55 protein-coding genes, 2 tRNA genes and 1 pseudogene (1 of these 58 only partly in view) are annotated in these 56,316 nt (G+C 73.1%); 18 read left to right on the top strand and 40 right to left on the bottom strand.

Features of this window, described 5'->3' with window-relative positions; genetic code table 11:
* From trmD to ffh, 8 genes are all read right to left on the bottom strand, one after another.
* Window positions 1–169, bottom strand: the 5' portion of a protein-coding gene (trmD, locus tag VFJ94_RS12215; RefSeq protein WP_325004486.1) for a tRNA (guanosine(37)-N1)-methyltransferase TrmD. 1,001 nt of this gene lie to the left of the window's left edge; only the first 169 of its 1,170 coding nucleotides appear in the window; its start codon is at window positions 167–169; its stop codon lies beyond the left edge, outside the window.
* Window positions 170–185: 16 nt separating this feature from the next.
* Window positions 186–719, bottom strand: a complete 534-nt coding sequence (gene rimM / locus VFJ94_RS12210; RefSeq protein WP_325004485.1) for a ribosome maturation factor RimM — start codon at window positions 717–719, stop codon at window positions 186–188.
* A gap of 130 nt (window positions 720–849) precedes the next feature.
* On the bottom strand, window positions 850–1,092 hold the full coding sequence (locus VFJ94_RS12205) for an RNA-binding protein (RefSeq protein ID WP_325004484.1): 243 nt from the start codon (window positions 1,090–1,092) through the stop codon (window positions 850–852).
* 2 nt (window positions 1,093–1,094) lie between these two features.
* Entirely contained in the window at window positions 1,095–1,643 is a 549-nt protein-coding gene (gene rpsP / locus VFJ94_RS12200) for a 30S ribosomal protein S16 (protein ID WP_325004537.1), read from the bottom strand.
* A 205-nt stretch (window positions 1,644–1,848) separates the two neighbouring features.
* Entirely contained in the window at window positions 1,849–2,772 is a 924-nt protein-coding gene (locus VFJ94_RS12195) for a GNAT family N-acetyltransferase (RefSeq protein ID WP_325004483.1), read from the bottom strand.
* On the bottom strand, window positions 2,762–3,850 hold the full coding sequence (locus VFJ94_RS12190) for an amidohydrolase family protein (protein WP_325004482.1): 1,089 nt from the start codon (window positions 3,848–3,850) through the stop codon (window positions 2,762–2,764). The genes VFJ94_RS12195 and VFJ94_RS12190 overlap by 11 nt, the downstream gene beginning before the upstream one ends.
* 299 nt (window positions 3,851–4,149) lie before the next feature.
* On the bottom strand, window positions 4,150–5,118 hold the full coding sequence (locus tag VFJ94_RS12185; RefSeq protein WP_325004481.1) for a hypothetical protein: 969 nt from the start codon (window positions 5,116–5,118) through the stop codon (window positions 4,150–4,152).
* 306 nt (window positions 5,119–5,424) lie between these two features.
* Window positions 5,425–7,041, bottom strand: coding sequence for a signal recognition particle protein (ffh, locus tag VFJ94_RS12180; protein ID WP_325004480.1), 1,617 nt, complete (start codon window positions 7,039–7,041; stop codon window positions 5,425–5,427).
* Between the two features lie 218 nt (window positions 7,042–7,259).
* Here ffh and VFJ94_RS12175 point away from each other — a divergent pair, with 218 nt between their 5' ends.
* Window positions 7,260–7,730, top strand: coding sequence for a hemerythrin domain-containing protein (locus VFJ94_RS12175; protein ID WP_325004479.1), 471 nt, complete (start codon window positions 7,260–7,262; stop codon window positions 7,728–7,730).
* A gap of 19 nt (window positions 7,731–7,749) precedes the next feature.
* On the opposite strand, the gene VFJ94_RS12170 is transcribed toward VFJ94_RS12175, so the two are convergent.
* The 8 genes from VFJ94_RS12170 to VFJ94_RS12135 all read right to left on the bottom strand — a co-directional run bounded on the left by VFJ94_RS12170 (window position 7,750) and on the right by VFJ94_RS12135 (window position 18,134).
* Window positions 7,750–10,116, bottom strand: coding sequence for a [protein-PII] uridylyltransferase (locus VFJ94_RS12170; RefSeq protein WP_325004478.1), 2,367 nt, complete (start codon window positions 10,114–10,116; stop codon window positions 7,750–7,752).
* 20 nt (window positions 10,117–10,136) lie between these two features.
* Window positions 10,137–10,475 (bottom strand): P-II family nitrogen regulator, encoded by a 339-nt coding sequence (locus VFJ94_RS12165; protein WP_325004477.1) that lies wholly within the window; start codon window positions 10,473–10,475, stop codon window positions 10,137–10,139.
* Window positions 10,472–11,815, bottom strand: coding sequence for an ammonium transporter (locus VFJ94_RS12160; protein ID WP_325004476.1), 1,344 nt, complete (start codon window positions 11,813–11,815; stop codon window positions 10,472–10,474). The genes VFJ94_RS12165 and VFJ94_RS12160 overlap by 4 nt, the downstream gene beginning before the upstream one ends.
* 143 nt (window positions 11,816–11,958) lie before the next feature.
* On the bottom strand, window positions 11,959–13,158 hold the full coding sequence (gene ftsY / locus VFJ94_RS12155) for a signal recognition particle-docking protein FtsY (protein WP_325004475.1): 1,200 nt from the start codon (window positions 13,156–13,158) through the stop codon (window positions 11,959–11,961).
* A 286-nt stretch (window positions 13,159–13,444) separates the two neighbouring features.
* Window positions 13,445–13,636: a hypothetical protein gene (locus VFJ94_RS12150; RefSeq protein WP_325004474.1), complete on the bottom strand. Its 192-nt coding sequence runs from the start codon at window positions 13,634–13,636 to the stop codon at window positions 13,445–13,447.
* A 175-nt stretch (window positions 13,637–13,811) separates the two neighbouring features.
* Window positions 13,812–17,393, bottom strand: a complete 3,582-nt coding sequence (smc, locus tag VFJ94_RS12145; RefSeq protein ID WP_325004473.1) for a chromosome segregation protein SMC — start codon at window positions 17,391–17,393, stop codon at window positions 13,812–13,814.
* 110 nt (window positions 17,394–17,503) lie between these two features.
* A complete protein-coding gene (locus VFJ94_RS12140) occupies window positions 17,504–17,833 on the bottom strand; it encodes a chorismate mutase (protein WP_325004472.1) in 330 nt (109 codons plus the stop codon).
* A gap of 19 nt (window positions 17,834–17,852) precedes the next feature.
* Window positions 17,853–18,134 carry an acylphosphatase gene (locus tag VFJ94_RS12135; RefSeq protein ID WP_325004471.1) on the bottom strand — a complete coding sequence of 94 codons (282 nt, stop codon included), beginning with the start codon at window positions 18,132–18,134 and terminating at the stop codon, window positions 17,853–17,855.
* 134 nt (window positions 18,135–18,268) lie between these two features.
* Here VFJ94_RS12135 and VFJ94_RS12130 point away from each other — a divergent pair, with 134 nt between their 5' ends.
* On the top strand, window positions 18,269–20,236 hold the full coding sequence (locus VFJ94_RS12130; RefSeq protein ID WP_325004470.1) for an acyltransferase family protein: 1,968 nt from the start codon (window positions 18,269–18,271) through the stop codon (window positions 20,234–20,236).
* Window positions 20,237–20,514: 278 nt separating this feature from the next.
* Here VFJ94_RS12130 and VFJ94_RS12125 read toward each other — a convergent pair whose 3' ends face one another.
* Window positions 20,515–22,434, bottom strand: a complete 1,920-nt coding sequence (locus VFJ94_RS12125) for a M3 family metallopeptidase (protein WP_325004469.1) — start codon at window positions 22,432–22,434, stop codon at window positions 20,515–20,517.
* 86 nt (window positions 22,435–22,520) lie between these two features.
* Between VFJ94_RS12125 and VFJ94_RS12120 the strand changes: the two genes are divergently transcribed.
* Both VFJ94_RS12120 and VFJ94_RS12115 read left to right on the top strand, forming a co-directional pair.
* Window positions 22,521–22,673: a hypothetical protein gene (locus VFJ94_RS12120; protein ID WP_325004468.1), complete on the top strand. Its 153-nt coding sequence runs from the start codon at window positions 22,521–22,523 to the stop codon at window positions 22,671–22,673.
* Between the two features lie 435 nt (window positions 22,674–23,108).
* The gene (locus VFJ94_RS12115) at window positions 23,109–24,380 is read left to right on the top strand and encodes an NAD(P)/FAD-dependent oxidoreductase (protein WP_325004467.1); all 1,272 of its coding nucleotides are present in this window, start codon (window positions 23,109–23,111) and stop codon (window positions 24,378–24,380) included.
* Here VFJ94_RS12115 and mutM read toward each other — a convergent pair.
* The 8 genes from mutM to VFJ94_RS12075 all read right to left on the bottom strand — a co-directional run bounded on the left by mutM (window position 24,346) and on the right by VFJ94_RS12075 (window position 31,901).
* Window positions 24,346–25,227 carry a bifunctional DNA-formamidopyrimidine glycosylase/DNA-(apurinic or apyrimidinic site) lyase gene (mutM, locus tag VFJ94_RS12110; RefSeq protein WP_325004466.1) on the bottom strand — a complete coding sequence of 294 codons (882 nt, stop codon included), beginning with the start codon at window positions 25,225–25,227 and terminating at the stop codon, window positions 24,346–24,348. The genes VFJ94_RS12115 and mutM overlap by 35 nt on opposite strands.
* Before the next feature lie 18 nt (window positions 25,228–25,245).
* Entirely contained in the window at window positions 25,246–25,977 is a 732-nt protein-coding gene (gene rnc / locus VFJ94_RS12105; protein WP_325004465.1) for a ribonuclease III, read from the bottom strand.
* Between the two features lie 8 nt (window positions 25,978–25,985).
* Window positions 25,986–26,180, bottom strand: coding sequence for a 50S ribosomal protein L32 (gene rpmF / locus VFJ94_RS12100; protein WP_325004464.1), 195 nt, complete (start codon window positions 26,178–26,180; stop codon window positions 25,986–25,988).
* 1 nt (window position 26,181) lies between these two features.
* A complete protein-coding gene (locus VFJ94_RS12095) occupies window positions 26,182–26,757 on the bottom strand; it encodes a YceD family protein (RefSeq protein WP_325004463.1) in 576 nt (191 codons plus the stop codon).
* 67 nt (window positions 26,758–26,824) lie between these two features.
* Window positions 26,825–27,331 carry a pantetheine-phosphate adenylyltransferase gene (gene coaD / locus VFJ94_RS12090; protein WP_325004462.1) on the bottom strand — a complete coding sequence of 169 codons (507 nt, stop codon included), beginning with the start codon at window positions 27,329–27,331 and terminating at the stop codon, window positions 26,825–26,827.
* Window positions 27,332–27,341: 10 nt separating this feature from the next.
* Window positions 27,342–27,923, bottom strand: coding sequence for a 16S rRNA (guanine(966)-N(2))-methyltransferase RsmD (gene rsmD, locus VFJ94_RS12085; RefSeq protein ID WP_325004461.1), 582 nt, complete (start codon window positions 27,921–27,923; stop codon window positions 27,342–27,344).
* 1 nt (window position 27,924) lies between these two features.
* Entirely contained in the window at window positions 27,925–30,153 is a 2,229-nt protein-coding gene (locus VFJ94_RS12080) for an ATP-dependent DNA helicase RecG (RefSeq protein ID WP_325004460.1), read from the bottom strand.
* Between the two features lie 11 nt (window positions 30,154–30,164).
* Entirely contained in the window at window positions 30,165–31,901 is a 1,737-nt protein-coding gene (locus VFJ94_RS12075) for a DAK2 domain-containing protein (protein WP_325004459.1), read from the bottom strand.
* Window positions 31,902–32,188: 287 nt separating this feature from the next.
* Between VFJ94_RS12075 and rpmB the strand changes: the two genes are divergently transcribed.
* Complete coding sequence (rpmB, locus tag VFJ94_RS12070; protein ID WP_325004458.1) at window positions 32,189–32,377, top strand: 50S ribosomal protein L28; 189 nt, start codon at window positions 32,189–32,191, stop codon at window positions 32,375–32,377.
* 109 nt (window positions 32,378–32,486) lie between these two features.
* Here rpmB and thiL read toward each other — a convergent pair whose 3' ends face one another.
* Window positions 32,487–33,485: a thiamine-phosphate kinase gene (gene thiL, locus VFJ94_RS12065; RefSeq protein ID WP_325004457.1), complete on the bottom strand. Its 999-nt coding sequence runs from the start codon at window positions 33,483–33,485 to the stop codon at window positions 32,487–32,489.
* A 130-nt stretch (window positions 33,486–33,615) separates the two neighbouring features.
* Here thiL and VFJ94_RS12060 point away from each other — a divergent pair, with 130 nt between their 5' ends.
* A complete protein-coding gene (locus VFJ94_RS12060; RefSeq protein ID WP_325004456.1) occupies window positions 33,616–33,849 on the top strand; it encodes an Lrp/AsnC ligand binding domain-containing protein in 234 nt (77 codons plus the stop codon).
* A 47-nt stretch (window positions 33,850–33,896) separates the two neighbouring features.
* Complete coding sequence (locus tag VFJ94_RS12055; protein ID WP_325004455.1) at window positions 33,897–34,292, top strand: DUF3515 family protein; 396 nt, start codon at window positions 33,897–33,899, stop codon at window positions 34,290–34,292.
* Here VFJ94_RS12055 and VFJ94_RS12050 read toward each other — a convergent pair.
* Complete coding sequence (locus VFJ94_RS12050; protein ID WP_325004454.1) at window positions 34,289–35,416, bottom strand: D-alanine--D-alanine ligase family protein; 1,128 nt, start codon at window positions 35,414–35,416, stop codon at window positions 34,289–34,291. The two genes, VFJ94_RS12055 and VFJ94_RS12050, sit on opposite strands and share 4 nt — an antisense overlap.
* A gap of 50 nt (window positions 35,417–35,466) precedes the next feature.
* On the opposite strand from VFJ94_RS12050, the gene VFJ94_RS12045 reads away from it, so the two are divergent.
* The gene (locus VFJ94_RS12045) at window positions 35,467–36,579 is read left to right on the top strand and encodes a trans-sulfuration enzyme family protein (protein WP_325004453.1); all 1,113 of its coding nucleotides are present in this window, start codon (window positions 35,467–35,469) and stop codon (window positions 36,577–36,579) included.
* Here VFJ94_RS12045 and VFJ94_RS12040 read toward each other — a convergent pair.
* A complete protein-coding gene (locus VFJ94_RS12040) occupies window positions 36,560–37,558 on the bottom strand; it encodes an NAD(P)H-dependent glycerol-3-phosphate dehydrogenase (protein WP_325004452.1) in 999 nt (332 codons plus the stop codon). The two genes, VFJ94_RS12045 and VFJ94_RS12040, sit on opposite strands and share 20 nt — an antisense overlap.
* Window positions 37,555–38,505: a lysophospholipid acyltransferase family protein gene (locus tag VFJ94_RS12035; protein WP_325004451.1), complete on the bottom strand. Its 951-nt coding sequence runs from the start codon at window positions 38,503–38,505 to the stop codon at window positions 37,555–37,557. The genes VFJ94_RS12040 and VFJ94_RS12035 overlap by 4 nt, the downstream gene beginning before the upstream one ends.
* Here VFJ94_RS12035 and cofC point away from each other — a divergent pair.
* Entirely contained in the window at window positions 38,504–39,400 is an 897-nt protein-coding gene (cofC, locus tag VFJ94_RS12030) for a 2-phospho-L-lactate guanylyltransferase (RefSeq protein ID WP_325004450.1), read from the top strand. The genes VFJ94_RS12035 and cofC overlap by 2 nt on opposite strands.
* Before the next feature lie 17 nt (window positions 39,401–39,417).
* On the opposite strand, the gene VFJ94_RS12025 is transcribed toward cofC, so the two are convergent.
* The 3 genes from VFJ94_RS12025 to leuC all read right to left on the bottom strand — a co-directional run bounded on the left by VFJ94_RS12025 (window position 39,418) and on the right by leuC (window position 42,445).
* Entirely contained in the window at window positions 39,418–40,188 is a 771-nt protein-coding gene (locus VFJ94_RS12025; protein WP_325004449.1) for an HU family DNA-binding protein, read from the bottom strand.
* Between the two features lie 244 nt (window positions 40,189–40,432).
* Window positions 40,433–41,026, bottom strand: coding sequence for a 3-isopropylmalate dehydratase small subunit (gene leuD, locus VFJ94_RS12020; RefSeq protein ID WP_325004448.1), 594 nt, complete (start codon window positions 41,024–41,026; stop codon window positions 40,433–40,435).
* A 3-nt stretch (window positions 41,027–41,029) separates the two neighbouring features.
* Window positions 41,030–42,445 (bottom strand): 3-isopropylmalate dehydratase large subunit, encoded by a 1,416-nt coding sequence (gene leuC / locus VFJ94_RS12015; RefSeq protein ID WP_325004447.1) that lies wholly within the window; start codon window positions 42,443–42,445, stop codon window positions 41,030–41,032.
* Between the two features lie 137 nt (window positions 42,446–42,582).
* Here leuC and VFJ94_RS12010 point away from each other — a divergent pair, with 137 nt between their 5' ends.
* The 3 genes from VFJ94_RS12010 to fgd all read left to right on the top strand — a co-directional run bounded on the left by VFJ94_RS12010 (window position 42,583) and on the right by fgd (window position 45,492).
* Window positions 42,583–43,329 (top strand): IclR family transcriptional regulator, encoded by a 747-nt coding sequence (locus VFJ94_RS12010; protein WP_325004446.1) that lies wholly within the window; start codon window positions 42,583–42,585, stop codon window positions 43,327–43,329.
* A 433-nt stretch (window positions 43,330–43,762) separates the two neighbouring features.
* Window positions 43,763–44,440, top strand: coding sequence for a L,D-transpeptidase family protein (locus VFJ94_RS12005; protein WP_325004445.1), 678 nt, complete (start codon window positions 43,763–43,765; stop codon window positions 44,438–44,440).
* Between the two features lie 44 nt (window positions 44,441–44,484).
* Window positions 44,485–45,492 (top strand): glucose-6-phosphate dehydrogenase (coenzyme-F420), encoded by a 1,008-nt coding sequence (fgd, locus tag VFJ94_RS12000; protein WP_325004444.1) that lies wholly within the window; start codon window positions 44,485–44,487, stop codon window positions 45,490–45,492.
* A gap of 67 nt (window positions 45,493–45,559) precedes the next feature.
* Here fgd and VFJ94_RS11995 read toward each other — a convergent pair.
* A tRNA-Glu gene (locus VFJ94_RS11995) sits at window positions 45,560–45,635 on the bottom strand.
* An 88-nt stretch (window positions 45,636–45,723) separates the two neighbouring features.
* Window positions 45,724–45,798 (bottom strand) — tRNA-Gln (locus VFJ94_RS11990).
* 130 nt (window positions 45,799–45,928) lie between these two features.
* On the opposite strand from VFJ94_RS11990, the pseudogene VFJ94_RS16550 reads away from it, so the two are divergent.
* A pseudogene (locus VFJ94_RS16550) lies at window positions 45,929–47,020 on the top strand (glycosyltransferase); the annotation flags it as partial.
* Window positions 47,021–47,089: 69 nt separating this feature from the next.
* Here the strand turns inward: VFJ94_RS16550 and VFJ94_RS11985 are convergent.
* The 4 genes from VFJ94_RS11985 to VFJ94_RS11970 all read right to left on the bottom strand — a co-directional run bounded on the left by VFJ94_RS11985 (window position 47,090) and on the right by VFJ94_RS11970 (window position 50,676).
* Window positions 47,090–47,746: a GNAT family protein gene (locus VFJ94_RS11985; protein WP_325004443.1), complete on the bottom strand. Its 657-nt coding sequence runs from the start codon at window positions 47,744–47,746 to the stop codon at window positions 47,090–47,092.
* Entirely contained in the window at window positions 47,733–49,172 is a 1,440-nt protein-coding gene (gene gltX / locus VFJ94_RS11980) for a glutamate--tRNA ligase (RefSeq protein WP_414654606.1), read from the bottom strand. Before gltX ends, VFJ94_RS11985 begins: the two co-directional genes overlap by 14 nt.
* Before the next feature lie 206 nt (window positions 49,173–49,378).
* Entirely contained in the window at window positions 49,379–50,158 is a 780-nt protein-coding gene (locus VFJ94_RS11975) for a fumarylacetoacetate hydrolase family protein (RefSeq protein WP_325004442.1), read from the bottom strand.
* Window positions 50,159–50,196: 38 nt separating this feature from the next.
* Window positions 50,197–50,676 carry a VOC family protein gene (locus VFJ94_RS11970; protein ID WP_325004441.1) on the bottom strand — a complete coding sequence of 160 codons (480 nt, stop codon included), beginning with the start codon at window positions 50,674–50,676 and terminating at the stop codon, window positions 50,197–50,199.
* Window positions 50,677–50,745: 69 nt separating this feature from the next.
* On the opposite strand from VFJ94_RS11970, the gene VFJ94_RS11965 reads away from it, so the two are divergent.
* Together VFJ94_RS11965 and VFJ94_RS11960 are read left to right on the top strand one after the other, a co-directional pair.
* Window positions 50,746–51,129: an ester cyclase gene (locus VFJ94_RS11965; RefSeq protein WP_325004440.1), complete on the top strand. Its 384-nt coding sequence runs from the start codon at window positions 50,746–50,748 to the stop codon at window positions 51,127–51,129.
* A gap of 19 nt (window positions 51,130–51,148) precedes the next feature.
* Complete coding sequence (locus VFJ94_RS11960; RefSeq protein ID WP_325004439.1) at window positions 51,149–52,030, top strand: 3-methyladenine DNA glycosylase; 882 nt, start codon at window positions 51,149–51,151, stop codon at window positions 52,028–52,030.
* Here the strand turns inward: VFJ94_RS11960 and VFJ94_RS11955 are convergent.
* Both VFJ94_RS11955 and VFJ94_RS11950 read right to left on the bottom strand, forming a co-directional pair.
* Window positions 51,997–52,395, bottom strand: a complete 399-nt coding sequence (locus tag VFJ94_RS11955; protein WP_325004438.1) for a VOC family protein — start codon at window positions 52,393–52,395, stop codon at window positions 51,997–51,999. The two genes, VFJ94_RS11960 and VFJ94_RS11955, sit on opposite strands and share 34 nt — an antisense overlap.
* A gap of 217 nt (window positions 52,396–52,612) precedes the next feature.
* Complete coding sequence (locus VFJ94_RS11950) at window positions 52,613–53,170, bottom strand: TetR family transcriptional regulator (RefSeq protein WP_325004437.1); 558 nt, start codon at window positions 53,168–53,170, stop codon at window positions 52,613–52,615.
* Window positions 53,171–53,292: 122 nt separating this feature from the next.
* Here VFJ94_RS11950 and bioB point away from each other — a divergent pair, with 122 nt between their 5' ends.
* From bioB to VFJ94_RS11935, 3 genes are all read left to right on the top strand, one after another.
* A complete protein-coding gene (gene bioB, locus VFJ94_RS11945; RefSeq protein ID WP_325004436.1) occupies window positions 53,293–54,366 on the top strand; it encodes a biotin synthase BioB in 1,074 nt (357 codons plus the stop codon).
* A complete protein-coding gene (gene bioA / locus VFJ94_RS11940) occupies window positions 54,359–55,687 on the top strand; it encodes an adenosylmethionine--8-amino-7-oxononanoate transaminase (protein WP_325004435.1) in 1,329 nt (442 codons plus the stop codon). The genes bioB and bioA overlap by 8 nt, the downstream gene beginning before the upstream one ends.
* On the top strand, window positions 55,684–56,316 hold a 633-nt coding region (locus VFJ94_RS11935), incomplete at its 3' end, for an aminotransferase class I/II-fold pyridoxal phosphate-dependent enzyme (protein ID WP_325004434.1). The genes bioA and VFJ94_RS11935, both read left to right, overlap by 4 nt.

Genomic DNA, 56,316 nt, shown 5'->3' with positions numbered 1-56,316 from the left:
GGCCGCCGCCGTAGGGCGTGTCGTCGACGGTCCGGTGCCGGTCGTGCGTGAAGCCGCGCAGGTCGTGCACGCGCACGTCGAGGAGCCCGGCCTCACGCGCCTTGCCGAGGAGGGAGAGGTCGAGCGGCGCGAGGTAGTCGGGGAAGATCGAGACGACGTCGATCCTCATCGGCGCCCGCTCCGCCTCACCGGGTCCCCTCGCGGTAGAGGTCGAACAGTCCCGCGGGTGCGTCGACGACGACGTGGTCCGACTCGACCGCCGGCACGATCTGCTCCACGAAGGGCACGTATGCCGTGACGCCGTCGCTGAGCTCGAGCACGAGCCGGTCCTGGGCCACGCCCACCTCGAGCCCCGTCACGGTGCCGAGGACGTGGCCGGCCGGGTCGCGCACCTCGAGGCCGACGAGCTCCTCCTCGTAGAAGCCGTCGTCGTCCTCGTCGGGCTCCACGGCCGCCTCGTCGAGGACGAGCCGGGTGCCGCGCAGTCCCTCGGCGCCGGTCCGGTCCGGGACCTCGGCGAAGGCGAGCAGCCAGATGCCGTTGTGCACGCGCGTCGACCGGATCGTCAGCCGGTGCGGCACCCCTGACCCGGGGGCCGCCTGCGTGTCGAGGACGGCACCCTCGGCGAAGCGGGTCTCGGGGCTGTCGGTGTGCAGCTGCACGGTGACCTCGCCGTGCAGTCCGTGGGGCTTGCCGATGCGGGCGAGGACGACGCTCATGCCGGGCATCCTCTCAGGCGGGACGGCAGCGGGGCGGCACGGCATACGGAAGACGACCGGACGACCACGCGAGGCGGGGCGTCTCCGGTCGACCGGAGACGCCCCGCCTCGGGCGGAAGAGACGCTGCGCTCAGCGCACCTGGTCGGTGTCGACGATGTCGACGCGCACGTTGCCGTTGCCGGCGAGGGCGTTGACGACGGTGCGCAGGGCGCTCGCCGTGCGCCCGGAGCGGCCGATGACGCGCCCGAGGTCGTCGGGGTGGACCCGCACCTCGAGCAGCTCACCGCGCCGCAGCTCCTTGCGGCGCACGACGACGTCCTCGTCGTGCTCGACGATGCCCTTGACGAGGTGCTCGAGCGCCTCCTCGAGCATGCTCAGTCCTCGGTCGTCTCGGAGGTGAGGCTGCGCTCGGCCTCCTCCTCGCGGATGACGTCGCGCTCGACGGCGTCCTCGATGGCGGCGACGTCGGGCGTGTCGGCCTTGGGCGACTCGGCCTTAGGCGACTCGGCCTTGGGCGACTCGACCTTCTTCTCGGCCCGCTTGCGGCCCGTGGTGGCTCCGTCCTTGGCGTCGTCGGCCTTGCCGGCGGCGGCGAGCGCGGCCTCGTAGAGGTCCTTCTTCGAGGTCTTGGGCTCCTTGACGCGAAGCGTGCCCTCGGCGCCCTCGAGGCCCTTGGCGGCCTGCCAGTCGCCAGTCACCTTCAGCAGCGCCTCGACGGTCTCGGTGGGCTGGGCGCCCTGCCGCAGCCAGTACTGCGCCCGCTCACCATCGATCTCGATGAGCGAGGGCTCCTCGGTGGGGTGGTACTTGCCGATCTCCTCGATGGCCCGGCCATCACGCTTGACGCGCGAGTCCATGACGACGACGCGGTAGAACGGTGCACGGATCTTGCCCATGCGCTTCAGACGGATCTTGACGGCCACGGTCGTGGTGTCTCCTGTTTTCTGTGAGGTGAGCACGGCGAGACCGGGTGGGGAACACGCGGGGTACCGATGCTCGGTGTAGGCGTTCCGGACCGGGGGAAGAGGGCCCCGCCCGGACGGGTACAGCGGGTCATTCTGCCAGACGTGCGGAGCGGAGCCGAATCGGCAGCGGCCGGGCCTCCCCCGCCGCCCGGTGCCGCAGCCCTCACGCGTATGCCGCCCGCACCCGCAGCGCCAGGGCGGCGACCTCGCGCTTGTCGGCCTCGGACGCCGACGAGACGACGGGCACCACGGCGGGGTCGAAGCGCGCCCGGGCGAGGCCGATGCGCAGCTCCGGCGGCGACAGGCGGCACTCGACGACGCCGCCGACCGGGGAGATCCGCAGCAGCTCCCAGAGCGCGTCGTGGTCGGGGACGACGTGCTCGCCGTAGAGCGGCAGCCCCAGCTCCGCGGCGAGCTGCGGGGCGAGCCGCCCAGCGTCCCAGCCGGGGCGCAGGTTGACGACGGCGGCCAGCCGCGTGCGCGAGTGCCGGTGGTAGGGAGCGGCCGGCCAGTCGCTGGAGAGGATGGCGTAGCGGTCGTGGTCACGCCAGTCCCGGCGGCCGTCGGGACCGGCCATGTGCAGGAAGCCACGGCTGAACCCCTCGTGGGTGAAGCCGAGCGAGCGCACGACCCCGGCCGAGCGCGTGTTGGCCGGCTGGATGTTGGCCTCGACCCGGTGCAGGCCGAGGCCGCGCGGCTCGTCGGTGAACGCGATGTCGAGCACGAGGCCAAGCCCCTCGGCGAAGAGGCCCTTCCCGGCATACGGGTCGTAGGCGTCGTAGCCGAGCGTCGCGCTGCGAAACGCACCCCCGACGATGTTGGCGACGTTGACCCGCCCGACGAGGCCGTGGTCGCCGGCCGCGTCCCGGGCGAGGATGAGAAAGGAGCGGTAGGTCGCCGACTGGGCGGCGACCACCGCGGGCAGGTTGTGCGGGTCGGGCAGGGCGAAGTCCGACAGCCGACCGGCCGAGCGCGTCACCGCCTCGACGTATGCCGCCGCGTCGGCGCTCGTGGGCGGCCGGACCCGCACCCGCTGCCCCGTTGCCGTGAACCGGTCGGCCCACGGCAGCGGCACCTCAACGGACAACGCGGCCCCTCAGCACGACGCCCTTGGGGTCGGCGACGACGCTGATGTCGTGGCGCGGGTCGGCGCCGTAGACGACGAGGTCGGCGTCGGCGCCCTCGACGAGGCCGGGCCGGCCCAGCCAGTCGCGGGCGGCCCACGTGCCGGCGGCCAGGACCTCGAGGGTCGACAGGCCGGCTCGCGTCAGCTCGGCCATCTCCTGCGCGACGAGCCCGTGCGGCAGGCTTCCCCCGGCATCCGTGCCGACGTAGATCGGCACGCCCGCCTCGTGGGCGGCCCCGAGCGTGGCGTAGCGGCGCTCGTGCAGGTCGAGCATGTGCCGGTGGTAGCGGGGGAACTTCGCCTTGGCGGGCTGCGCCAGCCTGGGGAACGTGGCGATGTTGACCAGGGTCGGCACGATGGCGATGCCTTGGGCCGCGAAGGTGTCGATCGAGTCCTCCTGCAGCCCGGTCGCGTGCTCGATGCAGTCGATGCCGGCGGCGGCAAGGTCCCGCAGCGACTCCTCACCGAAGCAGTGGGCTGTGACCCGGACCCCCTCCTCGTGGGCGGCCGCGACGGCGTCGGCGACGACCGCACGGGACCAGGACGGGGCGAGGTCGCCGACCTCCCGGTCGATCCAGTCGCCGACGAGCTTGACCCAGCCGTCGCCACGGTGCGCCTCGAGCCGGACGTGCTGCACGAGCTCTGACTCCTCGACCTCGTGGGCGTAGTTGCGCAGGTAGCGGCGGGTCCGGGCGATGTGGCGCCCGGCGCGGATGATCTTGGGCAGGTCCTCGCGGGCGTCGATCCACCGGGTGTCCCCCGGCTGGCCCGCGTCGCGCACGAGGAGCGTGCCGTGCTCGCGGTCGGTGATCGCCTGCTGCTCGGTCTCCTCGCGACTGACCTCGCCGTGGGGGCCGAGGCCGATGTGACAGTGCGCGTCGACGAGACCCGGCAGCACCCACCCGTCGAGCTGCTGCACGTCCGCGTCCGACGCGGGCGGTGAGAACGAGACCTTGCCGCCGATGACCCAGAGCTCGTCGCGCACGTCCTCCGGTCCGACGAGCACCTGACCACGGACACGAAGCACCGGTGCACTCATGCTGCCGACCCTACCGAGCCGATCCCGCCCGCGATGGCAGGGCCGTCCCCGCCCGCGCCGCCGCCCCGTCCCCGCCCGCGATGGCCGCCCCGTCCCGCCCACGCGACCGCCCCGTCCCCGCCCGCGATGGCAGCCCCGTCCCCGCCCGCGATGGCCGCCCCCTTCCCCACCCACGCGACCGCCCCGCCCCGGCCCGCGATCAACTGGCCGATCAACTGGCCGATCAACTGGCACCCGCTGCTGCCAGGGCAACACCACCCGCCAGTTGATCCGCCAGTTGATTGGCTGAGCGGCCGAACTCAGCCGCTGGCCCTGCGGAGGAAGTCGCGCGGCACCGCAGTGACCTCGGGTCGGGGACGCGCCGCGGCCCGCGCATGGCCGGACTCGATGCGGGCCATGACCTTGGCCGGCTCCCGTCCGATGGCCGACGGCGTGACGCTGACGACCTCGATCCCGACGGCTCGTAGATCCTCGTCGGCGTCGACGGTGCCTTCCCAGTCCAGCTGCCCGCCATGGAAGCGGCGGGAGTGCACCATGACGGCCATGCCCACATCATCGAACCACAGGTCCGGTGTCGTGAGCGGTCGTCCCACCTGGTCGGTCAGCTGGGGGTTCGCCCAGACCGGCGGCAGGCTCCGGGAGCGTGTCACCAGCGTCGCCAGCTCGGCCTCGGGCACGGACCACGCTCCAGCGGCGGCCTCTCGAACCGCGGCCTTGAGGCGCAGGGTGCCGTTGCGCCGGCGGACGCCGAGCCAGTGCTGCACGTCGTCCACGCGCACGAGTCGCTCCTGTACTGCGGCGATGACGAGCGCCCGCGCGGCTGCCTCGTCCGGCGCCTGCGCTGCCGCGTCGACGACGGCGCGCGGTCGGCACGAGATGCGAAGCGGGCCGCGGTGCACGAGGCGCTCGTTCGTCAGGGTGGTCGCTCGGATGGAGACCCATCCGATCCGCCGGCTGCGGTTCGGGAAAGGCACCAGGACATGGACAGGGAGCCGCTCACGCCCGTCCATCAAGCCGTGCCAGGCGGCGGCGGTGGTCCCGCTCAGCCACGAGCTCGGGCCGGCGGCGAGCAGTGCGGCCACAAGGCGCTGATCCCACGTGGGAAGCGACGACTCGAGCAGGATCACCCCCGGCAGCACGGAGCGCCACCGACGGCCGGTCTGCCAGCGAATCATCGCGGGCGGCACCCCGCCCTCGATCAGTTGCCGGCGCGTCACGAGGCCGCTCTGCTCATGGACGAGGTCGCGAAGGAGGTCGGGTAGTTCCATGTCCACAGGGTGGGCCAGTTCGAGGCCGCCTTCTCCGGGGCGGGTGCGCACCTGTGGACAGGCCGATGGAGGGCGAAGCCTGTGGACAGAGAGGCGTGTCGGGCGTTCGCAGCCCACGGCTGATCAACTGGCGGATCTCCTGGCGGATCAACTGGCAGGCGACGTCGTCAGGGCAGCACCCGGCGCCAGTTGATCTGCGCGTTGATCGGCGACTGATCTACTGGCGGATCAACTGGCGGATCAACTGGCAGGCGACGTCGCGAGGGCAGCACCCGGCGGCATACGGGCTCGTCGTGGTGACCTGCCTCAGCGGCCGCCGAGGAACTTGTCGAAGCCCTTGGGCAGGTTCGCCGGGTCCAGCTCCAGCGGCGCGCCGCCGTCGGCACCTCCGCTCGGCAGCCCGAAGGCCCCTGCCGCCGCGCTCGCGCGACCGTCAGCCGCCCGCTGTGCCAGGGCGCGCTCCTCCGCGGCGCGCTTGGCGGGGTTGCCGCTCTTGCTCTTCTTGCGCTGCGGCTGGGCCTTGCCGCGCTTGGCGCTACCCGGGATGGACGGCATACCGGGGATCCCGGCGCCACCACCGCGAGCGAGCGACTTCATCATCTTCTGCGCCTGCCCGAAGCGTTCGAGCAGCTGGTTGACGTCGGTCACCGTCACACCCGAACCCCGGGCGATGCGGGCGCGGCGCGAGCCGTTGATCTGCTTGGGATGGGTGCGCTCGAAGGGCGTCATCGAGCGGACCATCGCCTCGACGCGGTCGAACTCGCGGTCGTCGAACGCGTCGAGCTGCTCGCGCATCTGCTGCATGCCCGGCATCATCTTGAGCATCGCCTTGAGCGAGCCCATCTTCTTGATGGCGCTCATCTGCTGGAGGAAGTCCTCGAAGGTGAAGTCCTCCTCGGCGAGGAACTTGCGCGCCATCTCGTCGGCGTGGCGCTTGTCGAACGCCTTCTCGGCCTGCTCGATGAGGGTGAGCACGTCACCCATGTCGAGGATGCGGCTCGCCATCCGGTCCGGGTGGAAGACCTCGAAGTCGGTGACCTTCTCGCCTGTCGACGCGAACATGATGGGCCGCTGGGTGATCTCCGCCACCGACAGCGCCGCACCGCCACGGGCGTCGCCGTCGAGCTTGGTGAGCACGACACCGGTGAACGCGACGCCCTCCTGGAAGGCGTGGGCCGTGTCGACGGCCGCCTGGCCGATCATGGCGTCGATGACGAAGAGGACCTCGTCCGGCTCGATGGCGGCGCGGATGTCGGCCGCCTGCTGCATGAGGTTGGCGTCCACCGCGAGCCGGCCCGCCGTGTCGACGATGACGACGTCGTGCTGCCGCGCCCGCGCCTGCGCCACGCCCATCCGAGCCACCGCGACCGGGTCGCCGAAGGAGTGCGTGCCCTCGCCCGAGGTCAGCACGGCGTCGTGGCCGCCGACGTTGCCCCGCTCCGGCGCGAAGACCGCCACGCCCGCACGCTCGGCGACGACCTCGAGCTGGGTCACGGCGTTGGGGCGTTGCAGGTCGGCGGCGACGAGGATCGGGGTGTGGCCCTGGTCCTTGAGCCACCTGCCGAGCTTGCCGGCGAGCGTCGTCTTGCCGGAGCCCTGCAGTCCGGCGAGCATGATCACCGTCGGCGGCTGCTTGGCCAGCTCGATCGGGCGGGTCCGCCCGCCGAGGATGCCGACGAGCTCGTCCTGGACGATCTTGACGACCTGCTGCGCCGGGTTGAGCGCCTGGCTGACCTCCGCGCCGAGCGCCCGCTCCCGGACCCGGGCGGTGAAGCGCTTGACGACGGGCAGCGCCACGTCGGCCTCGAGCAGGGCCATCCGGATGTCGCGGACCGTCGAGTTGACGTCGGACTCCGTCAGGCGGCCCTTGCCCCGCAGGTTCTTGAAGGTGGCGGTCAGCCGGTCAGACAGGGATGCGAACACCCGGCAACTTTAGCCGCTCGCCGTGACCGTCCGAGTCGGCCGGTTCACACCCGGTCCGTATGCCGGTCCGTATGCCGCTCCGTATGCCGCTCCGTGCTCCCCTCGGGCCGCGACCGGGGGTAGAACCGGCCCGCGCGGGGGTACGCCCCGCCGGAGGGCCGCGGACGTGCGGCCCCGCCCCTGTGCCCACCACGGCACGACCCACCGGAAGGAACGACATGGCTGGCGTCGTCACGCTCATCAAGGAAGACCACCGCAGGCTCGAGTCGGTGTTCAAGAAGCTCGAGTCCGAGAAGGGCGACATCAAGGCCCTGCTGGAGCAGGTCGCCGAGCTGCTCGTCCCGCACTCGAAGGCCGAGGAGCAGGTGGTCTACCCGGCGATCAAGTCCATCGCGCCCGACGAGGCGCAGGACGTCGACGACGGGCTCGCCGAGCACCAGCACGTCGAGGAGACGCTGCAGCAGCTGCTCGCGATGGACCCGGACGAGCCCGGGGCCGACGGGCTCATCGCCGCGCTGATCGGCGAGGTTCGCCACCACGTCGAGGAGGAGGAGCAGGACATCCTGCCCCGGTTCGCCGAGGCGGCGACCAACCAGCAGCTGGGTGACCTGGGCGAGCGATTCAGCGCGGCGAAGGAGTCGGCCCTGGCCGAGCTGCGCGCGGGCGGCACGGCGTCCGGGTCGTCGTGACGCCGGCCGGCGCCCGCGCTCAGGCCGCGTCGCAGGTGTCGATGATCATCGCCACGGCCTGGGCGGCGCGGGCCGGGTCGAGCGGGCCGCCGCCGTACTCGGTCACGTAGAACGTGTCTAGGGTCTGACCGGCATACGTCGCGATGTGGGCCGAACGGATCGACAGGCTCGCCCGGGCCAGCGTGATCCCGATGTCCTGCAGGAGCCCGGGCCGGTCGGTGGCCCTGACCTCGATGACCGTGGCGGTCTGCGAGGCGCTGCTGATGACCATGGCGCGGGCCTGGTCCGGGGAGCCGGAGGACGGGCTGCGGGTCGCCGTGGAGGCCTTGCGCCGCTGCAGCCGGCCGAGCGGGCCGCGGTCACCGGCGGCCACCCGCACGAGGTCGCGCGCCAGGATGTCGGGCAGCGGCGTCTCGCCACCGGGCGAGTCGACCCACCATTCGTTGACCGCCAGGCCGTCGACGGTGCGCACGATGGCCGAGCGGACGAGGAAGCCGTGGGCCGCGAGCAGGCCCGCCGTGTCGGCGAACAGCCCGCCGCGGTCACGGTCGACGATGTCCACGCGGTGCGCGCCGCCCATCGAGGTGACGGTGACGTGGGGCTCGCCGTTGGCGACGTGCTCGAGAGCGCGCTCGCTCACGGCGAACGCCTCCTGGGCTTCCATGGGGAACCGCTCCTTGTCTGAGGGGGTGGAGATGAGCGCGGTGCGGCAGCGCAGGTAGAGACGCTGCACCAGCCCGGCCCGCCAGTCGCTCCACGCCTTGGGGCCGGCGGCCGAGGCGTCGGCCTCGGTGAGCGCGCGCAGCAGGTCCAGGGTCTGGACCGAGCCACCGACGGCCCGGGTCAGCTCCGCGATGGTGGCCGGGTCGTCGGCGTCCCGCCGGGTGGCGAGGTCGATGAGCGTGAGGTGGCCGCGGACGAGCCGCACCACGACGTCCCGGTCCTCGTCCTCGAGGCCCATCCGGCGCAGGATGCGCTCCGCCAGGTCGCCCCCGGTCGCCGAATGGTCCTGCGAGCCGGGGACCTTCCCGATGTCGTGGAGCAGGGCCGCGAGGACGAGCAGGTCCGGACGCGCGACGTCGCGGACCATGCCGCTCGCCGTGACGACCGTCTCGATGAGGTGGCGGTCCACGGTGTGCCGGTGCACCGCGTTGCGTTGGGGACGGCTGCGCACCGCCCGCCACTCGGGGATCCAGCGCTCGACGACGCCCGCGAGGTCGAGTCCCTCCCACACCGTGACCAGCCCCGGCCCCGAGGCGAGCAGATCGGCGAAGAGCGCGCGCGCCACCTCCGGCCAGGGCTCCGGCAGCTGCGGGGAGCGGGCCGCGAGGTTGCTGATGGTGGTGGGGCTGAGCGGGATCGAGCCGCGCGCCGCGACGACGGCCGCCCGCAGCGGGATGACCGGGTCGGAGGCGACGTCGGCCGAGGGGCCGAGCACCGCCTCGCCGTCGTGCCGGTAGAGCCCGTAGCCGAGCGGCGCCAGCTGCGGTCGCCGGGGACCGACGCGCAGGGTACGTGCCCGCTGGGACTGCATCGCCCGGCGGAGGGTGCCGTCGACGGCATACGCCACTGTGCGGGCCGAGGTGGACAGGTCCGTGAGGAGGTCGTCGGCGTGGGTGTAGCCGAGCAGGGCCGCACACGCGTCGTGGTCCTCGCGGGCCAGCCGGTCCCTGCCCCGGCCGGTGACCACGTGGATGGCGTCGCGGACGTCGAGGACGCGCTCGTGCGCCGAGTCGACCTCGCCGTGCGGGCGGTCGGTCAGCCAGGCGGCCGTCAGGGCGCGCAGGATGGACATGTCGCGCAGGCCCCCGCGCGCCTCCTTGAGGTCGGGCTCGATGAGGTGCGCGAGATCGCCCTGCCGGGCGTGCCGCGCGGCCACCGACTCCTGGATCTCCCCGAGCCGGGTCCGCGCGTTGGCCCGCCAGTCGTGGGCCACCGTGGAGCGGGCCGCGTTGACGACGTCGGCGTCGCCCGCCACGTGCGTGAGGTCGAGCAGCCCGACGGCGGCCGTGAGGTCCTCCGACGCGACGGCGCGGCACTCGGAGACGGTGCGCACGCTGTGGTCGAGCCGGACCCCCGCGTCCCAGATCGGGTACCAGAGCCGGTCGGCGAAGGCGCCGACCTCCTTGCCCGTCAGGCCGCGCGGGTGGTGGACGAGGACGAGGTCGTAGTCGCTCAGGGGACCGCTGTCACCGCGGGCGAGGGACCCGACCGCCGCGAGGGCGACGCCCTCGTGCCGACGCCCCGCGCACGCCTCCCGCCACAGCTCCCGGAGCCACGCGAACCCGAACTCCGCCAACGCCCGGCGCCGGATCGGACCGGCGCCGGGCGTCGCGAACGTGCGGGTGCCGGCGAGGTCGAGACGTCTGGCAGTCACATCCGTCACGGCGTTCCTCGCCGGCTCGCTCACAGCGCGTCCGGCCCGCGCTCGCCCGTGCGCACGCGCACGACCTCGTCGACGGGGACGGACCAGATCTTGCCGTCCCCGATGCGGCCCGTCTGGGCCGCCTTGAGGATGACGTCGATGACGTCGGCGCTGTCGATGTCGTCGACCAGCACCTCGAGGCGCACCTTGGGCACGAAGTCGACGGTGTACTCGGCGCCTCGGTAGACCTCGCTGTGGCCACGCTGCCGGCCGTAGCCGCTGGCCTCGCTGACCGTCATCCCGGCGACGCCGAAGGCCTCCAGGGCCTCCTTCACGTCGTCGAGCTGGTGGGGCTTGATGATCGCGGTGATGAGCTTCATGAGCTTGCTCCTGTGGACGAGATGGTGGCCTCGACGGACGAGGCGTGCAGACCGTGCGGCGTGAGCCGTCCCCCGCGAGCCACGAGATCGTATGCCGTCTCCGCGTGCTCGGTGAGGTCGACGCCCAGGTTCTCGGCGTCGCGGTCGACTCGGAAGCCCATCGACTTCTGGATGGCGAGCCCGATGACGTAGGTCGCGACGAAGGAGAAGACGAGCACCGCGAACGCGCCCACGGCCTGGCGCCACAGCTGGTCGAGGCCGCCGCCGTAGAAGAGACCGTCCACGCCGAGCTCGGCACCGATCGGGCTGTTCTGCTTGGAGGCGAGGAAGCCGATGGCGAGGGTGCCGACGAGGCCGCCGACGAGGTGGACGCCCACGACGTCGAGCGAGTCGTCGAAGCCGAGGCGGAACTTCAGGCCGACGGCGAGGGCGCACAGGGCGCCCGCGACGATCCCGAGGACGACGGAGCCGGCCGGTGTCAGCGTCGAGCACGCGGGGGTGATGGCGACGAGCCCCGCGACGACACCGGAGGCCGCACCCAGCGACGTCGGGTGACCGTCGCGCAGCTTCTCCACCACGAGCCAGCCGAGCATCGCGGCGCCGGTGGCGGCGAGGGTGTTGACCCACACGCCGGAGGCGAGCGATCCCGCACCGAGGGCCGAGCCGGCGTTGAAGCCGAACCAGCCGAACCACAGGATGCCGGCGCCGACCATGACGAGCGTGAGGTTGTGGGGGCGCATCGGCTCGGCGCCGAAACCGATGCGCTTGCCGAGGACGAGGGCGAGAGCCAGTCCGGCAGCGCCGGCGTTGATGTGGATGGCCGTGCCGCCGGCGAAGTCGACGGCCTTGACGGTGTTCGCGATCCAGCCACCCGTCTCGGCCGCGAAGCCGTCGAAGGCGAAGACCCAGTGCGCGACGGGGAAGTAGACGATGGTGGCCCAGACCAGGCTGAAGACGGCCCAGGCGGTGAACTTGGCCCGGTCGGCGATGGCACCGCTGATGAGCGCGACCGCGATGATGGCGAAGACGGACTGGAAGGCGACGAACGCCGGGCCCGGGATCGTGCCGTAGACGGCGCTCATCACCCCCGAGAGTCCGAAGTGCTCGAACGGGTTGCCCACCAGCCCGCCCCGCGAGGTGCCGAAGGCCTCGCTGTAGCCCCAGAGCACCCAGGCCACCGAGATGGTGCCCATGGCGATGAAGCTCATCATCATCATGTTGAGGACGCTCTTGGCCCTGACCATGCCGCCGTAGAAGAGGGCGAGACCGGGGGTCATGAAGAGCACGAGAGCGGCGCTCACCAGGACCCAGGCGGTGTCGCCGGAGTTGATCTTGTCCATGCCGGAAGTGTGGGTAGAGCCGGTTTCCGGTTGGGGCCCGTCGTGTTACAGGCGTGTCAACAATGGTGGACGCGGGTTAGCGGGCTGTTACCGCGCTCGGGCTCCTCGGCTGCGCGGGCTCCTCGGCTGCGCGGGCCCTCGGCTCACTCGAGCAGAGCGTCGACGAAGGCCTCCGGGTCGAACGGCGCCAGGTCGTCCGGTCCCTCTCCGAGCCCGACGAGCTTGACGGGCACGCCGAGCTGGCGCTGGACGGCCACGACGATGCCGCCCTTGGCGGTGCCGTCGAGCTTGGTCAGCACGATGCCGGTGACGTCGACGGCCTCGGAGAAGACCTTCGCCTGCTGCAACCCGTTCTGGCCGGTCGTCGCGTCGAGCACGAGGAGCACCTCGTCGATCTCGCTCTGCTTCTCGATGACCCGCTTGATCTTGCCGAGCTCGTCCATGAGACCGACCTTGTTGTGGAGCCGGCCGGCCGTGTCGACGATGACGACGTCGACCTCCTGCTCGATCCCGGCCCGCACCGCGTCGAAGGCGACGGCGGCGGGGTCGGCGCCCTCCTTGTCGGAGCGCACGGTCGGGACGCCGACGCGCGCGCCCCACGTCTCGAGCTGGTCTGCTGCGGCCGCGCGGAACGTGTCCGCCGCGCCGAGGAGCACGTCCCGGTCCTCGGCGACGAGCACGCGGGCCAGCTTGCCGACGGTGGTCGTCTTGCCGGTGCCGTTGACGCCGACGACGAGGATGACGGCGGGGCGATCTCCGACTCGTGCCGAGGCGATGCGCCGGTCCAGCTCAGGTCGCACGAGGGCGAGCAGGTCCTCGCGGAGCCACCCGCGGACCGTGGCCTCGTCGGTGGCGCCGTCGACCTTGACCCTGGTGCGCAGGGAGCTGACGAGCTCCATCGTGGCGTCGACGCCCAGGTCGGACGTGATGAGGGTGTCCTCGACCTCCTCCCACGCCTCCTCGTCGAGCCTGCCTCGGGACAGCAGCGCGAGGAGGCCCCGGCCGAGGACGGTGTTGGAGCCGGCCAGGCGAGCGCGCAGGCGACGCAGGCGGCCCCGTGCCGACTCGGGCTTCTCCACGGCGGGCGCCGCTGGCGGGGCCGGGAGGGTGACCTCCACCTCGGCGTGGGCGCCCTCCTCCTCGAGCTCCCGCGCCGGGGCCTCGGTGACCGGCGGCGGGTACCGGTCGAGGTCGGTGTCCGGTGGCAGGGTCGGCGCCGCGGTCGGCGGCCGTTCCTCGAGACGACCCCTCGAGCCGCGGTCACGGACCAAGCCGACGACGAGACCGACGCCGACGACGACGATGACGAGGGCGAGAACGACGTAGATCCAGAGGTTTTCCACGCGGTCATCCAACCATGCACGGCTCGTCGGTCCGTCCACGCGCGTGGGCCACGCGCCGGGCCCCGATCAACTGGCAGATCAGCTGGCGCCTGGTGCTGCTTCGACGGACCCGGGCGCGATCAACTGGCCGATCAACTGGCATGTGGTGCTGCCAGAGCGACAGCAGATGCCAGGTGATCCGCCAGTTGATTCGCAGGCGGACCCAGGTGGTGCCCGGGCCGCCGACAGCAGGCAGGCGGCGCTGGAGCGGTCCCGGTCGGTGCGGAACCGGGGTCAGCCGGTGGCGTCAGTGCGTGCGCGTGCGGGCGGCCGTGGACCGGCCGACGCCACCGACCCGTTCGCGGGCGGCTTCGAGCACTCCTTCGCCCTTGGCGGTGAGCACGTCCCGGCCGTTGCGGCGCGCAGGCACCGCGACGACGCCGACGACCGCGACCGCCAGACCCGTTGCGACCAGCATCGCGAGCACGAGGAAGACCATGGGACAATAGTGACGGATCGACCGACCGGTCCCCGTCACGCCCCACGCTCGTGGACCGAAACGTGGCCGACCTGAAACCGACCCGTGACCTTCGCACCGGCCGCCCGGGCCCGCGACCCCCCAGCGGCGCGGCATACGGCCCGCGACCCGACCACTGGGACGCGCGTCGGCCGCGTCAGGCGGGCTGGTCCGCCACGTCGCGCAGACGCTGCGAGACGACCGTCGTCACCCCGTCGCCACGCATGCTCACGCCGTAGAGCGCGTCGGCGATCTCCATCGTCTTCTTCTGGTGCGTGATGACGATGAGCTGCGAGCTGTCCCGCAGCTCCTCGAAGAGGGTCAGCAGGCGGCCGAGGTTGGCATCGTCGAGGGCTGCCTCCACCTCGTCCATGATGTAGAAGGGGCTGGGACGCGCCTTGAAGATGGCGACGAGCAGGGCCACGGCCACCAGGGACCGTTCGCCGCCCGACAGCAGGGACAGCCGCTTGATCTTCTTGCCCGGCGGCCGGGCCTCGACGTCGAGCCCCGTCGTCAACAGGTCGCCGGGGTCGGTGAGCACGAGGCGCCCCTCACCGCCGGGAAAGAGCCGCTGGAAGACGCCCTCGAAGGCGGCGGCCGTGTCGGCGAAGGCCTCGGCGAAGACCTGCTGCACCCGGTCGTCCACCTCCTTGACGATGTCGAGCAGGTCGCGCTTGGAGCTCTTGAGGTCCTCCAGCTGCTCGGTGAGGAACCGGTGCCGCTCCTCGAGCGCCGAGTACTCCTCGAGCGCGAGCGGGTTGACCCGGCCCAGGGCGCCGAGGCTGCGCTCGGCCCGGCGCAGCCGCTTCTCCTGCTCCGCGCGCACGAACGGCACCGCCTCCGGCGCCTGCTCCCCGCCCGCGTCGCCGGCGTCCGCCAGCACGGGCACGGGCCGGTGGGGCCCGTAGTCCTCGACGAGGACGTCCGGGGAGACGCCGAGCTCCTCGACGGCCCTCTGCTGCAGCTGCTCGATGCGCAGCCGCTGCTGCGTGCGGGCGACCTCGTCGCGGTGCACCGTGTCGGTGAGCTCGCGCAGCTCCGCCTGCAGGGTGCCGATGTCCCGGCGCACGATGGCCAGCTCGGCGTCGCGGTCGGTGCCTTCCGCCTCGAGGGCGAGGCGGGCCCGGTCGGCCCGCTCCGCGGAGCTCACGAGGACGTCGTGGGCGTATGCCGCGGCACACCGCACCGCCTCGGCGACGGTGGCCTCCCGCCGGCGCTGCTCGCGGCGGGCGGCGAGGCGCTCGCGCGCCTGCTCCTCATGGACGGCGGACCGCTCCAGCGCGGCGGCGCGGTCGTGCAGCGCGCGGGCCCGCTCCTCCCTCGTGCGCAGGCCGAGGCGCAGCTCGGTCTCGAGCGCGCGGGCGGTGCGTGCCACCTCGTCGAGGCGGTCCCGCTCCTGCGTCGACGGCTCCACGTCGGTCTGGCCCTCGGCGCTCGCGGCATCGAGCCGCTCGACCAGGCCTGCGTGCTCCTGCCGGTCGGCCTCGAGCGCCCGCTCCGCCTCGGCGATGGCGCGCTCGGTGCGCTCCACCTCGGCACGGGCCGTGCGGACGGCCTGCCCGAGCGAGCCCAGCTGCTCGGCGACGGCGGACATCCGGGCGTCGCTCTCGTGGAGCCGCTCGAGGGCGCTCTCCACCTCCTCCTCGACCCGGGCCCGGACGGCCTCGGCCGCCGCTCCGTGGAAGCGGGCCTGCTCGAGCTCCCGGGTCGCCGCTGCCACCTGCGCCCGCGCGTCCTCCAGCGCTGCCTGCAGCTCCAGCAGGCTCGGCGCGGCGGTGCTGCCGCCACGCACCCAGCCGGGGGCGAAGACGTCCCCCGCCGTGGTCACCGCGGTGACCCCCGTGCCGGACCGCACCAGCCGGGAGGCGGCGTGCGGGTCGTCGACGATCACGACGCGCTCGAGCGCCCGGTCGAGGGCGGGGCGCAACGGCTCCGGGCACTGCACGACGTCGCGCGCCCAGCGGGCGCCCGCCGTGAGGGTGGGCCAGGACCCGGGGTCCACTCCCCCGGCCGTCTCGGGGACGAGCAGGCTGGCCTGCCCCCCGTCGTCCGCCCTCAGGGTCTCGAGGGCTGCCGCGGCGGCGTCCAGCGACTCGACGGCGAGGGCCTCGGCGATGGCGCCGAGCGCAGCCGCGACGGCGTTCTCCAGGCCCGGTTCGACGGTGACGAGCGAGGCGACTGAGCCCACGACGCCGTGCCGGGCCTCGCCGGCCGCCAGCAGCGCCGCGGCACCGTCCTTGCGCCGCAGGCTCATCTCGAGCGCGTCGGCCCGCGCCGAGGCGCTCGTGCGCACCCGGTCGGCGGCTGCCTCGGCGTCCCGCCACCGGGCGACCTCGGCCTCGGCCTGCTCGAGGCGGGCGGCGGCCTGCTCGTAGGCCGTGTCGAGGCCCTCCTCGCCCTCCTCGTCGGTCGCGACCGTTGCCTCGATCCGCGCGAACTCGCGCTCGGCCTCCGTGGCTCGAGTGACCCCCTGCAAGGCGGTGGCCCGCAGGCGTCCGATCTCGGCCTCCCGCGCCTCGATCCGCGAGGCGAGCGCGCCCACCTGCCCGCCGAGCCGGGCCAGGCCCTCGCGGCGGTCCGCCGCCGCCCGGGCCGCCCGCGCCAGCCGGGTCGTCTCCTGCGTGTGCTCGCGCTCCGCCTCCTCGCGCGCCGCCACAGCCTCCTGCAGCGACAGCGTCAGGCCGGCGATCTCGCCGAGCAGCGCCTCCTCCTGCTGGCGCACCGAGCCGGCCTGCTGTCGCAGCTGCGCGGGATCGCGGCTCGGCGTCATGGCGTCGGGCTCCTCCTCGGCCTGGCCGAGAAGGCGCACCCGCTCCTGCGCCAGCGAGTGCGTGGAGGCCATCCGCTCCACGAGCCGGTCGAGGCCCACCCACGTCGCCTGGGCTCGCGCCAGGGCGGGACGCGCCCGCTCACCGGCGTCCTCGAGGGCGCCGAGCCGCCGGCCGAGGTCCGCGAGCGCAGCCTCCACCTCCCCGCGGCGCTCGAGCAGCGCGCTCTCGTCGGCCACCTCCTGCTCGAGGGTCGAGCTCAGCTGCACGAGGTCGTCGGCGAGCAGCCGCAGCCGGGCGTCCCGGGCCTCGGTCTGGATGACCGCCGCCCTGCGGGCGGTCTCCGCCTGCCGGCCGAGGGGCCCGAGCTGGCGGCGGATCTCCCCGGTGAGGTCCCGCACCCGGGTGAGGTTGGCCTCCATCGTCTCGAGCTTGCGCAGCGCCCGCTCCTTGCGCTTGCGGTGCTTGAGGACGCCGGCGGCCTCCTCGATGAAGCCCCGACGCTCCTCGGGCGTGGCACGCAGCACCGCGTCGAGCTGCCCCTGACCGACGATGACGTGCATCTCGCGGCCGATACCGCTGTCGGACAGCAGCTCCTGTATGTCGAGGAGCCGGCACGGCGTGCCGTTGATGGCGTAGTCGGAGCCGCCGTTGCGGAACATCGTCCGCGCGATGGTCACCTCGGTGTAGTCGATGGGCAGGGCGCCGTCGGTGTTGTCGATGGTGAGGGCCACCTCGGCCCGCCCCAGCGGAGCGCGCCCGGTCGTCCCGGCGAAGATGACGTCCTCCATCTTGCCGCCGCGCAGGGACTTGGCACCCTGCTCGCCCATCACCCACGCGAGCGCGTCGACGACGTTGGACTTGCCGGAGCCGTTCGGCCCCACGATGCACGTGATGCCGGGCTCGAGGCGCAGCGACGTCGCCGACGCGAAGGACTTGAAGCCCTTGAGGGTGAGGCTCTTGACGTACACGGACCGGTGGTTTCCTTCCTCCGCCTGCGTCGGACCGGCTCAGCGTACCCGCCGGTCACCGGCGGCCCCGGGACGTCGAGGGGCACGGCATACGGCCCGGGCGCACCGGCTCACGACGCTGGGTCGTCCCCCGCCGCGATCCGCTCGTGGTGGTGGATGACCTCGGCGATGATGAAACCCAGGAACTTCTCTGCGAACACCGGGTCGAGCCCGGCGTCGTCGGCGAGCGCCCGCAGGCGCGCGATCTGGCGCTCCTCCCGCGCCGGGTCCGCGGGCGGCAGGTGCGCGGACGCCTTGAGCCGGCCCACCTCCTGGGTGCACTTGAACCGCTCGGCGAGCAGGTGCACCAGCGCCGCGTCGATGTTGTCGATGCTGCTCCGCAGCCGACTCAGCTCGGCCGGGACGTCTCGCGGCCCCCCACACTCTCCCGTGTCGGTCACGGGGGCCAGCGTAGGTGGCTCAGCGCGCCGTGAAGCCCTCGATCCCGTCCTTCGGACTGCCCCACTGGACCGCGACGCCGTCGACGTGCCCGGGGCGGCGGGTCGTCGACGGCGCCTCTCGCAGCAGCTCCTCGAGCCGCACCACGGCCTCACGCTCTCCCTGCGCCACGATCTCCACACGCCCGTCGGCGGTGTTGCGGGCGTGCCCGACGAGGCCCAGGTCGCGGGCGCGGGCCACCGTCCACCAGCGGAAGCCGACCCCCTGGACGAGTCCCTGCACGACGAAGGTGGCGCGTTCCACCCTCCCACCGTATGCCGTGCCCGCGTCGTCCGCGCCCCGCCGCGTGCCTCCCGGACGCTGTCGGCGCGATCGCCTAGGGTCGCAGCAACACGGGCGGTGGCGCGCCACCGCCGCTGGGCACCGAAGGGAGCGACGTGACGACGTCGGCCGCACCTGCGAAGAGCGGCGTGGGCCGCCCCGCCGACGCGGGGCGCGCTGCGAGCGCCAAGGCGACCGCGGCGGGGCCCCGCATCGAGGGCCTCGACGGTCTGCGGGCGCTCGCCATCGCCGCGGTCCTCATCTTCCACCTCAACGCCTCGTGGCTGCCCGGGGGGTTCCTCGGGGTCGACGTCTTCTTCGTCGTGTCAGGCTTCCTCATCACGACCCTGCTCGTGCGAGAGCACCAGCAGCAGGGGCGGATCGCCTTCGGCCAGTTCTGGATCCGCCGGGCACGGCGGCTGCTTCCGGCGCTCGTCCTGTGCGTGGTCGGTAGCGTGCTCGTCGCCCGGCTGGTGAGCAGCGACCTGCTGGTCCACCTGGGGCGGCAGGTCCTCGGCGCCCTGACCTTCTCGACGAACTGGGTGGAGATCACGGCGGGGTCGAGCTACTTCGACCAGACCGCGCCACAGCTCTTCCTCAACTTCTGGTCCCTCGCCGTGGAGGAGCAGTTCTACCTGCTCTGGCCCGCGGCCACCCTGCTCCTGCTGCGCCTCGCGCCGGCGCGGGTGCGGGTCACGGCCACGCTGGGCGTCGCGGCCGCCTCGACGCTGGTCATGGCGATGCTCTTCGTCCCGGGGTCGGACGCGACCCGCGTCTACTACGGCACCGACACCCACGTCATGGGGCTCATGATCGGCGCGGCCCTCGCCTTCGGCTGGGCCAGCCCGTCGCTCCGGCTGCGTCTGGCCCCGTCGTCGTGGGGGGCCGGCGGCCGGTATGCCGTGCCCACGGCCGCCGCCGTGCTGCTCGTGCTGCTGTTCCTCCTCGACGAGACGCACGCGGCGACCTTCCGCGGCGGCATCCTCCTCGCATCCCTCGCGACGGGCGTGCTCGTCCTCGGCCTCCTCGAGCGGCGCCCCGCGGGGTCGACCGCTTGGCAGCAGCTCACGGGCAGCCGGGCGGCCGTGTGGGTGGGCGTGCGCTCGTACTCGATCTACCTCTGGCACTGGCCGGTCGTCCTCATGGTCGCCCGCGACAACCCGTCCGCCCCGGGCACCGTCTCCCACGTGCTCACCCGCGTCTGGTGCGTCCTCGTCACCGTCGCGCTCGCCGACCTCACCTTTCGGTTCGTCGAGACGCCCTTCCGCCGGCTCGGCTTCCGCGGGGTCGCCCGGGCGGTGGGTGGCCTGCTGCTCGGGTCGTCGCGACGCACGCGCCAGGTCGCGGCCTCGGGGCTGCTCGTGGTCGCGGCCACGCTCGCGGTGATCCTCTGGACCGCACCGCGCCAGTCCGAGACCGCGGCCCTGCTCGAGGCCAACGCGGCCCGCGCCGCAGGCGCCACGGTCCCGTCTGCTCCGGCCCCCGACTCCTTGGTGGCCTCCGCGCCGGCGCCCTCGTCGGGTGCGACGACGCCGGTGACCGGGGCGCAGGCCGGCTTCACCATGCCGACGGGACCAGAGATCGACGGCTATGGCGACTCGATGATGGTCGGCAGCGTCCACGCCCTCGACTACTACTTCCCGGGCATCCGGATGGATGCCCGGTCCAACCGCCGCTGGTCCGACGGTCTGGCAGCCGTCAAGGCCCGGGGTGAGGGCAACCGGCGCGCGGTCGTGCTCGCGTTCGGCACCAATGCCGGGGTGGCGCAGGCCGACGTCGCCGCGGTGCTCGACGCGCTGGGGCCACGCCGGATGGTCGTGCTGGTGAACCTCATGGGGCCGTTCTCGCGCATCGAGGCGGACAACGCGGCGCTGCAGGCGGTCGCGAAGGACCGGCCCAACGTCGCCGTGGCCGACTGGGCCGCCGCCGTGCGCGACCACCCGGAGCAGCTGCAGTCCGACCAGATTCACCCGAGCCTGCGCGGCTCGCACCTGTTCGCCAAGACGGTCCGTCAGGCGCTCGCGACCCTCTCGGAGCGGCACACCGGGGCCAAGGTGGCCCTCAAGGACCTGCCCATGCCCTGACGGGCTGCACCGGCCCGCCCGGACGGCCAGGAGATGCTCAGCCTGGCCTGCCGCTCACCCTGGCCTGCCGCTCACCCTGGCCTGCCGCTCACCCTGGCCTGCCGTGACCCATCCGCCCGCCATCCAGCCGGATCCACCCGGCATCAACTGGCAGATCAACTGGCGGTAGCTGCTGCCAGGACGACGCCGCCCGCCAGTTGATCCGCCAGTTGATCCGCCAGCGCGGCGGCCAGGCCGAGCGGCTCCTCCGGCGAAGCTGGAGCGCGGGACCACCGGGATCACCGCGCCAGCCAGGCGGCATACGCGTCGAACGTGTAGGGCCGGCCGAGGAAGTCCTCGACGAGGTCCGCGGCGTCGCGGCGGCCACCCTGCGCGAGGATCCGGTCGCGGTAGGCGCCCGCCACCTCGGGGTCGAAGAGGTCGTCGGGGTCGAAGGCGGAGAAGAGGTCCTTGGCGATGACGAGGGACCACATGTAGGTGTAGTAGGCCGACGAGTAGCCGTCCAGGTGCCCGAAGGCCGCGTGCAGGTGCGTGTCGGGAAGCGGCGGGAAGACCGAGTAGGCACGCATGAGCTCGACGACCCGGGCGGTGAGGTCCGCGTGCTCGCGCGCGTGCAGGTCGTAGGAGACGGCGGCATAGAACATCTGGGTTCGGGCCTGGTAGCCCTTGCCGAAGTCGTGGGCCGCCCGCATCCGGCGCACGAGGTCTGCAGGGATGGCGGCGCCGGACTCGTCGCGGGCGAACGTCGCGAGAACCGCGGGGTCCCAGGCCCACTCCTCGAGCAGCTGGCTGGGCGCCTCGACGAAGTCCCACTCGGTCGCCACCCCGGAGAAGCGCAGCCAGTCGACGCGTCCGCCGAGGACGTGGTGCACGAGGTGGCCGAACTCGTGGAAGAGGGTGACGACCTCGTCGTGCTCGAGCAGGCCCCGGCCGAAGTTGCACACGAGGACTCCCTCCGGCAGCTGCAGGTCGGCAACGCCGCGCACCAGGTCGAACTGGGCGGCGTGCTTGTACTTGCCCTCGCGCGGGTGCAGGTCGAGATAGATCCGCCCGATCCGCTCACCCTCGAAGGCGACGTCGTAGGCCGCGACCTCCCCGTGCCAGGTCGGCGCGTCGGGGACCGGGGTCCACTGCAGGCCGAAGAGCCGCCCCGTGACGTCGAGCAGGCCCTGTCGGACGTCGTCCGCGGAGAAGTAGCGCCGCACCTGCTGGGCGTCGACCGCCAGCTGCTCCTTGCGGACGAGCTCGGCGTAGTAGAGGACGTCCGCGCCGTCGATGTCCTGCGCCTCCGGCCGGTCCTGACGCAGCCGGTCGAGCAGGACGCGCTTGTCCCGCTGCGCGCTCGCGCCAGACAGGTCGGTGATCCGGTCGATGAAGGCGGCGATGGCGGCCCCCTCGCGGATCATCTTGACCTCGGCGTCGAAGTCGGGCCACGAGGCATAGCCGAGCAGCGCCGCCTGCTCGCGGCGCAGGGCCAGGATCTCCTGCAGCACCGCGTCGTTGGCGGGCCACCCGACGTTGAGCACGGCGGTGGCCAGCTGCCGGCGCGCACCGTCGTCCGTCGCGAAGGTCCGGAACGGGATGGCGTCGGGGTAGTCCGTGGTGACGCGGACCAGGCCGTCCTCCCCCGCGGGGTGGGCGGCGACCCAGTCCTGCGGCAGGCCGTCGAGCTGCTCGGGCCGCACCTCGATGCTGCGCACGTCCTCGCGGATGTTCCTGCCGAACTCCTGGCTCAGCACGACCGAGCGCTCGTTGAGGGCGCGCAGCCGGTCGCGCGTCGCCTCGTCGCGGTCGACGCCCGCGCGACGGAAGTCGCGCAGCGTGTGCTCGTGGACTCGGCGGGCGTCCGGGTCGAGGCCCGTCGGGTCGATCGCGGCGAGGACGGCGTAGAGGCCGGCGTCGAGGCTGAGGTCGGTGTCGAGCTTCGCCGCAGCCTGGCGGACCTCGTCGGCCCGGTCCCGGACCTCGAGATCCGGATGCACCTCGGCGAAGAGCGAGCCGACGGCGGAGGCGTTCGCGAGGGCGACGTGGACCTCGTTCCAGGCCCGCAGCACCTCGTCCGCGTCGGCAGGTGGGGCGGCCTTGAGGGCGTCGGCGAGGGACCGCGCGGTGGCCAGCTGGTCCTCGCCCCGAGCGCCCACCCACTCCAGCCACTGTCCGGCGGGTGGCAGGGCCAGGGGGTGCACGTCGCTCGTCACCCTCGAACTGTAGATGAGCGATTCCCCGGCGTGAGTCGTGGTCGTAGGGGGTACCTGTGGGGGACGCACGCACCGAAGGAGACGCCATGACGACGACACCCGACCCTCCCGCCGCCGACGAGGACCAGCCACCCGAGTCCACCTCCCCGTCGTCCGAGGAGGTGGGTGTCGAAGTCGGCAGGTCGGAGGGAGAAGGCAGCACCTTCGAGCCTGAGGAGGATCCGGAAGGGCAGCGCTGAGTCGACACTGGCCCTCGCGCCGTCCATGACGGCCGTCTCACGCGCCGTCCATGACGGCCTGTCACGTGCCGTCCATGAGGGCCCTATAACGAGTGGCCACTTTCGTGCAGGATCCGGTGTACGCACGTGGCCACTCGACGGGACCATCGGCGGCCGGGCAGGAGCGTCCAGCTGTCGGCTGGCCTCGCGCTGGCCGGACGTGCGACGTCGGTATGCCACGACGGGCACGGCCTCGAGCTGCTCGTTCACGTAGAGCTCCTCGAAGTGGCGCCAGCCCAGCTGCATTCCCGAGGATGCACCCGGCGTGACGGGTCGATCCAGGCGCGAGCCGAGCGGCGTCGCACTCGCTAGAGCCAGTCGCGTCCGCCGCGATGCGGGACACCGGACTGGGGCGGCTCGACCGGTGTCGCTCGCCGCCGTCCTACACTCGCGCCCATGGCATCCCGGGAGCCCGGCACGCTCATCGTCGGCGCCGGTCAGGCGAGCGTCTCGCTCGCCGCCGCCCTGCGCGACGCGGGCCACGACGGCCCGGTGACGATCGTCGGCGAGGAGCGCCTGCCGCCGTACGAGCGGCCACCACTGTCCAAGGGCTATCTGGCCGGTCACCGCGACGAGGCCTCGCTCGTCATCCGCAGCCGGGAGTGGCTCGCGGAGCGCGGCGTCGCGCTGCTGACCGACGAGCGGGTGACCGCCCTCGACCGGGACGAGATGGGCGGGGTGGCCACGACGGCTTCCGGGCAGCGCCTCGACTTCGCCCGCCTCGTGCTCGCGACCGGTGCGGCGGCCCGGACCCTTCCGGTGCCCGGTGCCGACCTCGAGGACGTACTCGCGATCCGCACGCTCGTCGACGCGGACCGGCTGGCCGCCGCTCTCCGGGCCGACGGGCCGCTCGTGGTCATCGGCGGCGGCTTCCTGGGCCTCGAGGTGGCCGCAGTCGCTCGGGAGATCGGGCGCGAGGTGACGGTCGTGGAGGTGACGGACCGCCTGCTCGCCCGTGCCGTCTCGCCCGCTCTCTCCGACTTCTTCCGCGCCGCCCACGAACGACGTGGCGTCCGCGTGCTGCTCGGCGCGTCGGTCGTCCGGATCCTCGGCGTGGACGGCCACGTCGCGGGGGTCGAGCTGCAGGGCGGCGACGTGCTCCGCGCGAGCACGGTGGTCGTCAGCATCGGCTCGGCGCCTCGGGTCGAGCTCGCCGCCCACCTGGGCCTCGCCCTCGACGGCGGCGTGGTCGTCGACGAGTTCGCCCTCGGCTCGGACCGCGTCACCGTGGCAGTCGGTGACTGCGCCTGCGTCCCACAGTTCTTTGGTCGCGGACTTCCGGGCCTGGTCCGGCCCGAGAGCGTCCAGCACGCGACGGACCACGGCCGATCCGCGGCGGCGACGCTGCTCGGGCAGCCCACGGCATACCGCGCCGTGCCGTGGTTCTGGTCCGACCAGGGAGACCTGCGGCTGCAGATCGTCGGGCTCGTCGCGGGGGCGGACCACACGGTCGTGCGGGGCGATCCCGGGACCGAGGCGTTCTCGCTGCTGCACTACCGCGACGGGCTGCTCGTCGCCGCCGAGTGCGTGGGCAGCGCCGCGGACCACCTCGTCGTCAAGCGTGGACTGGAGAAGGGGCTGACGATCGAGCCTGGTGCCGCGGCGGACACGGGCGTGCCCCTCAAGCGGCTGCTCAGCCCACCGGCCCAGGGGTCGGCCGACCGATGACCCTGCGGGGGCGCGGCTGGCAGACGGGGCACGAGAAGGAGCCTCGGTTTCTGAAGGACTCCCGGCGCATCGTGGCTCCGCACCGGTCGCACGGCGTGCCGGCGCGGCCGTAGGCGTGCAGGGACCGGTCGAAGTAGCCGCTCGCGCCGTTGACGTTGACGTAGAGCGCGTCGAAGCTCGTGCCGCCGTGCGCGAGCGCCTCGCCCATGACCTCCCGGGCGGCGTCGAGGATCGCGTGCAGGGTCCGCACCGGGAGGGCGCTGCAGAGCCGCTCGCCATGGACCCGTGCCCGCCACAGCGCCTCGTCGGCGTAGATGTTGCCGATGCCGGAGACGAGCGACTGGTCGAGCAGCGCGCCCTTGACCGCGCTGTGACGCGCCCGCATGCGGCGGACGACGGCGGCCTGGTCGTAACCGCTCTCAAAGGGGTCCGGCGCGATGTGCCGCACCGCGGCCGGTATGCCGTCGGGCCCGAGAGCCGACATGGCAAGGGCGCCGAAGGTGCGCTGGTCGACGAAACGCAGCTGCGGACCACCGTCGAGAAAGTCCACGCGGACATGGCAGTGCTTCTCCAGCGGCGCGTTTTCCGGCTCCACGAGCAGCTGGCCGCTCATCCCGAGGTGGACGAGGAGGGCGTCGTCGGTGTCGAGCCCGAGCCAGAGGTACTTGCCGCGGCGTGCGGCGATCGTCACCGCGGCGCCGGCGAGGCGCTCGGCGAGGTCCGCCGGACCGGGGACGTGGCGGCGCGCCACCCGGGTGCCGGTGATCCGCACCTGCGAGATGCGCCGGCCCACGACGTGCTCGGCGAGGCCTCGACGCACCACCTCGACCTCTGGCAGCTCAGGCATCCCGCCGTGGCCGCCGGCTCAGTGCCCGTCGAGGGAGGTCCACGCCTGCTTGGCGGCCTTCTGCTCGGCTTCCTTCTTGCTGCGCCCGATCCCCTCGCCGAGGACGCGCTCGCCCACGACGACGCGGGCGTGGAACACCTTCTCGTGGTCCGGGCCGGCCTCTTCGACGCGGTACTCCGGCGCCCCGTAGCCGCCCCCCGCAGACCGCTCCTGCAGGCTTGTCTTCCAGTCGAGACCCGCACCGAGTGTGGCCGCCTCGTCGAGGAGGGCGTCGAAGTGGTGATGCACGAACCGGGCCGCGGCCTCGCTGCCGGCCGAGAGGAAGACGGTGCCGATGACCGCCTCCATGGTGTCGGCGAGGATCGAGCTCTTGTCGCGGCCCCCGGTCGCCTCCTCGCCCTTGCCGAGCATCACGTAGGAGCCGAGGTCGATACCCCGCGCGACGTCCGCGAGTGCGCGCATGTTGACGACCGCGGCGCGCAGCTTGGCGAGCTGGCCCTCGGGCAGGTCCGGGTGCCTGCGGTAGAGCGACTCCGTGACGACGAGGCCGAGGACCGCGTCGCCGAGGAACTCGAGACGCTCGTTGTTGGGCAGGCCGCCGTTCTCGTAGGCGTAGGACCGATGGGTCAGGGCACGCAGCAGCAGCGGCTCGTCGATGCTCGTGCCGACCGCCTCGAGGAGGTGGGCGACGAGGGCAGCGACGGGCCGCTGCGGTGCTGCGAGAACACCCTGCGGGTCAGGGTTGCTCACGGCAGCAGTCAGGCCTGGTGCTCGGTGCGCTCAGCGGCGGCGTAGTGGCGGCCCTTGTACGTGCCGCAGGACGGGCACGCCGTGTGCGGCGGCGTCTGGGCACCGCACCGGGAGCACGTGGTGAGCGGGGTCGCCGTCGCCTTCCAGTTGGCGCGCCGGGACCGGGTGTTGGAGCGCGACGTCTTCCGCTTCGGGACAGCCACGTCAGTTCCTCTTCTCTTGCGGGTCGTCCTGCAGCAGGGCGTGCAGCGACGACCACCGTGGGTCGATCACTTCATGATGGTGGTCCGGGTCGTCCGCGAGGTGGATCCCGCACTGGGAGCACAACCCCGGGCAGTCGTCCCGGCATACCGGCTTGAAAGGGAGCGTCGGCACGACGGCATCCCGGAGCACGGGCTCGAGGTCGATCAGGTCGCCCACGAGCTCATGCACCTCGTCCTCGTCCGTCGGCGCACCCACCTCATGGTGGTGTGCCGCGCGGTCGGCGTACGCGAACAGCTCCTGGAACGTTCCGGTGACCGGGAGGTCGACCGGGTCCAGGCACCGCACGCAGGCGCCGGCCGCCCTGCCGCTGACCGAACCCGTGACCAGCACGCCCTCGACGACGGACTCCAGGCGCACCTCGAGCTCGGCCGGTGAACCGGCCGGGATCGCGATGACGGCGGTGCCGAGGTCGTCGGGGAGCGTCACCGTGCGCTGGATCTCCTGCATCGTCCCGGGTCGCCGATTCAGCGCCCGGGTGTCGAGCACCAGGGGCGAACGGCTGTCGAAACGGTCCATGACTCCAGCACAGCGGTAGGCAGCGGGTTCGGTCCGCGTCACGGCGGACGGGGACCGACGCCCAACGCTACCGGAGGGCCGGGTCCCGCCCAAATCTGCGCAGCAGCGCCGTGAGGACGTGGTCGGGCACGAGCCCGTCCACGTCGCCGCCGTAGCGGACGACCTCCTTGATCAGCGAGCTCGACACGTGCTGCCAGCGGGGGTCCGCCACGAGGAACAGGGTCTCCACCCCGGCGAGGTGGTGGTTCATGTGCGCCATGGGCAGCTCGTAGGCGAAGTCCGTGCCCCCGCGTAGGCCCTTGACCATGGAGGCCGCGCCCACCTCGCGGCACACGTCCACGACGAGCGTGTCGGCCCACGCGTCGATGCGGATGTTGGGCACGTGCGTCAGCGACGCCTGCAGCAGTGCGCTGCGCTCTTCGATCGAGAAGCTGCCCTGCTTGGCAGGGTTGTGCAAGATCGCCACGACGACCTCGTCGAAGAGGCGCGCCGCCCGCTCGATGACGTCGACGTGGCCGTTGGTCACCGGGTCGTAGGAGCCGGGGCACACGCACCGACGGGGTTCGCTCGTCACGGCGCCCAACCTACGCGACCCCGTCGCCGACGGTCGGCTCGGCGAACCACACCGCCGTCTCGCCGTAGCGCTTCTCCCCGGACAGCTCCAGTCCCTCGGGCCAGGCGGGCTGCGGCGACCGCGTCGAGCGCTCCACGACGAGAAACGCCGCGGGAGCGAGCCACCCGTGCTCGACGAGGGCGCCGAGCGCGCCCGAGAGCGCCGCCTCGGAGACGTCGTAGGGCGGGTCGAGCAGCACCAGGTCCATGCGTATGCCGCCGGGTGGCCCGAGCGCGAGGACGCGCTCCACGGTGTCGGCGAGCAGGCGCACGCCCGCGCGGCCCACCGTCTCGATGTTGCGGCGGATGACCTTCGCCGCGGCCCGGTGCGACTCGACGAGGAGGACGAGCTCGGCGCCCCGGCTCGCGGCCTCGAGCCCGAGCGCGCCGGAGCCGGCGTAGAGGTCGAGCACCGTGGCGCCGGAGACGAGACCCCGGTGCTCGAGCCGGGAGAAGAGGGCCTCGCGCACCCGGTCCGACGTGGGTCGGGTCCCCGCTCCGGGCGGCGTGGCGAGGCGCCGGCCGCCGGCGGAGCCGCTGATGATCCGGGTCATGTCAGCCCTTCTCGAGGTAGGCGGCCTGCTCCTCGTCGAGCCGCATGGCGACCGCCGCCGCGAGGGCCGGGTGACGGCGCAGCTCCGGGTCCTCGGCGACGATCCGGAAGGCGTCCTCCCGGGCGTCGGCGATGATCTGCTCGTCGCGGGCGCGCCCGAGGCGCAGGTGGCGGATCGAGGACGCCCGCCCGCTCTGACGGGCGCCGAGGATGTCCCCCTCCTTGCGGAAGAGCAGGTCCGCCCGAGCGAGCTCGAAACCGTCGCTCGTCTCGGCCACCCGGGCGAGCCGCTCTGCAGCGGGCCCACCGGCCGCCCGGGTCAGCAGCAGGCACAGGCCGGGGGCGGTGCCCCGACCGACGCGACCGCGCAGCTGGTGCAGCTGCGAGATGCCGAACCGGTCGGCGTCGACGACGACCATGACGGTGGCGTTGGGCACGTCGACGCCGACCTCGATGACCGTCGTCGCCACGAGCACGTCGATCTCACGCGCGTGGAAGGCGCGCATCGTCTGCTCCCGGGTGTCGGCGTCCAGCCGTCCGTGCAGCAGCCCGAGGCGCACGCCGTCGAGCTCGGGCTTGGCCCGGAGCTCGGCGAGCATGTCGTGCACGCCGGTGAGCTCCAGGCCCGCGACGCTCTCGTCGTCGGGCACGTCCCAGTCGAGGGCCTCCTCGTCGCTCGAGTCGGCAGCCGCCGCACCCTCCGCCGCACCCTCAGCCGCCCCGCCCGGGTCCCCGATGCGCGGGCAGACGACGTAGGCCTGGCGACCGTCGGCGACCTCCTCGGCCACGCGCTGCCACGTGCGCGCGACCCAGGCCGGCTTGTCGGCCTCGACGACGTGCGTCGTGACGGGCGAACGGCCACGGGGCAGCTCAGACAGCGTGGACGTCTCCATGTCGCCGAAGACGGTCATCGCGACGGTGCGCGGGATGGGGGTCGCCGTCATGACGAGCAGGTGGGGCGGGCGGGCGTTCTTCTCCCGCAGGGCGTCGCGCTGCTCGACGCCGAAGCGGTGCTGCTCGTCCACGACGACGAGCGCGAGATCGGCGAACTGCACGTGCCTCTGGATGAGGGCGTGCGTGCCGACGACGATGCCGGCCTCGCCGGAGGCCGCGTCGAGCAGGGCGCGCTTCCGGCTCGACGCCCCTTGGCTGCCGGTGAGCAGGGCGACCTTGGTGCCGATGTCGCTCCCGCCCAGCATCCCGCCCTCGGCGAGGTCGCCGAGCAGCGTCGTGATGGAACGGTGGTGCTGGGCCGCGAGCACCTCCGTGGGGGCGAGGAGCGCCGCCTGCCCGCCGGCGTCGATGGCCGCGAGCATGGCCCGGAGCGCGACGACGGTCTTGCCCGAGCCCACCTCGCCCTGCAGCAGGCGGTGCATGGGCCGGGAGAGCGCCAGCTCGCGGGTGAGCACCTCGCCGACGGCCCGCTGGCCCTCGGTGAGCTCGAACGGCAACCGCGCGTCGAAGGCGGCGAGCAGGCCCCCGGTGCGCGGCAGGCGGGGCGTGGTCGGCACCGCCTCGGCGGCCCGGCGCCGCTGGGCGAGGATGGTCTGCAGCACGAGCGCCTCGTCGTAGCGCAGTCGGTCGAGGCCGACCTCGGGGTCCTCGTCGACCCTCGGGCGGTGGACGAGCTCGAGAGCCCGGGTCCGATCGAGCAGCCCGCGGCTCCGGCGGATCTCCTCGGGCACCGGCTCGCGCACCGAGTCCAGTGAGTCGAGGGCCTGGTCGACCATGCGCCGGATCTTGAAGGAGTAGATCTTGCCGGTCGCGGAGTAGACCGGGATCCGGCGGCTGCGGTAGTCCTCCACCCGGCTGAGGTCGTCGTCGTCGGCGAACAGCTCGTAGTCGGGGTGGGTCAGCTGCCACCGCTGGCGGTAGCGCCCCACGGTGCCGGCAAAGAAGCCGGTCACCCCGGGCACGAGCTTCGCCCGATGGGCATAGGAGCTGAAGAAGGTCACGTCGAGCTCCGCGCGGCCGTCGGTCAGCACGACGTTGAGCATCTGGCCCTTGCGCCGCTGCATGGGCCGGGTCGTGGCGCGCGCCACCCGGGCGATGACCATGACCTCCTCGCCCTCTCGCAGCTGGGCCAGGTCGGTCAGCTCGGCAGGCGGCAGGTAGCGCCGTGGCACGAAGTCGAGCAGGTCGCCCACGGTGCGCAGGCCCTTGTTCTTCTCGAGCGCCGGGGCGGCCGCCTTGCCGGCGATCTTGACGAGCGGTGAGTCCTCGGTGAGCACGCCCGGCCTCCTCACTCGACCCCGAGCAGCACCGGGTACACGGTCTGCCCGCCGTCGATGCGCGCCACCTCGAGGTCCGGGCGCTGCCGGCGCGCGGCACGGGCGATGGCGTCGAGCAGCGCGTCGGTCGCGTCCTCGCCTCGGAGCACGGTGAGCAGCTCTCCCCCGCTCGACAGCAGCCGTGACACGACCTCGACCGCGACCGCCTCCTGGTCGGAGCCGACGAGCACGATGTCGCCGTCGACGATGCCGAGGGCGTCGCCGGGGGCGCACGGCCCGCCGCTTGTCATGGCCCTACGGTCGGCCACCGTCACGGCGCCGTGCCGGGTCGCGGAGGCCGCGGACTGCATGGCGAGCACGTTGGCCGCCACCGGGCTGCACGGGTCGAACACGGCGATGGCGGCGATGCCCTGCACGGCGGTGCGCGCTCGCACGACGTGCGCCTCGATGCCCTCGTCGGCCACCGCGCGCGCGGCGGCGGCCGCCGACAACGCGGTGTCGTCGTCGTTGGGCAGGACGACGACCCCGGAGACCCCCGAGGCATGCTGCTCACGGATGGCGGCGATGAGCTGGCCGGTGGACGCCCGGCGTCGGGGCCCCGAGGGCACGACGACCGCACCGGCCTCGCGGAAGACGTCGGCGAGACCTGCCCCGGCGGCGCAGGCGACGACCCCTGACGTGCTGACCGGTGCCGCAGGGCGCGGGGCCGACGCCGGGGGGTGGTCACCGTCGCCGAGCAGGGTCGTGATGCGGATCCGGTGCGGCCGCCCGGCCTCGACGCCCGCCTCGACCGCGGCACCCGGGTCGTCGACGTGGGCGTGGACGTTCCACAACCCGTCGCCACCGACCACGAGCACGGAGTCACCGAGCGCGACCAGGCGGGCGCGCAGCGCCTGGACGGCCTCGTCGGTGGAGTCGGCGAGCAGGTACATGACCTCGTACTCCGGGCCGGGCCGCGCCGCACCAGTCGCGTCGTCGGCCGCGTCCTCGGCCGCGGGGGCCGGCCGGGCGGTCATCGGCCGGGCGCCCACGGGCACGGGGAAGTGGGGGCGCCGGCCGGGGAGGCGCAGCCGGAGGACGGCCTGCGCGTCGTCGCCGGCGCAGAGCCGCTCGAGGCACTCGAAGACGACGACGAGGCCGGCCCCGCCGGCGTCGACGACTCCGGCCCGGGCGAGGACCGCCAGCTGCTCCGGGGTGCGCGCGAGCGCGTCACGGGCGGCGTCGAGCGCCGCCGCGGACACGGCATACAGTCCCTCGTCGACGTGCGCGACGGCAGCTTCCGCGGCGGCGCGCGAGACCGACAGGATGGTGCCTTCCTTCGGCTCGCTCACTCCCTCCCAGGCCCGCGCGTCGGCGCGTTGCAGCCCGCGCGCCAGCACTGCCGCGTCGACGGTCGACGCCCCGCCGCACCCCTCAGCCAGTCCCCGCACGAACTGGCTGAGGATGACACCCGAGTTGCCGCGGGCAGTCCACAGCAGGCTGGCGGCGAACCCGGACAGCTGGTCCGCCGCGCTCAGCGCACCCGCCGCGCCCTCGGCCTCGGCGGCGAGGGCGCGCTCGACCGCGCCGTCGACGGTGAGGTAGAGGTTCGTGCCGGTGTCGCCGTCGGGCACGGGGAAGACGTTGAGGGCGTCGATCTCGGCGCGGCGTGCGGCGAGGGCCGACCTCACGAGGACGGCGAGCCGTCGCACGGCCGGGACGTCGAGGACCGTGAGCACGTCCTCCGGGCTCGGCACCGGGCCTGACATCGGCGTCCCTCCTGACATCGTTTCCGCAGGCTAACGCCTGGCGCCCACAGCGGCACCGACAGCGGCACCGACAGCGGCACCGACAGCGGCACCGACTCCGACCCCGACACCCGTGTGGCATCCGACGCTGCCCGTCGTCGAGCGCCGCGCCGTTTTGTCGTTCCCGGCGCTCGTCGGCTACGCTGACCCGGTTCCCCTCTTCTGGCGGCGGCTGGCCCATGCCGTGGTGCCGCGTGGGCGGGGCGCCAGCACTCTTTCTCATTCCCGAGTTTTCCAGGAGAACCCCTGTGGCTGCCAACTGCGACGTCTGCGGCAAGGGACCGAGCTTCGGTCACAACATCTCGCACTCGCACCGCCGCACGAAGCGCCGCTGGAACCCCAACATCCAGCGCGTTCGCACCCTCGTCGGCGGGGTGACCCCCAAGCGCGTCAACGTGTGCACCTCGTGCCTCAAGGCCGGCAAGGTCGCCCGCTGACCCGCTCCACGCGACACCCTTCGAAGGCCGGTCCCGTCGGGGCCGGCCTTCGGCGTATGCCGCCCGGCTGTCCTGCCGGGGCGTGCCGCCGCCGGCGGAGCCGCGCGGGTCATCCGCCCCCGGGGGCGGGGCGGAAATGGTCCCACCCGCTGCTCTGCTGAGGCCGGCCGCCGAGGAGGACGCCCGGCGTCTGTCCTGCCCCCGCCGCACGGACGACGCCGATGCGGCGCCAGCCCCCCGGCATACGACCCGGAAAGGTGGCGAGGAGGGAGTGCTCCTCCCCACCGCCCAGGACGCACGCGCGCGCGGCGGAGGGGCCAAGCGCCGGCACGAGGGCGTCGACGTCTGCCGCGATCGCTGTCGGGTCGAGGTCGAGGACGACCCCGCTCGCCCGCGCGAGGCGGCCCCCGTCGCGCAGCAGCCCGTCGGAGATGTCGAGCATGGCGCTGGCGCCGGCCTCGGCCGCCTCCGGGCCGGCGGCCAGGGGGGCGTGCGGGCGCCGCTGCCGCGCGACGGCCTCCGGGTGCAGCTCGGGCGTGCCCGCCTGCAGCAGCCGCAGGCCTGCCGCCGCCAGGCCGAGCGAGCCGCGGACCGCGACGACGTCGCCGGGGTGGGCACCCGAGCGCAGCACCGGCTCGCCCGCGAGACGCCCCAGCGCCGTCACCGAGACCATGACGACACCCGCCGGGGCCGAGGACAGGTCGCCGCCCAGCACTCCCACGTCCGCGGCGCGGCAGGCCTGCGCCACCCCTCGCGCATGGTCCAGGACCCAGTCGAGCCCGATGGCGGGGTCGGCCACGAGGGTGAGCAGGACGCCCGTGGGGCGCCCTCCCATGGCCGCGACGTCGGCGAGGTTCTGGGTGACCACCTTGTGCCCGACGTCGGCCCCGGAGGACCACTCGTCGAGCCAGTCGCGGCCGAGCACGACGGTGTCGGTGGTGGCGATGGTGCGGTCCGCGGTGCGCACGACGGCCGCGTCGTCGCCCGGGGGGACGACCAGGCCCGCGCTGCCGGGCAGGAGGGGCAGGACGCGGGCGAGGATCTCCTCCTCGTCCAGCTCCCACAACGGGACTCCGCCGGTCAGCGGCGGACCGGGCCGCAGCTGCACGGCGGGCACCTCCATCAGGGCTCGGGGGACGGAACGTCCCGACGCACGGTAGCGTCAGGCACGGCCGGGCCAACACCCCGGCCGGAGCCCCAAGCAGACGACACCCCCCGTCGAGACAATGAGGTGACCCGTGGTCCAGGCCTACATCCTGATCCAGACCGAGGTCGGCAAGGCCGCCAGCGTGGCGGAGCAGATCGCCGGCATCGAGGGGGTGACCCTGGCCGAGGACGTGACCGGACCCTACGACGTCATCGCGCGAGTGGAGGCCGCCAACGTCGACGACCTGGGCCGCCTCGTCATCGCCAAGCTGCAGGAAGTGCCCGGCATCACCCGGACCCTCACCTGCACGATCGTCCACGTCTGAGCACGGCCTCCTGGCGGCCCCTCGTCGCGGCGGCCCTCGCGCTCGCGGTGACGTCGGCGTGCTCGCGCGCGGTCGAGGTCGCCGTCCCCTCCGGGGCGGACGTGCCCGTATGCCGGGCGCCGGCGTGGCCCGCGGCCGTCGGCGGCCGGGGGCGGGTGGAGACCACCCCGGCCTCCGCCGCGGTGGCCGCGTGGGGTGACCCGGCCATCGTCGCGCGGTGCGGCCTCGCGCCCCTGGGGCCGACCTCGGACCCCTGCGTCACCGTCGACGGCGTGGACTGGGTCGTCCGCGCGCTCAGCGACGGCTCCGCAGCCACGACGTATGGCCGCGACCCGGCGCTCGAGGTGCTCGTGCCTGCGGCCTACGGCCCTGCCCCGCTGCTCCTGCCGGCCTTCAGCCAAGCCGCCCGGAGGCTGCCGGCCACGAGCCGACACTGCCTCTAGCGCAGCCCGGTGCGCCGCTCGAGGGCGAGGGAGACGAGCTCGTCGATGAGGTCGGGGTAGGCCAGGCCCGACGCGGCCCACATCTTCGGATACATCGAGTGCGGCGTGAAGCCCGGCATGGTGTTGATCTCGTTGATGAGCACCCGCCCGTCGTCGGCCCAGAAGCAGTCGACCCGCGCCAGCCCCTCGCAGCCGAGCGACTCGAAGGCCTCGGCGGCGAGGCGCCGGACCTCCTTCGAGACCTGCTCCGGCACGTCGGCCGGGCAGCAGAGGTCGACGTCGGCCTCGGCGAGGTATTTCGCCTCGAAGTCGTAGAAGGCGTGGTTGTCGTGCACGGCCACCTCGGCCACCTCCGACGTGCGGGGGCCGGCGGTGCCGTGGCCCTGCAGCACCGCGCACTCGATCTCGCGACCGGAGATGCCCTCCTCCACGATGACCTTGGGGTCGTGCTCGCGGGCGGCCTCGATGGCGGCCTCGAGGTCCGCGGGGTCCTCGACGCGCGTGATGCCCATCGACGACCCGGCGCGGGTGGGCTTGACGAAGAGCGGGTAGCGAAGCGCGGAGCAGGCGTCCATCGCGGCGCCGCGGTCGGTGCGCCAGGCGCGGTCGGTGATCACGGCATACGGCCCGATGGGCAGCCCGTGCCCGGCGAAGACCACCTTCATGTAGTGCTTGTCCATGCCGACGGCGGAGGCGAGCACGCCGGAGCCGACGTAGCGCACGTCCGACAGGTCGAGGAAGCCCTGCAGCGTGCCGTCCTCGCCGAAGGGGCCGTGCAGCAGCGGGAAGACGACGTCGACCTCCCCGAGGCTGCGGGGTGGCTGACCGGGCTCGAGGACGGTGAGGCGCGTCTCCCGGGTGCTGAGCGGCAGGACGACCGAGGCGCCCCCCGGCGCGACCTCCGGAGTGTGGCCGGGGGCGAGGTCGAGGCGCTGCGGCTCGTCGGCGGCGAGCACCCACTGGCCGTCCCGCGTGATGCCGATGGGGACGACGTCGTACTTGTCCCGGTCGATGGCACGCAGCACGCCGGCGGCCGTGGCGCACGAGACGGCGTGCTCGGAGGACCGGCCACCGAAGACGATGGCGACGCGAGGGCGCCCGGGCGGCTGCTGTTCGGTGGTCATCACGGGGGACTCTATCCCGGCGCGCCGACCCGCCCTCGTAGGCTGGCGCGGTGAGCGACGACCCCGGGCCGCACCTCTCGCCGACCGACGTGCACGTCGACAGCTACCTCGTGGGCGCGGGCCGGCCCGCCCGGCAGCCGGGTGCCTCGGTCAACCCGGCGGTGGAGCTCACCTCGACGTATGCCGCGGACGGCCCGGTCAACTACGCCCGCGTGGGCAACCCCACGTGGACGGCCTTCGAGGAGGTGCTCGGCGGGCTCGAGGGTGGCCGGGCACTGGTGCACGCCTCGGGGATGGGAGCCATCTCGGCGGCGCTCTCCCTCGTCCCGCCCGCCGGCACGGTGCTCGCGCCGGACCAGACCTACAACGGCACGTGGGACCTGCTCACCGCCTTCGAGGCGTCGGGCGGCACGGTCCTGCGGCGGCACGCCACCGACACCGCCGGCTTCCTCGACGACCTCGCACGGGCCGACCTCGTCTGGCTCGAGTCGCCGACGAATCCGCTCATGGACGTCATCGACCTGCCGGTGGTGCTCGGCGCCGCCCGCGAGCGCGGCGTCCCGAGCGTCGTCGACAACACGCTGCCCACCCCGCTCCTGTGCCGCCCGCTCACCCTGGGGGCCGACGTCGTCGTGCACTCGGTGACGAAGTACCTCGCGGGGCACTCTGACGTCGTCCTCGGCGCGACCGTCGTGGGCACCGACGCGCGGGGGCAGGCGATCGGCGAGCGGCTGCGGCTGCACCGCACCCTGCATGGGGCGATCGCCGGCCCTCTGGAGGTCTACCTGGCACTGCGGGGCCTGCGGACCCTCGCCCTGCGTTTCGAGCGCGCCTCGGCGAGCGCTGCCGAGCTCGCGCGTCGCCTCGCGGACCACGCCTTCGTAGAGCGGGTGCGTTACCCGGGGTCCGGCGCCATGCTCGCGATCGACGTGGCGGGTGACGCCGCCGCTGCCGAGCGGGTGTGCGCCGCCACCACGCTGTGGCTGCACTCGACGAGCCTCGGCGGGGTCGAGTCCCAGCTCGAGCGGCGGCGGCGCCACCCCTCGGAGCCGCTCGGCGTGCCGGAGAACCTGCTGCGCCTGTCCGTGGGCATCGAGCACGTCGAGGACCTCTGGCGCGACCTCGACCGCGCGCTGTGCGAGGTCAGTGCTTCTCGGCCTTGAGGTCGCGGGACATGAGCTTGCCCGCCACATCGCTCGCCGGCATCCCGTCGCGGACCACCGCGACGACCTGCTCGACGATCGGCACCTCCACGCCGTGGTGCTGGGCGAGGAGGAGGATCGACTCACAGGACTTGACCCCCTCGGCGGTCTGCTTGGTCGTCGCGACGACGTCCTGGACCGCCATGCCGGATCCGAGGCGCACCCCGAAGGAGTGGTTGCGCGACAACGGCGACATGCACGTGGCGATGAGGTCACCGACGCCCGCGAGGCCGAGGAAGGTGCGCGGGTCCGCGCCGAGCGCGAGGCCCAGGCGCGTGGTCTCGGCGAGCCCCCGGGTGATGATCGTCGCCTTGGTGTTGTCTCCGAAGCCGAGGCCCTCGGCCATGCCGACGGCGAGCGCCACGACGTTCTTCGTGGCCCCGCAGAGTTCCGTGCCGACCACGTCGGTGTCGGTGTAGGGGCGGAAGGAGGGCGTCGCGCACGCGAGGGCGACCAGTTCAGCGGTCTGGGGGTCGACGCACGCGACGACGCTGCCAGCGGGCTGGCGGGCGGCGATCTCCTTCGCGAGGTTGGGGCCCGACACCACGACGATGCGGTGCGGGTCGACGCCGCCCACCTCGGCGATGACCTCGCTCATTCGCTTCGTCGTGCCGAGCTCGACACCCTTGAGCAGCGACACGACCGCCGAGTCGCGGGGGATGGCGCCACCCCACGCGGCGAGGTTGGGGCGCAGCGTCTGTGACGGCACCGCGATGACGACGATGTCGCTGCCCTCGCACGCGCTCGCGGGATCCGTGGTGGCGGTGACGACCGGTGGCAGGTCCAGGTCTGGCAGGTAGTCGAGGTTGCGTCCGGAGTTGATCTGGTCGGCCACCTCCTGCCTCCGGGCCCACATGCGCACCGTGCACCCCGCGTCGGCGAGGATCGAGGCGAAGGCCGTGCCCCAGCTGCCCGTCCCCATGACGGCAACTCTCGTCATGGGCGCTCGTCCTCGGCGTCCGGGCTTGTCGGTTCGGCGAGTTCGCCGACGTCCGGGATTTCACCGACGTCCGGGATCTCACCGGGGTCGGCGACCCCGGCGGCCTCGATGCCTCCACGCGCCGAAGGGTCGAACCGCTCGGGAGGCGCCGGTTCCCCGCGAAGCTCGGCCAGCTGGGCGGTGATCCGGTCCATGAGCCGGTCCGTCGCGATGCGCAGCACCCGCGCGTCGATGGGCAGGCCATAGAGGTCGCTGAGGTCCACGGCCGGGCCGGCGGACATCCGGATCGTCTTGCGTGGCAGCAGCCGGAGCCGGCGGCCGTAGGGCTCGAGGATGTCCTGGGCTCCCCATTGGGCCACTGGGATGAGCGGGCACTGCGTCTCGAGCGCCACGCGGGCGGCGCCCGTCTTGCCCCGCATGGGCCACAGGTCGGGGTCCCGGGTGATCGTGCCCTCTGGGAAGATCGCCACCGCCTTGCCGGCGCCGACCGCGGCCACGGCGGCGCGGTAGGCCCCAGCCGCACCGGCGGTGTTGCGGTAGACGGGAATCTGGCCGGCCCGCTTGAGGATCACGCCGACGAGCGGGATGCGGAAGAGGCTGTCCTTGGCGAGGAAGTACGGCGGACGGCCGCTGTCGTAGAGGAAGTGCGCAAAGACGAGGGGGTCGGCATACGACACGTGGTTCGGGGAGACCACGCAGCCGCCCTGCGCGGGCAGGCTTTCGACGCCACGCCAGTCGCGCCTCGTCACGAGGAGGAGCAGCGGACGCAGCAGGAACGCCACGGCTCGATAGGCCAGGGGCAAGCGCTGTGCGCGCGACCTGCTCACGTCGAGGACCTCCTGGTGCCGGACGGCACGGTCGCGATAACAGCCGGACGCCTCATCTTGTCCACCGCATGGCCCGGTGTCGAGCAGGCGGGCGGCGGGTGCGAGAGTTGGCGCCAGCATGAGCGCCTCCTCCAGCCCCAGCCGCCCGTGGTGGGTTGTCGTGCCGGTCAAGGACGCCCGAGTCGGCAAGTCGCGACTGGCCGCGGCCGCGGGCCCGGACCGCGAGCGGCTCACCAGGGCGATCGCCGACGACACGGTGCGCGCCGCCGCCTCCGTCGTGGGGGCGCAGCGCCTCGTCCTCGTCACCGCGGACCGGCCGCTCGCCACGTCGTGGGCGGCCGCCGGGGCAATCGTCGTGGACGATCCCGGCCGCGGGCTCAACGAGGCGATCTCGGCGGCCTTGGGTTCCCTGGCCCTCCCCGGGCCGTATGCCGCACTCCTCGGCGATCTCCCCGCGCTGCGTCCAGCTGACCTGGCGGCCGCCCTGGTCGCGGCGGAACAGCACGAGCAGTCCTTCGTGCCCGACGCGGACGGGACCGGCACCGTCCTGCGCTGCGGACGGTCGTTCGTCCCTCGTTTCGGCGTGGGGAGCGCGGCCGCCCACGCCGCCGACGGTGCGGCGCGTCTCGACCTCGACCTCCCGCGACTGCGCACCGACGTCGACGACGAGCAGTCGCTGGCCGCAGCGGTGCGGCTCGGGCTGGGTCCCGCCACGCGCTCGGCCCTCGATGCGGTCGTCGGGGGCGTCCTCGAGGCGCCGGTCACCGAGCCGGTCGCGACGACAGCCACTAGATTTCGCCACATGCAGGCGACCGTCCACCGCTACGACGAAGGCACCGGCACGGGGAGCGTGCTGCGCGACGACGGCAGCGAGCTGCCCTTCGACGCAGAGGCCCTCGCCGGCAGTGGGCTGCGCCTGCTCCGACCCGGTCAGCGCGTCACCATCGACGTCAGCGCCGACCGGGTCACCGCCCTGCACATCGTGGGCATCGGCGAGGGCCAACAGATCCGCTGAACCCGCTGGCGCTGCTCTCAGCGCCCGGCGGCGGCCTTGCGGGTGCTGGCCTTCTTGGCTGTGGCGCCCGACGAGGCCGCCTTCGTCGCGGTCTTGCGCGGCGCGCTGCCGGTCGAGGCCGGGGCGCCCGCCGTGGATGCGGACGTGCTCGCCGCCCGCTTGCTCGCTGCCGCGCTCCTCGGCGTCGTCGATCGGGCGGCGGACGTGCCGCTCGTCGCCGCGGCGACACCGCCAGACCGCTTCGTGGCCGTCTTGGCGGGCGTGCTCTTCGCGGCCTTGGTCGCAGCCGTCTTGGTCGCAGCGGCCTTGGTGGCAGCCGTCTTGGTGGCAGCCGCCTTGGTGGCAGCGGTCTTGGTGGCAGCGGTCTTGGTGGCAGCCGTCTTGGTCGCAGCGGTCTTGGTCGCAGCGGTCTTGGTCGCCGCCGTCTTCACAGCCGGTGTGGCCGCCGAACCGGCGCGCGCGGCGGAGCCGGCGGTCGCCCGGCTTGCGGCGAGCTCGTTCTTGCCGAGCTTCTTGGCGCCGGAGACGACCTCCTTGAAGTTGGTGCCCGGGCGGAACTTCGGGACCCGGGTCTTCTTGATCTTCACGGACACACCGGTCTTCGGGTTTCGTCCCGTCCGGGCCCGACGGTCGGCCCGCTCGAAGGTGCCGAAGCCGGTGATGCCGACCTTGCCTCCCCGCGCCACCTCCCGGATGACGACGTCGAGCAAGGCGTCCAGCGCATCGGTCGCGGCCCGCTTGTTTCCGAGTTTCGCCTCAAGAGCATCGATCAGTTCGGCCTTGTTCACGTCTTCCCCTCCAGTGGACTGTCGGGTTGGACGACCCGACGGTGGGTCCGGAAAGATCCGGTTCGTCTCCGACGTTAGGACGCCAGCGGCCCCTCGTCCATCACCCGGCGGACCCTTTTCATTGTGTCGCAATGACTTTCCACTGGGTCCGCGGGCTCATGACGGCTCACCGGAAACGGCCCACCACGGCGCCAGTGCCGGTCGCCAGAGATGCAATCCCTTGCGGCACAAGGGATTCCGGGCGTCAGGAAGGGGTCGTGACCGGCTTGTGCGACGGGCGGGTGGCCTCGTAGGCGGTGACCGCGTCCTCGTGGCGCAACGTCAGGCCGATGTCATCGAGGCCCTCGAGCAGCCGCCAACGGGTGTAGTCGTCGACGTCGAAGGGCGCGACGATCTCACCGGCGGTCACGGTCCGGGACACCAGGTCGACGGTCACCTCGGCCCCCGGGTTGTTCTCGAGGTACTTCCAGAGCAGCTCGACGTCGTCCTGGGACACGACGCCGGTGAGCAGGCCCTGCTTGCCGCTGTTGCCGCGGAAGATGTCGGCGAAGCGGGAGGAGATGACGACGCGGAAGCCGTAGTTCATCAGCGCCCACACGGCGTGCTCGCGGCTCGAGCCTGTGCCGAAGTCCGGGCCGGCCACGAGGACCGAGCCGGCGGCATACCGCGGGTTGTTGAGGACGAAGGAGGGGTCCTTGCGCCAAGCGGCGAAGAGCCCGTCCTCGAAGCCGCTGCGCGTCACGCGCTTGAGGTACTCCGCCGGGATGATCTGGTCGGTGTCGACGTTGCTGCGGCGCAGCGGCACGCCGATGCCGGTGTGGGTCTGGAACGGTTCCATGGCTCAGGCCTCCTGGTGCACGCGCGAGGTGAGGTCGGCGGGGGCGGCGAGCGTGCCCCGGACCGCGGTCGCCGCCGCCACCAGCGGGCTGACGAGGTGGGTGCGCCCGCCCTTGCCCTGACGCCCCTCGAAGTTGCGGTTCGACGTCGAGGCGCTGCGCTCACCCGGCGCCAGCGTGTCGGGGTTCATGCCGAGGCACATCGAGCACCCTGCCAGCCGCCACTCGGCCCCCGCGTCGCGGAAGACCTGGTCGAGCCCCTCGGCCTCTGCCTGGAGACGGACCCTGGCGGATCCGGGCACGACGAGCATCCGCACCCCCTCGGCGACGTGGTGTCCCCGGACGACGGCCGCGGCGGCACGCAGGTCCTCGATGCGTCCGTTGGTGCACGAGCCGATGAAGACCGTGTCGACCTTGATGTCGCGCAGTCGGGTCCCCGGCTCGAGGCCCATGTAGGCGAGGGCGTTCGCGGCGGCGAGACGCTCGCTCTCGTCGGCGAAGGACTCCGGGTCGGGCACGCTCGCGTCGAGCGGAAGGCCCTGTCCCGGGTTGGTGCCCCACGTGACGAAGGGCGTGAGGCTGGAGGCGTCGATGTCGACCTCGGCGTCGAAGACGGCGTCGTCGTCGCTGCGCAGCGTGCGCCACTCCTTCACGGCGGCGTCCCAGTCGGCGCCGTGAGGAGCGTGCGGGCGACCGGCGAGGTAGTCGAAGGTGACGTCGTCGGGGGCGATCATGCCGGCGCGCGCACCGGCCTCGATGGACATGTTGCAGACCGTCATCCGCGCCTCCATCGACAGGGCCTCGATGGCCTCGCCGCGGTACTCGATGACGTAGCCCTGGCCACCGGCCGTGCCGATCTGGGCGATGAGCGCGAGGATGATGTCCTTGGCGGTCACCCCGTCGGCGAGTCGGCCACGCACGTTGACGGCGAGCGTCCGGAAGGGCTTGAGCGGCAGCGTCTGGGTGGCGAGGACATGCTCCACCTCGGACGTGCCGATGCCGAAGGCCAGGGCACCGAACGCGCCATGCGTCGAGGTGTGGCTGTCGCCGCAGACGACCGTCATGCCCGGCTGGGTGAGCCCGAGCTGGGGGCCGACCACGTGCACGATGCCCTGCTCGGCGTCGCCCATGGGATAGAGGCGCACACCGAACTCCTCGCAGTTGCGCCGGAGCGTCTCCACCTGCACCTTGGAGACCGGGTCCGTGATCGGCCCCGGCGTCGTGGGCACGTTGTGGTCCTCGGTGGCGAGGGTCAGGTCGGGACGCCGGACCGGCCGCCCGGCGAGTCGCAGGCCGTCGAAGGCCTGCGGGCTCGTCACCTCGTGGAGGAGGTGGAGGTCGATGTAGAGCAGATCCGGCTCACCCTCGGCACGGCGCACGACGTGTGCGTCCCACACCTTCTCGGCAAGAGTGCCTGCCATGTCCATCCTCCGCTGTCGCTGGTGGCCGGCGCGCGGACGGGCCAGCGCTCCTCCGCGACGTCGCTTCCTCCCCAGCGTGGACCTTTTGTTCCACGCCCGGATTGACGTCTCAGTGCCTGAGACGTCAATATCATTGCATGGACAACTCTAGTGGAGTCGGCGTCCTCGACAAGGCCGCCACCGTGCTCGGCGCGCTCGAGGCCGGTCCAGCGACCCTCGCGCAGCTCGTAGGGGCCACCGGCTTGGCCCGGCCCACCGCGCACCGCCTCGCGGTGGCCCTCGAGCACCACCGCCTCGTCTCGCGGGACATGCAGGGCCGGTTCGTTCTCGGCCCGCGCCTCGGTGAGCTCGCCTCGGCCGCGGGTGAGGACCGGCTGCTCGCCGCCGCCGGGCCGGTCCTCGGGGCGCTGCGCGACCACACGAACGAGAGCGCTCAGCTCTTCCGGCGCCAGGGCGACCAGCGCATCTGCGTCGCCGCGGCCGAGCGGCCGGTCGGTCTGCGCGACTCCATCCCCGTCGGCGCCACCCTGTCGATGCTGGCCGGCTCGGCGGCGCAGGTCCTGCTCGCCTGGGAGGAGCCGGACCGGCTGCACCGCGGCCTGCAGGGCGCGGCCTTCACCGCGACCGCCCTCTCCGGGGTGCGGCGCCGCGGCTGGGCACAGAGCGTCGCGGAGCGGGAGCCGGGCGTCGCGTCGGTCTCCGCCCCCGTGCGGGGACCGTCCGGCCGGGTCGTCGCGGCGGTGTCGATCTCGGGCCCGATCGAGCGGCTCTCGCGCCAACCGGGTCGCCTGCACGCCGCGACGGTGGTCGCCGGCGCGAACAAGCTCACCGAGGTGCTGCGCCGGCACCACGCGATGCAGCAACAGCAGCAGCCCTCCTCCTGACCGCTCCGCTGTCCGCCTTCGGCGAACGTCAACGCGCGGGACACGCTCGCGCGTCACCATGGCAGGACAGCACCGCACGGCCGGAGGGAGCACCATGGCGCAGGAGGCGGGTCTCGCGAGCGAACGTCGCAGGTGGCCAGCGGCCGTGGGTGCGGGCCTGGTGACCGTCCTCGCGGCGGCCTGCACCTCCGTCCCCGCCGGGTCCACGGCACCGACCGTCGTGCCGACCGCTGGCGCCCCTGCCACCTCCCCGGACACGACGTCGCCGAACGCCGTGTCGCCGACGACGCCGGCCTCGTCCACGGCCTCGGCTCGGAGCAGCCGGCCCACGTCCGGCAACGCCGGCGGGGTCCCACGCGCCGCCTCGTCCGCCCCCCGTCCTGCGGCGGACGCAGCCGCTACCACGCCCGCAGCTCGAGCTCCCAAGGCCGCCATGACCGCACGCAGGGCCGCGCCGGCCGTGCTCCTGCGGGCGGGCGACACCGGCGCCGCGGTCCGGGGGCTGCAGGCCCGGCTGCGCCAGATCGGCTGGTGGGAGGGCGACGTCACGGGCTCCTACGGCTCCCGCACGACGAGCGCCGTGGCGGGCTTCCAGGGCCGGCGCGGCCTGTCCGCGACGGGCACGTTCGACGTGCAGACGAGGGCCCGGCTCGTCGCCATGACGCGCCTGCCGACGGCCGACGAGCTGGCCAACGTGCGGCCCCGACCGGTGCCCAAGCCGGCCGCCGCCGCGCGCTGGGACGTCGACGCGCGTTGCCTCACGGGTCGCGCCGTGTGCGTCAGCAAGGGGACCAACACGCTCACGTGGGTCGTCGACGGCATACCTCAGTACTCGATGGACGTGCGGTTCGGCAGTGACGAGCTGCCGACCCGCGAGGGCGTCTTCGCCATCTCGTGGAAGAAGAAGGACGTCATCTCGACGATCTACCACACGCCCATGCCCTACTCCATGTTCTTCAGCGGGGGCCAGGCGGTGCACTACTCGTCCAACTTCGCCCGCCTCGGCTACGCCGGCGCCTCGCACGGGTGCGTCAACGTCCGCAGCTGGGCCGGCATCACGCGGCTCTACGCCGAGACGCGGGTCGGGGACAGGGTCGTCGTCCACTGGTGACCCGGCTCTAGGCTGGCCGCACCACCACGACGAAGGAGACGCGCGTGCTCAAGATCGGCTGGAAGGCGTCAGCGGAGCAGTTCGGCCCTCGGGAGCTGCTGGAGTATGCCGTGCAGGCGGAGCAGTGCGGGCTCGACTCGGTCTTCATCTCGGACCACTTCCAGCCGTGGCGGCACCAAGCGGGACATGCCCCCTTCGCCATGTCGTGGCTGGCCGCCGCCGGCGAGCGCACCGCGAGGGTGCAGCTCGGGACCTCCGTGATGACGCCGACCTTCCGCTACAACCCGGCGGTCGTCGCCCAGGCCTTCGGGACCCTCGGGGCCCTGCACCCCGGGCGGATCGTCCTCGGGATCGGCACGGGCGAGGCGCTCAACGAGGTGGCCGTCGGCGCGGCCGGCTCGCCGTGGCCCGAGTTCAAGGAGCGCTTCGCCCGGCTGCGTGAGTCCGTGACCCTGATGCGCCGGCTGTGGACCGAGGAGCGGGTGACCTTCGAGGGCACCTACTTCCGCACCCACGACGCGACGGTGTACGACCGTCCCGACGAGCCCATCCCGGTCTACGTGGCGGCCGGGGGACCCCTGGTCGCGCGGTATGCCGGTCGGTCCGGAGACGGCTTCATCTGCACCTCAGGCAAGGGCCGCGCGCTCTACGAGGACAAGCTGCTGCCCGCCGTCGACGAGGGGCTCGAGAAGTCGGGCCGCACGCGCGAGCAGCTCGACCGGATGATCGAGATCAAGCTGTCCTATGACCGCGACCCGGACACCGCCCTCACCAACTGCCGGTTCTGGGCGCCGCTGTCCCTCACGGCCGAGCAGAAGCACGGCGTGGACGACCCGGTCGAGATGGAGCGCCTCGCGGACGAGCTGAGCGACGAGCAGGTCGCCAAGCGCTGGATCGTCACGAGCGACCCCGAGCACGCCGCGGCGGAGATCAAGCAGTATGTCGACTGGGGCTTCAACCACCTCGTGGTGCATGCCCCCGGCGCCGACCAGGGACGGTTCCTCGAGCAGTTCCGCCAGGACGTGCTGCCCCGGCTGCGAGCCTTGGGCTGACAGCCTCCGGCAGTCGGCCGCCACACGCAGCAAGGCCCGGACCGCGACGGCCCGGGCCTTGCGCACGTGGTAGCCCCGACGGGATTCGAACCCGCGCTACCGCCTTGAGAGGGCGGCGTGCTAGGCCGCTACACAACGGGGCCACGTGGCGGCCGAGCGAGGCTCGGCACAACGGAGAGAACCTTACCGCGAGGCGGGGCTTTCTCCGAATCGGCCCACCGGGGCGGACCGTGGCTGGGGTACCAGGACTCGAACCTAGAATGACGGAACCAGAAACCGTAGTGTTGCCAATTACACCATACCCCAAGGGGTTTCCCGCTGAGCGCGTCGAGGACGGGCGTCGGGGGGAACCGAAGGGAAATACTACCGGCCCACCCGCACTCGCCCAAATCCCGTATGCCGCTCACGCCGGCCCGGTCGGAACCATACTGAAGGCATGACCCCGGGACGGGTCCTCATGGCCGTCATCGACGGGGGCGGGACGCTTCCGCCCAACATGGGGCTCGCCGCCGAGCTCGTGCGCCGCGGCCACGCGGTGTGCGTGCTGGGCGACCCCACCGTCGAGGCGTCCGCTCGGGCGGCCGGGTGCGCGTTCCTGCCGTGGCGATCGGCGCCGCACGTCGACTCCGTGGCGGAGCAGACCGCCCTCATCGCGGATCTCGACCGAGGGTCGCCGCGGCGGCAGCTCACGACCATCAAGGAGCGGTTGCTCTTCGGGCCGGCCGCGCTCTTCGCGCGGGAGGTGCTCGATGCGGTGGAGTCGCACCGGCCCGGCCTCCTCGCCGTCGAGGCCGCGGTTCCCGGCATCCTCGTGGGCGCGGAGGCCAGCGGGCTGCCCACCGCCGCGCTCATGCCCAACATCTACCTGCGGCCCACGCCCGGGCTGCCGATCATGGGCACGGGGTGGCGTCCTCCCGCGGGAGCGCTCGGCAGGGCCAGGGACTCCGTGGCGAGGGCGGCTCTGCGCCGCGGCTTGGCCGGCTCGCTCCCCCGGCTCAACTCGACGCGGGCGGCGTTCGGGCTGCCTGCCGTGGGCGACCTCTTCGAGTCGCTCGACCGGTGTGCCCGGGTGCTCGTGCTGACAAGCCCCTCGTTCGACTTCGCGACACCCGCGCTGCCACCCAACGTGCGCTACGTCGGTCCGCAGCTGGACGACCCGGACTGGGCCACCAGCTCCGGAGCGCAGTGGCGGCCGCCCGGTGAGGCTCCCCTCGTGCTCGTCTCGCTCAGCTCGGTCTACCAGGACCAGCTGGGGGCGCTTCGCCGGATCAGTGCCGCCGTCGGCGGCCTGCCCGTGCGAGCCGTCATCACGACCGGGCGTGCGGTCGACCCCGCCGACGTGCCGGCCGCACCTCATGTCCGCGTCCTGCAGGCCGCCCCGCACCGCGAGGTCCTCGCGGACGCGGCGGCGGTCGTCACGCATGCCGGGCACGGCAGCGTGCTGAAGTCGCTCAGCGCCGGCGTGCCGCTGGTGTGCCTGCCCATGGGACGTGACCAACGTGACAACACCGTGCGGGCGGTCCGCCTCGGAGCCGCGGTGCCGCCGACGAGGTCGAGGGACTGCTGGGTCGGTGACCGGCAGGGCAGCGAGGACCGCTCAGGCGGACCCGAGCCCAAAGAGCGGCAGGCACACCTCGGCTCCCTCCACGGCCACGCCCTCCCCGGCGCGGCGGGCGAGCCAGTCAGACCGCTCGAGGCGCAGCAGCTGGAGCACCTCCGGACCGTCTCCGAGGGGTGCGGTGCCGACGTCGCGGTAGCCGAGCGCGTGGGACACCCCGAGCGAGGCGGCGTTGCCGAGGACCGCCGAGCTGACCGCAGCCCTGGCGCCGAGCGGGCCGAAGGCGAGGGCGAGCACTGCCTGCCGCATCTGCCTGCCGACGCCGCGGCCGCGCACCGCCGGGACGAGCCACGAGGCGGAGTCCACCGTTCGCCGCGTCGGAAACGCAGACCCCTCGAGCCACTGGACGCCCACGACCTCGCCGCGGAGGCGGACCACGAAGGGCAGCTTCCACTCCAGCGGCGACCAGGTGCCCATCGCCCGCCAGTAGGACTGGACGAGCACGGCCGAGCGGTTGGCGCGGTCGTCGAGGGCGGCATACCGCGTCGCGGCAGGATCCTGGCCCACGTCGTCCGGGAGGAGCGCGCAGAGGGTTGCCAGGTCCGCCTCGGTCATGACCTGCAGCCGCAGCTGCGCGGTGCGCAGGCGCAGCCCCCGCAACGGCCAGATCGTCGCCAGGGCGTCAGACCGACCCACGCAGCGACCGGAGGCGACGAAGGGTGGAGGCCTTGCCGAGAATCTCCATGGACTCGAAGAGGGGCGGCGAGATCCGGGCCCCGGAGACGGCGGTGCGCAGGGGGCCGAAGGCGAGCCGCGGCTTGATGCCGAGCCCCTCCACGATGGACGCGCGCAGGGCCGCCTCGATGGCCGGCGCGCTCCATCCGCTGCCCGTGCCGAGCAGGCCCAGCCCGCGGTCGTCCAGGTCGTCGAGCACAGCCAGGGCGGCGTCGAGCACCTGCCCGGCGTCGGCCTTGAGCAGGGCGCGCGCGTCGTCGTCGATCTGCAGCTCCTCGTCGGGCACGAAGAAGGGCCGCACGAGGGCCGGCGCCTCCGTGAGGAGGGCGATCCGGGTCTGGATGAGCTCGGCGATGAGCTTCAGCCGACCGAGCTCGCCGAGCGACGGCGAACCGCTGAGCACCCCCTCGGCCTCGAGGTAGGGCAGCAGCCGCGAGGCGAACTCCCCCACCGGCAGCGCCCGGATGTAGACACCGTTCAGCCACTCGAGCTTCTTGAGGTCGAAGATCGGCCCGATGGGGTTGACCTTGGACCAGTCGAAGGTCGCGCTGAACTCCTCGAACGTGAACACCTCGACGTCGTTGCCCTCGGCGTCCTGCTGCGGCGGGTAGGCAAGCAGGGCAAGGAAGTTCACGAGCGCCTCGGGCAGGTAGCCCTGCTCGCGGAACCATGTCAGCCGGGCAGCCGGGTTCTTGCGCTTGGAGATCTTGGACTTGTCGGTGTTGCGCAGGAGCGGCATATGGGCGAAGGCCGGTGGCTCGAGGCCGAGCCAGCGGTAGAGCAGGATGTGCTTGGGGGTCGAGCTGATCCACTCCTCCCCGCGCACGACGTGGGTGATGCCCATCTCGTGGTCGTCCACGACGACGGCGAGGTGGTAGGTCGGGAAGCCGTCGGCCTTGAGGATGACCTGGTCGTCGGGCCGGGGCGCGGAGACCTTGCCCCGGATGACGTCGTCGAAGACGAGGGGCACGTCGTCGGGGATGAGCATGCGCACGACCGGGGTCTCGGAGAAGCCCGGCAGGGCCGCCCTTTCCTCGCGGGTCTTGCCATGACAGAGCCGGTCGTAGCCGGTGGGCTGCTTGGTCTTCTGCTGGATCTCGCGCATCTCGGCGAGGCGCTCCGTGGAGCACCAGCAGTGGTAGGCGTGGCCCTCGGCGAGGAGCCGCTCGACGTAGGGGCGGTAGGTGTCGAGCCGCTCGGACTGCCGGTAGGGCGCGAACGGTCCGCCGATGTCGGGTCCCTCGTCCCAGTGCAGGCCGAGCCACGCGAGCGTGTCGTAGAGCTGGCGCTCACTGTCCTCGCGGAACCGCACCCGGTCGGTGTCCTCGACCCGGAGGACGAACTGGCCGCCCTGCTGGCGCACGTAGGCCAGGTTGAAGAGCGACATGTATGCCGTGCCGACATGCGGGTCGCCCGTCGGCGACGGGGCGACTCGCGCCCGCACCGGGCCCATGCCGTCGGACGTTGACACCCGAGGCGACGCCGCCGCCTGCACCTGCACCTGGTCCGAGCCCGACGGCATACTCCACGGGTCGTTGACGGGCGGACGGGAGTGCGCGGTGGTGTCGCTCATAGTGCCGACAACCCTAGTGCTCAGCGGCGGACGAACGTGTTGGTCAGGGAGCCGATGCCCTGGATCTCCACCGTCACCTGCTGGCCGGCCTCGACGAGCCCCACGCCGGCCGGGGTGCCGGTGAGGATGACGTCACCGGGCAGCAGGGTGAAGGCGGCCGAGGCGTGCTCGAGGATGGCGCCGATGCCGTGGACCATGTCGGCGGTCGTGCCGTCCTGCTTCACGACGCCGTCGAGCGTCGTGAGGATGGACAGGTCCGCGGTGTCGAGCTCGGTCTCGATCCACGGGCCGAGCGGGCAGGAGGTGTCGAAGCCCTTGGCCCGGGCCCACTGGCCGTCGGTGCGCTGCCAGTCGCGCGCGGTGACGTCGTTGGCGACCGTGTAGCCGTAGATGCACTCGGCCGCGTTCTCGGCCTTGACGCCCTTGGTGATGGTCTTGATGACGACGGCGAGCTCGCCCTCGTAGGAGACCTCGGTGCTGCCCGCGGGCAGCACCACCGGGTCGTAGGGGCCGACGACGGCGGTGTTGGGCTTGAAGAACATCAGCGGCAGCTCGGGGACCTCGCCCCCCATCTCCCTGGCGTGGTCGGCGTAGTTCTTGCCGATGGCCACGATCTTGGAGCGCGGGATCACCGGCGCGAGCAGCCGCACGTCCTCGAGCATCACCGGCCCCGCGCCGGAGGGCTGCAGGCCCACGTAGAGCGGGTCGCCGGCGAGGGGGGTGATCACCTCGGTGCCGGGGTCGCCCTGGACGATGCCGTATGCCGGGTCGTCCCCGGTCGTGTACCTCGCGATGCGCACTGCCGCAGCCTAACGACCCCTCCGCTCGGCGGCTCGGGTCACTCCCCCGCGCTCGCGCGGCGGATGGCCTCGAGGTCGAGCTTCTGCATCCCGAGCATGGCCTGGGTGGCCCGCTGGGCGGCCTCGGGCGTCGGGCCCGAGAGCAGCTCGAAGAGGCCGTCGGGGACGATCTGCCACGTGACCCCGAACCGGTCGGTGATCCAGCCGCAGGCCGTGGGGGTGCCGCCGTCGAGCAGGCCGTCCCAGTAGCGGTCGACCTCGGCCTGGTCGGTGCAGCCCACGAAGAACGACACCGCGTCGTTGAACGTGACGCGCGGCCCGCCGTTGAGGCCCATGAAGGGGTTCCCGGCGATGGTGAAGCTCGCGCTCATGAGCGAGCCCGGCGGCATACCCCCTGGCATGTCGGGTCCGTAGTGGGAGCGCGCGGTGACCTGGACGTCGCCGAAGACCCGGGCGTAGAACTCGAGTGCCTCCTCGAGCTGGTTGTCGAACCACAAGAACGGCGTGATCGCAGGCATCTGGTCTCCTTCGGGTTGTCGAGATCCTGACCGTAGCGCTCGACGCCGACAGGGGTGCCACCATGAGATGTGACCACCCGGGACCAGGTCCTCGACGCCTACGCGCAGTATCTCGCCCGGTGCAACGCGCACGATTTCGCCAGCGTTGCGTCGTTCATTCACGACCGGTGCCTCGTCAACGGCCGCGTGCGCACGTCGGCGGAGTACGTCAGCGATCTCGAAAAGGTGGGCGTCGCCTTTCCCGACTATCGGTGGGAGCTGCGGCGTGCCGTCTGGGAGGAGCCGTGGCTAGCGGTTCATCTCTGCGACACGGGCACCCACGGCGGAGCGTGGCAGGGCCGTCCCCCCACCGGTCGCACCGTCACGACTGACGAGTTCGCCATGTACCGGTTCGAGGCGGGACGCATCGCCGAGGTGGAGGTCACCGCCGACACCGGCCGGCTGCCGCGCTGACGCGGCGTACCCTGTCGCGGTGCGGGTTCTCGGGGCATCGGAGGCGGCCGCACGGGCCGCTGCGCACGAGGGCCGCGTGGACGCGGCCACGCGCGGCCACCTCGCGCGGCGGCGGAGCGGTGAGGCGCACCCCGTCGAGGACTTCCTCTTCACGTACTACCCCGTGAAGCCGAGCCAGCTCCGGCGCTGGCACCCGGGCGCCGGCACTGCCGTCGAGGGCGGCTTCCCGGCCGGCGAAGCCAGCCGGCGGTTCTATCGCGACGTGGGCGGCGCGACGACGCTGGACGTGGCCGCCTTCCTCGCCGCACGGGGGGACACGGTCCGGTTCGTCCGGCAGCTGCTGACCCAGACGGCCGGGCGCCCGGCGCGCTTCGGCTGCTTCGGGCTGCACGAGTGGGCCATGGTCTACCGCCTCGACGCGTCGCAGCTGCGCCACCCGCGCTGGGCTCTGCGGCTCGGACCCGAGGGCACGGACGCCGTCGTGGAGTCGCACCAGATCGTGTGCTCGCACTTCGACGCGGTCCGCTTCTTCACGCCGGCGGCGCGCCCGCGCAACGTCCTCTTGCCGACCCGCGAGACGCAGACGGCGATGGAGCAGCCGGGCTGCCTGCACGCCGGCATGGACCTTTACAAGTGGGCGTGCAAGCTGACCCCCGCGGTGCCGAGCGAGCTCGTCATGGACTGCTTCGAGCTCGCCCGCGACATCCGGGCGCTCGACATGCAGGCCTCTCCCTACGACCTGCGCCAGCTCGGCTACGAGCCGGTGCCGATCGAGACGGCCGAGGGCAAGGCGCAGTATGCCGCCCGCCAGCGCGAGTTCTCGGCACGCGGCCAGGCGCTGCGGCACAGGCTGCTCGCCGCGATCGATCAGCTGCTGTCACCGGTGGAGGTGTCCACGTAGAGGCAGAAGGGGTGGCCCGCGGGGTCGAGCAGCACCCGGACGTTTGCCTGCGGCTGGTGGGAGGCGACGCGGGCCCCCAGTGCCACCGCGTCGGCGACGGACGTCTCCAGGTCCTCGACCTCGACGTCGAGGTGCATCGTCATCCGCTGCTCTCCGGGGACCGGCGGCCACACCGGCGGCACGAAGCCGTCCGCGTGCTGGAAGGCCAGGTAGACGAAGCCGTCCGGCGGCGCCAGGACCACCCAGCCGGGCTCCTCCTTGGCCACCGGCCAGTCGAGCAGCCGGGAGTAGAAGTCGGCCAGCGCGTGGGCGTCCGGCGCTTCGAGCACCGTGCCCCACCACGGCTCCCTCGCTCGTCCTCGCACGCGTCCCAGCATGGCAAAGGGGCTCCTCGGCTGCCCGGGGAGCTGCGCCCCGATCCTCGGGCTGCGCTTGCGGTGAGGGACTGCTCGCAGGCGAGCATTCCCGGCCCGAAGGCGCAGCCCGCGACGCGGGCAGCAGCCCGGGCGAAGCGGCGGGGGCCCGCGGTGGTTCGCGAAGCGGCGCACCGCCGACCCGGGCATGATGAGGCCGCAGACGCCGTCAGGGTGGGGGCCTCAGGCCGTCGAGGATGACGTCGAGGCCCAGCTCGAAGGCGGCGAGGGCCCCCGGTCCAGCGTCCGCGACGGGTCCGGGGTCGGAAGCCGAGGCCTGGCGCCGGTTCTGCTCCGCGGTGACCGAGCCCAGGATGTGGTGGACGAGCAGCTGCGTCGCGGCGTCCAGTCGCGCCCCGGCGACGCCGAGCCGGCGCAGGAGCCGCGACAGCTCGCGCAACGGCTCGACGGAGCCCGGGTCCACGGCATACGCGAGGGCGACCACGTCGGCGGAGTCCGGCACCCGAAGCAGCGCGGCCCGGATGGCGACCGCCAGGGCACGCACCGCGGCGGCCGGGTCCTGGCTCTGCGGGGCGGCCACCCGCTGCCGCAGCAGGCGGTCGGCGACCTCGACGAGCAGCTCCTGCTTGCTCGCCACGTGCCAGTAGAGCGCCCCGGGCTGCACCCCGAGCTCCCGCGCCAGGCGTCGCATGGACAGGTCGGCGAGCCCGTAGCGGCTGAGCACCGCCACCGCGGTGTCGACGACCCGCTCTCGGCTCAGGGTCACCGACGGCTCCTCGGGCAGCTGGGTCCGGCGTGCGGGCGGGTCATTGACAGCCGAGCGTACCGAGCCGACATACTGAACGGCGTTCAAGTGAACGCCGTTGAATGCTGCCGCAAAGGAGCGCCATGACCCCCTTCGACCAGCTTGCCGACACCGTCCTGGGCGGCACGCCGGTGACCCCGGAGCAGGCGCTGGAGCTGCTGCGCCTCGACGACGCCGACGTGCTGCCGGCCGTGGCGGCCGCCGGGCGGCTCCGGCGCGAGCACTTCGGCAACACCGTCAAGGTCAACTACCTCGTCAACCTCAAGTCGGGCCTGTGCCCCGAGGACTGCGGCTACTGCTCACAGCGGCTGGGGTCCTCCGCGGAGATCCTCAAGTACAGCTGGCTCGGGACCGACGACGCCATCGAGGCCGCAGCGGCGGGCCTGCGCGGCGGGGCGAGCCGCGTGTGCCTGGTCTCCAGCGGCCGCGGGCCGACTGACCGCGACGTCGAGCGGGTGGCCGCCATGGTCGGCGCCCTCAAGGAGGAGCACCCGCAGGTCGAGGTCTGCGCCTGCCTCGGCCTGCTCAAGGACGGCCAGGCCGACCGGCTCCGCGAGGCCGGCGTCGACGCGTACAACCACAACCTCAACACCGCCGAGTCCCACCACGACACCATCGTCACGACCCACACCTACGCGGACCGCGTCGACACCGTGGAGAAGGTCAAGGCGGCCGGCATCTCGCCGTGCTCCGGCCTCATCGCGGGCCTCGGCGAGACCGACGAGCAGCTGGTCGAGGCGATGTTCGCGCTCCGGGCCCTGGGCTCGGACTCCATCCCGGTCAACTTCCTCATGCCCTTCGACGGCACTCCCCTCGCCGGCACCTGGGAGCTGACCCCGCTGCGCTGCCTCAAGATCCTCGTCGCGGCCCGGTTCATCTGCCCGGACAAGGAGATCCGCATCGCGGGTGGACGGGAGATGCACCTGCGCTCGCTCCAGGGACTCGCGCTGCACGTCGCCAACTCCATCTTCCTCGGGGACTACCTCACGTCCGAGGGCCAGGCGGCCGAGGCCGACCTGGCCCTCATCCGGGAGGGCGGCTTCGTCGTGCTCGGCTCGGACGACGACCTCGTGGCGGCCTCGGCGCCCGTTCCGCAGGCGACGGAGCCGTCCATCCGCCGCCGCGGCGCGGGCACCCCGGTCTCGCCCAATGCATGACCTGCTCAACCGGGACCGTGGGCTCGTGTGGCACCCCTACGCCCCGCTCGACGGACCGCTGCCGTATGCCGTCTCGGCCGCGTCGGGAGCCCGCCTGACGCTCGCGGGCCAGGACGGGATCTCGTGGGACGTGCTCGACGCGATGGCGTCGTGGTGGTGCGCGGTCCACGGATACCGCCACCCCGTGCTCGACGCGGCGGCGCGAGACCAGCTCGACCGGTTCAGCCACGTGATGTTCGGCGGCCTCACGCACGAGCCGGCCGTCGCGCTCGCGGAGCGGCTCACGGCGCTCAGCCCGGGCCGGATGGCCCACGTCTTCTTCGCCGACTCCGGCTCGGTGTCGGTCGAGGTCGCGCTGAAGCTGGCCGTGCAGTTCCAGGCTGCCTCCGGGCGCCCCCGGCGCCAGCGGTTCCTCACGGTGCGGGGCGGCTACCACGGCGACACCTTCGCCGCGATGAGCGTCTGCGACCCCGTCGACGGCATGCACTCGGCCTTCCCGGGCGTCCTGGCGCCACAGGTCTTCGCGCCCCGCCCGCCGGCCGCCCGCCTCGACGTCGAGGAGCAGACCGGTCAGGAGCGCTGGGAGACCGATCCCGTCGCCGTCGCGACCTGGGCAGCCGAGCTGCGCGACCTCGCCGCCCGGCACTCGGACGAGCTTGCCGCGATCATCGTCGAGCCGGTCCTCCAGGGCGCCGGAGGCATGCACGCCTACCACCCCGACTGCCTGCGCGCGATGCGCGACGTCGCGGACGAGCACGGGCTGCTCCTCGTGGTGGACGAGATCGCGACCGGCTTCGGGCGCACCGGGCGGCTCTTCGCCTCGGAGTGGGCCGACGTCGCTCCCGACGTCGTGTGCGTCGGCAAGGCCCTCACCGGGGGCTACGTCAGCCTGGCAGCCGTGCTGACGACCCGCGAGGTCGGTGCCGCCATCACGGGATCGGACTTCCGCGCCCTCTTGCACGGCCCGACGTTCATGGCGAACCCGCTCGCCTGCGCCGTCGCCCTGGCCTCCCTCGGACTCGTCGAAGCCGGCTGGAAGGAGCAGGTGGAGCGGGTCGGGCGGGGCCTGCGCACCCACCTCGCGGCCGCCCGCGGGCTCGGCTCGGTCCGCGACGTCCGCACGCTCGGAGCGGTGGGGGTGATCCAGCTCCGCGGGCCGGTTGACGTGCCTGCGGTGACCCGCGCCGCCCTCGAGCGGGGCGTGTGGGTGCGGCCCTTCCGCGACCTCGTCTACACGATGCCGCCCTACATCTGCACCGACGACGACGTGGCCGACCTCGGCACGGCCCTCGTCGGCGCGGTCGCGCAGGTGCACGGATGAACCGCCGGTGGCGGGACTGGTTCGGGGAGCGGGAGCAGCTGCGCGTCGAGCGAGGCGTCGTCCGCTCCGACCCGGTGCTGCGCGACGGCTTCTCACCGGGTCTGGTCGACCTGGCCTCCAACGACTACCTCGGCCTGTCGCGTGACGCGCGGGTGGTCGCCGCCGCCCGGGCGGCCCTCGAGGCGTGGGGCGCGTCCGCGTCGGCGTCCCGCGTCGTGACCGGCACCCTGCCCGTGCACCGGCAGCTGGAGGATGCCCTGTGCGAGCTGACGGGGCAGGAGACGGCGCTCGCCTTCTCCAGCGGGTATGCCGCCAACCTCGGGGTCCTCACCGCGCTCGCCGGGCGGGGGGCGCAGATCCTCCTCGACGAGCACGCGCACGCGTCCCTGCACGACGCGGCTCGCATGTCGCGGGCGCCCTACGCGACGTTCCGGCACTCCGACGCCGACGATCTCGACGCGCGCCTGGCGGAGCGGGCCGGGGAGCGCGTGATCGTGGCCGTGGAGTCGATCTACTCGGTGCTCGGCGACGCCGCGCCGCTGACCGCGCTCGTCGACGTGTGCGCCCGCCACGACGCGCTGCTCGTCGTCGACGAGGCACACGGGCTCGGCGTCGCCGGCCCGGGGCAC

Origin of the sequence: Intrasporangium sp., assembly GCF_035688975.1 — a bacterium.
Lineage (GTDB): Bacteria > Actinomycetota > Actinomycetes > Actinomycetales > Dermatophilaceae > CALMNV01.
The sequence above is the reverse complement of the archived record's forward strand: the minus strand, read 5'-3'. Positions and strand labels throughout refer to the sequence as shown.

Bases quoted from the DNA above. Each gene is read 5' to 3' on its own strand.
- rimM (WP_325004485.1), bottom strand. From the start codon at position 719: ATGAGCGTCGTCCTCGCCCGCATCGGCAAGCCCCACGGACTGCACGGC.
- VFJ94_RS12205 (WP_325004484.1), bottom strand. From the start codon at position 1,092: ATGCTCGAGGAGGCGCTCGAGCACCTCGTCAAGGGCATCGTCGAGCAC.
- VFJ94_RS12190 (WP_325004482.1), bottom strand. From the start codon at position 3,850: ATGAGTGCACCGGTGCTTCGTGTCCGTGGTCAGGTGCTCGTCGGACCG.
- VFJ94_RS12185 (WP_325004481.1), bottom strand. From the start codon at position 5,118: ATGGAACTACCCGACCTCCTTCGCGACCTCGTCCATGAGCAGAGCGGC.
- VFJ94_RS12175 (WP_325004479.1), top strand. From the start codon at position 7,260: ATGGCTGGCGTCGTCACGCTCATCAAGGAAGACCACCGCAGGCTCGAG.
- VFJ94_RS12165 (WP_325004477.1), bottom strand. From the start codon at position 10,475: ATGAAGCTCATCACCGCGATCATCAAGCCCCACCAGCTCGACGACGTG.
- VFJ94_RS12160 (WP_325004476.1), bottom strand. From the start codon at position 11,815: ATGGACAAGATCAACTCCGGCGACACCGCCTGGGTCCTGGTGAGCGCC.
- VFJ94_RS12150 (WP_325004474.1), bottom strand. From the start codon at position 13,636: ATGGTCTTCCTCGTGCTCGCGATGCTGGTCGCAACGGGTCTGGCGGTC.
- VFJ94_RS12120 (WP_325004468.1), top strand. From the start codon at position 22,521: ATGACGACGACACCCGACCCTCCCGCCGCCGACGAGGACCAGCCACCC.
- VFJ94_RS12115 (WP_325004467.1), top strand. From the start codon at position 23,109: ATGGCATCCCGGGAGCCCGGCACGCTCATCGTCGGCGCCGGTCAGGCG.
- mutM (WP_325004466.1), bottom strand. From the start codon at position 25,227: ATGCCTGAGCTGCCAGAGGTCGAGGTGGTGCGTCGAGGCCTCGCCGAG.
- VFJ94_RS12095 (WP_325004463.1), bottom strand. From the start codon at position 26,757: ATGGACCGTTTCGACAGCCGTTCGCCCCTGGTGCTCGACACCCGGGCG.
- rsmD (WP_325004461.1), bottom strand. From the start codon at position 27,923: ATGACCCGGATCATCAGCGGCTCCGCCGGCGGCCGGCGCCTCGCCACG.
- VFJ94_RS12075 (WP_325004459.1), bottom strand. From the start codon at position 31,901: ATGTCAGGCCCGGTGCCGAGCCCGGAGGACGTGCTCACGGTCCTCGAC.
- VFJ94_RS12050 (WP_325004454.1), bottom strand. From the start codon at position 35,416: ATGACCACCGAACAGCAGCCGCCCGGGCGCCCTCGCGTCGCCATCGTC.
- VFJ94_RS12040 (WP_325004452.1), bottom strand. From the start codon at position 37,558: ATGACGAGAGTTGCCGTCATGGGGACGGGCAGCTGGGGCACGGCCTTC.
- cofC (WP_325004450.1), top strand. From the start codon at position 38,504: ATGAGCGCCTCCTCCAGCCCCAGCCGCCCGTGGTGGGTTGTCGTGCCG.
- VFJ94_RS12035 (WP_325004451.1), bottom strand. From the start codon at position 38,505: ATGCTGGCGCCAACTCTCGCACCCGCCGCCCGCCTGCTCGACACCGGG.
- leuD (WP_325004448.1), bottom strand. From the start codon at position 41,026: ATGGAACCGTTCCAGACCCACACCGGCATCGGCGTGCCGCTGCGCCGC.
- leuC (WP_325004447.1), bottom strand. From the start codon at position 42,445: ATGGCAGGCACTCTTGCCGAGAAGGTGTGGGACGCACACGTCGTGCGC.
- VFJ94_RS12010 (WP_325004446.1), top strand. From the start codon at position 42,583: ATGGACAACTCTAGTGGAGTCGGCGTCCTCGACAAGGCCGCCACCGTG.
- VFJ94_RS12005 (WP_325004445.1), top strand. From the start codon at position 43,763: ATGACCGCACGCAGGGCCGCGCCGGCCGTGCTCCTGCGGGCGGGCGAC.
- gltX (WP_414654606.1), bottom strand. From the start codon at position 49,172: ATGTCGCTCTTCAACCTGGCCTACGTGCGCCAGCAGGGCGGCCAGTTC.
- VFJ94_RS11970 (WP_325004441.1), bottom strand. From the start codon at position 50,676: ATGCCTGCGATCACGCCGTTCTTGTGGTTCGACAACCAGCTCGAGGAG.
- bioB (WP_325004436.1), top strand. From the start codon at position 53,293: ATGACCCCCTTCGACCAGCTTGCCGACACCGTCCTGGGCGGCACGCCG.
- bioA (WP_325004435.1), top strand. From the start codon at position 54,359: ATGCATGACCTGCTCAACCGGGACCGTGGGCTCGTGTGGCACCCCTAC.